The sequence below is a fragment of the Streptomyces sp. NPDC017936 genome, assembly GCF_044328485.1.
GTDB lineage: Bacteria > Actinomycetota > Actinomycetes > Streptomycetales > Streptomycetaceae > Streptomyces.
The window spans coordinates 845,140-889,695 of sequence record NZ_JBIRHK010000001.1 but is presented as its reverse complement, the minus strand read 5'-3'; the positions used below and the strand labels follow the sequence as shown (position 1 = coordinate 889,695).

The following is a 44,556-nucleotide window of genomic DNA, read 5'->3' as shown; positions in this document are numbered from 1 at the left end:
GCCACCACCGAACAGCTCACCGGCCTGCCCCCGGCCCTGGTCGTCACCGCCGAGGCCGACGTCCTGCGCGACGAGGGCGAGGCCTACGCGGGCAAACTCCGCGAGGCCGGCGTTCCCGTCACCGCCGTGCGCTACCAGGGCGTCATCCACGACTTCGTCATGCTCGACGCCCTGCGCGAGACGCACGCCGCCGAGGCCGCCATCCACCAGGCCGTCGGCGTGCTGCGCACCGCGCTGCACACCCGCTGACGCGGCGTCCCGTCCCCTTCGTTCCGAGGAGAACCGACATGGTCGCCACCCCGACCGTCCTGCTCGTCCACGGCGCCTTCGCGGACGCCGGCAGCTGGTCCGGTGTCATAGCGGAGCTGCAGAACCACGGCATCCCCGTGGTGGCGCCGCCGAACCCGCTGCGCGGCCTGGCGTCCGACGCCGCCTACATCGCCTCGCGGGCCTCCCAGATCGACGGTCCGGTCGTCCTGGTCGGCCACTCCTACGGCGGCGCGGTCATCTCCGTGGCGGGTGCCGCGGAGAACGTCGTGGGCCTGGTCTACATCGCGGCCTACGTCCCCGAAGAGGGCGAGAGCCTCGGTGAGCTGCAGGGACGTTTCCCGCTCTCGCCCCTGGTGAGCAACCTCGAGGAGGCGACGTACCCGGTCGACGGCGGCGAGCCCGCGGTCGAGGTCACGATCAACGCCGACGCGTTCCCGGCCGTCTTCGCCGCCGACGTTCCGGCCGCCGTCACCAAGGTCCTGGCGGCGGCGCAACGTCCTTTGGCCACCTCGGTGTTCACGGAGACGGCGTCGGCCGCGGCGTGGAGGACCAAGCCTTCCTGGGCACTCGTGGCCGGCGCGGACGAGGCGATCAACCCGGAGGTGGAGCGCTTCGGCGCGAAGCGGGCCGGAGCGACGGTCGTCGAGATCGACGGCGCCTCCCACGCCGTCGCCGTCTCCCGGCCCGGGGCGGTCGCCGAACTGATCCGGGAAGCGGTCCGCGCGACCACCTGACGCGTCCGTGCCGGGTGCCCGGCGGCCGTGTCCCGCCGGGGCCCCTCGACGGTCGGCCCGCGGGCACCGTACGGTCGGCGGTGATCACACCGGACCGGCCGGGCGCGCGACCCGGGCCGCGGGGAGGAAGGGCGGGAGCGCCGATGGAGGACAAGGACCCCTGGATCAGACCACTGCGCCGTGCCGCACCACCTCGCGCGCGCGTGCTCTTCTTCCCGCACGCCGGCGGCGCCGCCCCGTTCTACGCGCCGTTCGCGCGGCGGTTCCCCGAGGGGTACGACGTCGCGGCCGTTCAGTACCCGGGGCGGCAGGAACGCATGGGTGAACCGTTCGTGACGACCGTCGAAGGACTCGCCGACCGTCTGGTGCCGTCCCTGCGGCGATGGGCGGCGGAGCCCGTGCCGCTCGTGCTCGTCGGCCACAGCATGGGGGCGTCCGTCGCCTTCGAGACGGTGCTCCGGCTCGGGCGCGACCGGTCGACGGCGCACTGCCGTCTCGTCGTGTCCGGCCGGACCGCCCCCTCGGCGATGCGCGAGAACCGCGCCTTCGGCTCCGACCAGGAGATCATCGACCACCTCGCCGGTCTCGGCGGCACCGATCCGGCGGTCTTCCGCGACCCGGAGCTCATGGACCTGTTCCTGCCCGTCCTGCGCAACGACTACCGGGCGGTCACCCGGTACCGGCCGGTCCCCGACACCGTGGTGGACACGCCCGTCCTCTGCCTGACCGGGGACCGGGACCCACAGGTCGCACCGGAGGAGGCCGCCGCCTGGAAGAGGCACACCACGGCCGGTTTCCGGCTGGAGGTCCTCTCCGGGGAGCACTTCTACCTGACGGACCATCCGGACACCGTCGTGCGGCTCGTCGCCGAGTGCGCGGGCGTCGACGGACGATGACGGGCGGCGCCCCCGCGGTTCGCGGGGGCGCACAGCACGAAGCCCGGGGACGTACAGCATGGGACCCGGGGGCGCACAGCACGAAGCCCGGGGGCGTACAGCGCGAAGCTTGGGGGCGTACGCCCGCGCACGCGTGATGCCGGTGTGCGCCGGTGACTTCCTCCGCACACCAAGACGTTCCTCCGGGACCGGGCGCCCGCCGGGGGCCCGTGCCGCGCGGCGTTCGGGCGTGTCGCCGTCCGGCCCGGCCGAAGCCCACGGGGTGCGCGTCCCCGGGTCCGGGACGGACGGCGCAGGTGGCGGCGGTCATGGCCCGGTGGGCGAGAGGGAAAGTCAACTTTTCACCCAGGCGGCGAGTTTGAGGGTGGAGCGACGGGATACACGCATGTGGCGGTGGGCTGCTGACAGGCCGTCTCCCCTTCGATTCCGGGGGGTTGCCAACGTGTGACCCAACGTGAAAACTGTGAGCGCATTCGGCCCGGACAGATCGTGCCGAAGCGCGTTTTTGGCGTGCAAAGCACTACATCATGGGACAGGGGAGTCCTGCGCGGGCCGCTGCGCGGGAGGAGTCGCTGGGGGAATGAGTGATGTCTGCTTGGTGCCCGAGGCGCGTGTCGCCGGGCCGCGGGCGTGGGGGCCGGCCGGCCGCGCGGCGGACGCCCGGACCGCTCGGAACCACCGCCCCGCCGTACGGCACCCGCCCCCAGGTCTGTTGACGCCCCGGGAGGTCACCGGCATTCCGTGAGAAGAGGACGGGCGGATCGCTTCCGAGCGGCGACCGGCCCGGCCACGGATCGGCCACCCGGCGCGGGGCGAGGGCTGCCGCGCGGTGCCGCGCCCGTCGACCACGCCCGTGACAGCCACGGCTTCCCGCCCGGCGAACCCGCAGCCCCGTCGTGCCCGCGTGTCCTCACCCAAGGAGAAACGGTGACCAGCACCCAACCGACCGCGACCGGATCGCCCCTGGAGGCGTTACCCGACCAGTGGCGGTCCTTACGCGAGGCGGGTCCCGTGACCTGTGACGAAGGGCAGGGGCAGTGGCGTGTCGTGGACCACCGGACGGTCTCCGCCGTTCTCGCCGACCCGGCGACGTACTCCTCCGACCTCACGTCGATGACCCCCACCCAGGAGGACTTCGAGACCTTCCGGCAGGGCAACTTCGTCGGCATGGACCCGCCGGAACACCGCAAACTCCGCACCCTGGTGAGCCAGGCCTTCACCCCGAGAGTGGTCCAGGGGCTCGCACCCCGCATCGAGGCCGTGTGCGCGCGCCTGCTCGACGGGGTCGCCGACCGTGACCGGTTCGACCTGGTCGACACCCTCGCCTACCCCCTGCCGATCATCGTGATCGCCGAACTCCTCGGCGTCCCCGCCGACGACCACAGGCTGTTCCAGGAGTGGGCCGGCACCCTCTTCGGCGGCGACCAGCTCGGCGACAGCCTCGACATGGCCGACCTGGAACGGGCGCTGGAGGCCATCGCCCCGACCGTGCGCGAGATGAACGGCTACGTGCTGGACCACATCCGGCGCCGCCGCGCCGACCCCGGGGACGACCTCACCAGCAGACTCCTCACCGCCGAGGTGGACGGGGCGCGCCTGGCGGACGAGGAGATCGTCGGATTCGTCGCCCTGCTGCTGGTCGCCGGGCACATCACCACCACCGCGCTGCTCGGCAACGCCGTGGTCACCTTCGACCGGCACCCCGGCACCCTCGCCGCCCTGCGGGAGGACCCCGGCCGGTTGCCGGACGCCGTGGAGGAGGTGCTGCGCTGGCTGCCGCCCTTCCCCGAACTGGGGCGGCGCACCACCCGTCCGGTGCTGCTCGGCGGCCACGAGATCCCGGCCGACACCCTGCTGATGGCGCACCTGGGCGCCGCCAACCGCGACCCCTCCCGCTTCGCCGCTCCGGACGTCTTCGACGTGACCCGCAGCCCGAATCCCCACCTGACCTTCGGTCACGGCATCCACTTCTGCTTCGGCGCACCGCTGGCCCGGCTGGAGGCACGGATCGCGCTGCATATGCTGATGGAACGTTTCCCCACCCTCGCGGTCCCCTCCTACGACGACGTCGCGTACCAGAACCCGGCCGTCATCGTCGGCGTACGTCACCTGCCGATCGCCGTCACCAGGCCGTGACGCGCGTCGACGCGCCCAGGTCCCGCACCGCTCACCCGCGGACCGGTCACGTTCTCCCCGCACCCGCTCTCACCAGGAGTTCCTTTCCCATGCCGTACCCCACCGCCGCTCCGGCCACCGACCGGCCGCCGTCCCCGCCGCACCAGGAACTGCAGAGCCGGCTCGACCTCCTCGCGCGCGCCCACCGCGTCCCCGGCGCCCAACTGGCCGTCCACACCGGCACGCACACCCTCAGCGTGCACACCGGCACGGCCGACGCCCTGACGGGAACCCCGTTCACCGCGGACACGGCCGTACCCCTGGGCTCCATAACCAAGCTCGGCACGGCCGCCGCCGTGCTGCTCCTCGCCGACGACGGAGACCTCGACCTCGAAGAGCCCGCCGCCGAACTGCTGCCCGAACTGAGGTCGTTACCCGAGGTGACCGTGCGTCACCTGCTCAGTCACACCGCCGGCCTGCCCACCGGGCCCGACTCCGACAGCGCCGCCGGCGCCACCGCCACGCGCTACCTCTCGGCCGTCTGCACCGCGCAGCACACCCTGTTCCCGCCGGGAACCGGCTTCTCCTACTCCAACGCCGGCTACGTCGCCGCCGGCCGGCTCGTGTCCGAAGTGACCGGCATGACCTGGCAGGAAGCGGTGCGGGCGCTCCTCCTCGAACCGCTGGACATCGTCCCCGCCTTCCTCGGCGACGCCGCCCCCGCGCGGCCGACCGCCGCCGGCCACGCCCTCAACACGGCCACGGGCCTGGTGCGCCCGGCCCACCAGAACCTCGCCCCGGTGGAGGCTCCGGCCGGAGCCCTGCTGGCGAGCGCCGAGGACCTGATGGCCCTGGGAAGGGCCGTCATCGGCCGGTCCCCCGTCCTGCCCGCGTCCGCCGCCGCCCTGATGCGCCACCCCGAACCGGCCGCCGACCCCGGCGCCCTGGCGGACTCCTGGGGCCTGGGCCTGGCCCTCTTCGAGCAGGACGGCCGCATGTGGTGCGGCCACGACGGGAACGCCCAGGGCACCTCCTGCCATCTGCGGGCGGAGCCGGACAGCGGCGTGGTCGTCGCCTTCACCGGCAACTCCGGCGGCGCCACCGCCCTGTGGCGGGACCTCGCCGTCGACCTCGTCCGGCTCACCGGCATCAGCGTGCCGACCGCCCCGGCCACCGCCCGCCGCGGCCTCGCCGTACCGCTGCCGGAGTGCGCCGGCACCTACCGCAACGGGGGCACCGAGTACACGGTCAAACTCGACGGGGACGGCATGCCGACGCTGTCCGTCGACGGCGACTGCCCCATCCCGCTGGTGTGCTACCCGGACCTGTCCTGCGACCTGGTCGACCCGGCGACGGGCCGGCACGAGCCCGGCGGCCGGTTCCACCGCGACCCCGCCACCGGGGCCGTCGACCGCCTGCAGATATCCGGGCGCACCGCGCGCCGCACCGGCACCGTCTGACCGAGCCCACGTCCGCGTCACGCACCCGCCCCGTACGCACGGACCCGCCGCACCGCTCCGGTGTGCCCGCAGACCGCCCGAGACCGGTGCGGCGGGTCCGCGCGCCGCCCCACGCCCGAAGGACTTCACCCCGATGACGGACCTGCACGCCCAGCGCCCCGCCGCGCCCGCCCCCGCACCGGTCGGCACCCCCTCGCCGGCCCGCACGGACCACGCCACCCGGCACGTCCCGCTCGGTGAGCTGTTCACCGGGTGGGTGACGCGCGACCCGCACGCCCCCGCGGTGACCGACGGCCGGCGCACCTGGTCGTACGGGGAACTCGCGCGACGGGCCGGCCGCCTCGCCGCCCACCTCGTCGCCGGCGGCGCCGGACCGGAGCGGACGGTGGCGCTGGTCCTGCCGCGCTCGATGGAGCTGATCGCCGCCGAGCTGGCCGTGGCCCTGGCCGGCGCCGCCTTCCTGCCCGTGGACCCCGCCTACCCGGCCGAACGGCGCGCCCTGATGCTCGCCGACGCCGCACCGGCCGTCGTCCTGGACGACCCGGACCGGGTCCGCGCGCTGATGGAAGCCGAGGACGCCGAGGACGGGGGCACGAACCCGCCCGGGAGCCGAGCGCTCCCCGACCACGCCGCGTACGTCATCTTCACCTCCGGCTCCACCGGCACCCCCAAGGGCGTCACCGTCACCCACCGCGGCATCGGCGGCTTCGCCGCGGCCGCCGCAGAACGGTACGCCGTCGGCCCGGGCGACCGCGTGCTGCAGTTCTCCTCGCCCAGCTTCGACGCCTCCGTCCTGGAGCTGTGCACATCCGTCCTGTCCGGCGCCCTGCTGGTCGTGCCGCCGGACGGGCCCTGGCTGGGCGACGAGCTGGCCGCCGTGCTGGACGAGCACCGCATCACCCACGCCCTCATACCCCCCGCCGCCCTCTCCACCCTGCCCGACCCGGCGGACACCGGCGGCGCGCCCCACCTGCGCACCCTGATCGTCGGCGCCGAGGCGTGCCCGGCCGCGCTCGTCGACCGGTGGGCCCCCGGCCGCCGCATGATCAACTCCTACGGGCCGACCGAGGCCACCGTCGTCGCCACCTGGACCGGCCCGCTGGCCCCCGGCACCGGCACGCCGGCCATCGGCAGCCCGCTGCCCGGCACCGAGGCCCACGTCCTGGACGCGGCGCTGCGCCCGGTGGAGCCCGGCGCCGAGGGCGAACTGTACGTGGGCGGCGACGGACTGGCCCGCGGCTACCTCGGCCGCCCCGGCCTGACCGCGACCCGGTTCGTCGCCCACCCCTCCGGACCGCCCGGCGCCCGCCTCTACCGCACCGGCGACCGGGTGCGCCGCAGGGCGGACGGCGAGCTGGAGTTCCTCGGCCGGGTCGACCGGCAGGTCAAGGTGCGCGGCTTCCGCATCGAGCCCGGCGAGATCGAGGCCGCCCTGACCCGCGAACCCGGCGTCCGCGAGGCCGTCGTCGTGGTCCGCGACGAGGAACCCGCCCGCGGCCGGCTCGTCGGCTACGTCACCCCCGCCGACCCGGCCCGCGGACCCGAGCCCGCCCGGCTGCGCGCCGCCCTCGCCGCCGCCCTGCCGGCCCACATGGTGCCCTCCGCCGTGGTCGTCCTGGACGCGCTGCCGCTCACCCCGCAGCACAAGATCGACCTGCGGGCCCTGCCCGCCCCCGGCGGCACGCGCACCGAGGAGCGCGTCGAGCCGCGCACCGACGACGAGCGGGCCCTGGCCGCGATCTGGGCCGACGTCCTCGGCGTCGACTCCGTCGGGGTCACCGACGACTTCTTCGACCTGGGCGGCGACTCGGTCCTCGCCGCCCGCACCCTGACGCGGATCCGGGAAGCCCTCGGCGCCCGGCTCTCCCTGCGCGACGTGTTCACCGCGCGGACCGTGGCCGCGCTCGCCCCGCTGGCCGCGCAGCCGTCCGCCGCCGCGCCGCCGGACCCGATCCCCTCCGCCCCGCGCGGGGAGCCCGTCCCGCTCTCCGGCGCCCAGCGGCGCCTGTGGTTCCTCGACGACCTCACCGACGGCGCGGCCGAGTACAACACCGGCGTGGCGCTGCGGCTGCGCGGCCCGCTCGACACGCCGGCCCTGCGCCGCGCCCTGGACCGGCTCGCCGCCCGCCACGACTCCCTGCGCACCACCTTCGCCACCGTCGACGGCCAGGGCGTCCAGCTGGTCGCCCCCGAGGCGGCGCTGCCCCTGCGCACCGATGACGTCGCGCACCTGCCCGCCGACCGCCGGGACGACGCCGTCGAGCGCCTGCTGACCGAGGAACTGCGCCGCCCCCACGACCTGACGACCGGGCCCCTGACCCGGGCGCTGCTCGTCCGCCGCGCACCCGAGGACCACGTCCTGCTGCTGGCCCAGCACCACATCGTCACCGACGGCTGGTCGGTCGGCGTCCTGACCCGGGACCTGGCGGCGCTCTACCGCGCGGAGGCCCGCGACGAACCGGACGGCCTCCCCCTGCCGGGCGTGCAGTACCCGGACTTCGCGCTGTGGGAGCACGAGCGGCGCACCGGCGACGCGGACGCCGACGACCTCCGCTACTGGAAGCGCCACCTGGCCGGCCTGCAGCAGCTCGACCTGCCCACCGACCGGCCCCGGCCGGCGGTGCGCACCACCGCGGGCGCGGCCCACCGCCACACCCTCCCCGAGCACCTGGTGGACCGGCTGCGGCAGCTGGCCCAGGGCCGCGGCACGACCGTCTTCACGCTGTTCGCCGGGGCGGCGGCCGTGCTGTTCTCCCGCTACTCCGGACAGCGGGACGTGGCGTTCGGGACCGTCACCAACGGGCGGGACCGCCGCGAACTGGAGGACGTGACGGGCTTCTTCGCCAACACCGTCGTGCTGCGCGGCGAGGTGGACGACGCCGTCACGGTCGACCGGTTCGTGGAGTCCGTGCGCGCGACCGTGCTGGACGCCTTCGCGCACGACGGCGTGCCGTTCGACCGGGTGGTCGAGGAACTGGCCCCGCCGCGGGACCCCAGCCGCACCCCGCTGGTGCAGGCGCTGGTGGTGCAGCAGACGGCGCCCGCCCGGCCCCCGCTGGCGGCCGGGGTGCGGATCGAGGAGCACCCGCTGCCCCGCCCGGCCGCCCGCTTCGACCTCGTGCTGGAGTTCGCCCCGCGCGGCGACGGCGACTGCGAGCTGACGGTCGAGTACAACACCGACCTGTTCGAGGCCGCGACCGCGGCCCGGATGAGCCGCCAGCTGCACCGCCTGCTGGAGGGCATGGCGGACGGCCCGCACCGGACGCTGGCCGAGCTGCCGCTGCTGTCGGACGACGAGCGGCGCACGCTCCTCGACTCCTGGAACCCGCCCGCGCCGGCCGGCGACCGCGCCGACGGGGCCACGCTCCCGGCGCTGTTCGAGGCGCAGGTGGCCCGCACCCCCGACCGGACCGCCGTGACCTGCGGCGGGGTCCGGCTGGACTACGCCGGGCTGAACCGGCGCGCCAACCGGCTCGCCCGGCTGCTGACGGCGCGCGGCGCGGGCCCGGAGACCCTGGTGGCGCTGTGCCTGCCGCGCTCCGCCGACCTGCTGCCGGCGCTGTGGGCCGTCCTGAAGTCGGGCGCCGGGTACCTGCCCGTCGATCCCGGCTACCCGGCCGAGCGGATCCGCTTCATGCTCGCCGACGCGGCCCCCGCCCTCGTCGTCGCCACCCGTGAGACCGCCCACGCGCTCCCCGACGCCTGCGAGCCGCTGCTCCTCGAGGACGCCGAGGACGCCGGGCCGTCCGGCGCCGCCGCCCCGGGCCCGTCCGACGCCGATCTGACCGACGCCGACCGGATCCGGCCGCTCGACCCGTCCCACCCCGCCTACGTCATCTACACCTCCGGATCCACCGGCCGGCCCAAGGGCGTGGTCGTCGCCCACCGCAGCGTGGCCGCGCTGGCCGCCTGGGCCGGGGAGACGTTCGGCCCGCGCGGGCTGGCCCACGTGGTCGCGTCCACCTCCCTCAACTTCGACGTGTCCGTCTTCGAGCTGCTGTGCCCCCTGCTGGCCGGCGGCGGCGTCGAGGTGGTCGCCGACCTCCCGACCCTCGCCGACGGCTCCGGCCCGCGCCGGGCCGGACTCCTCAGCGGCGTCCCGTCCGTGCTCTCCCGCGTGCTCGGCGGCGACGGCGCCGTCGAGGCGGACACCGTCGTCCTGGCCGGTGAGGCCCTGCCCGCCCGGACCGTGCGGGACATCCGGGACGCCATGCCCTCGGCCCAGGTGGCCAACCTCTACGGCCCGACCGAGGCCACCGTCTACGCCACCGCCTGGTTCGCCGACGGCACCGTCCCCGACCAGGCCCCGCCCATCGGCCGTCCCGTCGCCCGCACCCGCGCCTACGTGCTGGACCGCCTGCTGCGCCCCCAGCCCCCGGGCGTCATCGGCGAGCTGTACCTCGGTGGCGGCGGACTGGCCCGCGGCTACCTGAACCGGCCCGGCCTGACCGCCGCGCGCTTCGTCGCCGACCCGTTCGGCGCCCCCGGCGACCGCATGTACCGCACGGGCGACCTGGTGCGCTGGAGCGCCGACGGCCGGCTCGAGTACCTCGGCCGCGTCGACCAGCAGGTCAAGGTGCGCGGCTTCCGCATCGAACTGGGCGAGGTCGAGGAGGCACTGCGCCGCTGCGCGGGCGTCGCCGAGGCCGCCGCGACCGTCCGCGACGGCGACGGCCACCGCCGCCTGGCCGGATACGTCGTCCCCGCCCCCGGCGCCCGCGTGGAACCGGAGGCGGTGCGCCGCGAACTCGGGCGGACCCTGCCCGACTACATGGTCCCCGCGGCCGTCGTGGTGCTGCCGACCCTGCCGCTCAACCCCAACGGCAAACTGGACCGCGGCCGGCTCCCCGACCCCGCGCCCGCGCAGACCGCCGCACGCCACGTCGCGCCCCGCACGCCCACCGAACGGACCCTCGCCGCCGTCTGGGCCGAGGTCCTGCACGTGGAGCGGGTCGGCGCGGACGACAACTTCTTCGCGCTGGGCGGCGACTCCATCCTCAGCATCCAGGTCGTCGCCCGGGCCCGGCAGGCGGGCCTCACCCTCACCTCGCGCGACGTCTACCGGCACCAGACGATCGCCGCCCTGGCCCGCCGCGCCGACGAGGCGGGGAGCCGGCGGCCCGTCGCCGCGCCGGCGCCCGTCGAGGCGACCGGCCCCGCGCCGCTGACCCCCATCCAGCACTGGCTCTTCGACAGCGCCGCCGAGCGGGCCGGGCACTTCGGCCAGACGCTCTCGGTGGAACTGCACGCCGGCGTCGACGCGACCGCCCTCGAGGACGCCCTCAACGACGTGATCGCCCACCACGACGCCCTGCGCTCCCGCTTCCTCGCCGACGAGGAGGGCGTGCGGTGGCTGATCGACGGCCCGGCCGCCCGCTGCCGCCTCGCGCGCCACACCGGTCCGGACACCGACACCCCGCACCTCGGCCCCCACGACCTGCGCCACGGCCCGCTGCTGCGCGCCGTGCTGCACGACCGGGGCCCCGGACGGCCGCACCTACTGCACCTCGCCGTCCACCACCTCGTCGTCGACGGCGTCTCCTGGCGCCTGCTCCTGGAGGACCTCGACCGGGCCTACCGGGCCCGCCGCGCCGGCCGGGACGGAGCGGCGGCGCTGCCCCCGAAGTCGTCCCCGCTGCGGCACTGGGCCGAGCGCCTCGCCGCGCACACCGCCGCCGGCGGATTCGACGACGAGAAGGCGTACTGGGCGCGGGCGACCGAGGGCGCCCGCGCCGCCCTGCCGACGGACCGGACGGGCGCCGACACCTACGCCTCCCAGCGCTCGGTCACGGTGCGCCTCGGCCCCGAGGACACCGAGGCGCTGCTGCGCACCCTGCCCGAGACCTACCGCACCCGGGCCAACGACGTCCTGCTCGCCGCCCTCGGCCGGGTGCTGTGCGGCTGGACCGGCCACGACCGGGTGCTGGTGGACGTCGAGGGCCACGGCCGGGAGGAACTGTTCGACGACGTCGACACCAGCCGCACCGTCGGCTGGTTCACCACCCGCCACCCCGTCGCCCTCGCCGTCCCGCCCGGGGCGCACTGGGACGCCGTGCTCAAGCAGGTCAAGGAGCAGCTGCGCGCGGTGCCCCGGCACGGCCTCGGCCACGGCGCCCTGACCCTGCCGGGCCGGGACGCCGCACCGCTCCCGGCGACCACCGCGCAGATCAGCTTCAACTACCTGGGCCGCTTCGGGCTCTCCGGGGCCTCCGAAGGACTGTACGGCGGGCCGTTCCGCCCGCTGGAACTGGACGCCGACCCCTCGGCGCCGCGCCCGCACGCCCTGGAGGTCGTGGGACTGCTGGACGGCGACGGCCTGGAGTTCACCTGGTTCTACTCCGACGGACTGCACCGGCGGGAGACCGTCGAGGACCTCGCCGGACGGTTCGCCGACGCGCTGGCCGACCTCGCCCGCCACGCGGCCCGGCCCGGCGCCGCCGGCCGCACCCCCTCGGACTTCCCGCTGGCCCGGCTCGACCAGACGCAGGTCGACCGGATCGCGGGCGGGGACCCCGCCGGCCTGGAGGACGTCCACCCCCTCACGCCCACCCAGGCCGGCATGCTCTTCCACCGGCTCTCGCAGGACGACCGCGGCGTGTACTTCCAGCAGCTGACGTTCGTCCTGGACGGCGTGGCGGACCCGGCCGTGCTGGCGGACGCCTGGCAGCGGGTCACGGACCGCACGCCGGTGCTGCGCGCCCGCGTGGTGTGGCAGGACGTGCCCGAGCCGCTCCTCGTGGTGCAGCGCCGGGCGGCCGTGCCGGTCGAGCACCTGGACTGGCGCGGCCTGTCCGACGCCGGGCGGGAACAGCGGCTGCGCGACCTGCTCGAGGACGACCGCGCCCGCGGCGTCGACCTGACGCGCGCTCCGCTCCAGCGCCTGGTGCTGGCCCGCGTCGGTGACCGCGCGGTCCGCGTGGTGTGGTCCTTCGACCACCTGATCCTGGACGGCTGGAGCCTGTTCCAGGTCCTCTCCGACGTCTTCGCGTGCCACGCCGGCCTGACGGGCGCCGCGGACGTCCCGCTGCCCGACCGCCGCCCCTTCCGCGACTACGTCGCCTGGCTGCAGGGCCGCACCGACCGGGACGAGGCCGAACGGCACTGGCGGACCCGCCTGGACGGCCTGGACGAGACCACCGCGCTGCCCTTCGACCGCGAACCGCGCGAGAGCCACCGCGCGGAGTCGACGCGGGCCGTGCGCGTCACGGTGCCCGAGGCCACCACCCGGGCCCTGGAGGGCCTGGCCAGGACGGCGGGCCTGACCGTGAACACCCTCGTGCAGGGCGCCTGGGCGCTGCTGCTGAGCCGCCAGGCGGCCCGCGACGAGGTGGTCTTCGGCACCACCGTCTCCGGACGGCCGCCCGAGCTGCCCGGCGCCGACGCCATGACCGGCCTGTTCATCGCGACCCTGCCCACCCGCGTGAGGGTGCCACGGGACGGGACGCTGCTCGCCTGGCTGGCCCGGCTCCAGCAGGAGCAGAGCGAGGACCGCCGCCACGACCACGTGCCGCTGCACCGGATGAAGGCGTTCACCGCGCTGCCCGAACGCGCCGCCCTGTTCGACAGCATCGTGGTGTTCGAGAACTACCCGGTCGACGACGACCTCGCCGCCGCGCACGGACTGCGGATCGGCGGCCTGGACGGCATCGAGACCACCAACTACCCGCTCAGCCTGGTCGCCTACCCCGGCACGGAACTCGCCCTGCGCCTCGGCTACGACCCGGACCTCTTCGACGCCGCCACCGTCGGGCGGATGGCCGAGTACCTCACCGTGCTGCTGGAGGGCTTCGCCGCCGCACCGCACAGCGCGCCCGCCCGCCTGCCCCTGCTGACGGCCGCCCGGCGCGAGCAGGTCCTCCACGCGTGGAACGACACCGCCACCCGTGCCGCCGCGGCGACCACCGCGGACCTGTTCGCCGCGCAGGTGCGGCGCACCCCCGACGCCGTCGCGCTGCTGGCCGGCGACGAACGGCTCACCTACCGCGCACTCGACGACCGGGCCGGGGCGCTGGCCGGCCGGCTGGCCGCGCTCGGGGTCCGCCCGGAGGTCCCCGTCGGCGTCCTGATGGACCGCTCGGCCGGGCTCGTCGTCACCCAGGTCGCCCTCGCCCGCCTCGGCGGCGTGTACGTCCCGCTCGACGGCAGGGCGCCGCGCGAACGGCTGCGCACGATGCTCGAAGAAGCCGGCGCCGGTCTGCTGCTCACGGACGGCGCCCGGGAGGAGACCGCCGCCGCCCTGCTGCCGGACGGCGTGGTGCTGCGGCCGGACGGCGACACCGCCGGCGCACCCGCGTCCGACGCGACGCCCGCGGTGGACCCGGACCACGTCCAGTACCTGATGTTCACGTCCGGCTCCACCGGCGCCCCCAAGGGCGTGGCGGTGCGGCAGCGGGACGTCGCGGCGCTCGCCCTCGACCGCGCCTTCGCCGCCCACGACCGGGTCCTCGTGCACTCCCCGCACGCCTTCGACGCCTCCACCTACGAGCTGTGGGTGCCGCTGCTGCGCGGCGGCACGGCCGTGCTCGCCCCGCCGGGGGACCTCGAGGCCGCCGCCGTGCGCCGCGCGATCACCGAACAGGGGGTGAGCTGCCTGTTCCTGACGGTGGGCCTGTTCCGCCTCCTCGCCCAGGAGGACCCCGCCTGCCTGCGCGGCGCGCGGGAGGTGTGGACCGGCGGCGAGGCCGTGCCCGGCTCCGCCGTGCGGCGCGTGCTGGACGCCTGCCCGGACCTCACCGTCGTCGACGTGTACGGCCCGACCGAGACCACCACCTTCGCCACCCGGCGGGTCTTCCGCGCCGGTGACGCGCTGCCCGCGGCCCTGCCCATCGGCCGTCCCCTGGACGACACCCGCGTGTACGTCCTGGACGGCGCGCTCCAGCCGCAACCCCCGGGCATACCCGGTGAGTTGTACGTAGCCGGCGCCGGACTGGCCCGCGGTTACACCGGACGGCCCGGCGCGACGGCGGCCCGCTACCTGGCCGACCCGTTCGGCCCGCCCGGCGGACGGATGTACCGCACCGGCGACATCGTGCGCTGGAGCGACGACGGCGAACTGCACTTCGTGGGGCGCGCCGACGACCAGATCAAGATCCGCGGCTTCCGCGTCGAGCCCGCCGAGATCGAGGCCCGGCTCACCGCGCACCCGGCGGTCGCCGAGGCGGTGGTGTCGGTGTCGCGGCACGCCGGACGGGGGCGCCTGGTCGCCCATCTGGTGCCCGCCCCCGGCGCGGCGGTGCCGCCGGCGGCCGAGCTGCGCGAGAGCCTGTCCGGCGGACTGCCCGACTACATGGTCCCGGCCGCGTTCGTCACCGTGCCGGAGCTGCCCCTGACCGCGAACGGCAAGGTCGACCGGCGGCGCCTGCCCGACCCCGACCCGTCGGCGGCGACGGGCGCCGCCTACCGCGCGCCGCGCACCGACGCCGAGCGGACGCTCGCCGGCATCTGGGCCGAGCTCCTCGGCGTGGAACGGGTCGGCACGGACGACAACTTCTTCATGCTGGGCGGCGACTCGATCGTCAGCATCCAGGTCGTCTCCCGCGCCCGCGCCGCGGGGCTCGCCCTGACCCCGAGGGACCTGTTCCGCCACCCCGTGCTCGCCGGCCTGGCCACCGCCGCGACCGGCGCCGCCCGTACGGTCGCGGACACCGGTCCGGTGACCGGCGAGGTCGGGCTCACCCCGATCCAGCGCTGGTTCCTCGACGCCGAGCCGCCGCGCCCGGAGTACTTCAACCAGTCCGTGGTCGTCGAGACGGACCAGGACGTCGACGCCGGCGCGCTGGACGCCGCCCTGACCGCGCTGTGGGCCCACCACGACGCCCTGCGCGCCCGCTTCACCCGCGCCGCGGACGGGACCTGGCGCCAGGAGTACGCCGCGCCGGACACGCGGGCCCCCCGGCTGCTGCGGACGCACGACCTGGGCGGCCTCGACGCGCGGGCCGCCGAGGAGGCCGAGGCCCGCCTCTCGCAGGAGGCGCACACCGGGTTCCGGCTGGACACCGGCCCGCTGATCGCCGCCCGGCTGTTCACCGGCGGGGACCGGGCCGCGCGCCTGCTGCTGACCGCCCACCACCTGATCGTCGACGGCGTCTCCTGGCGCGTCCTGCTGGAGGACCTGGAGACCGCCTACCGTCAGGCCCGGGCCGGCGAGCCGGTACGGCTGCCGCAGCGCACGACGTCCGTGCGGGAATGGGTGCGGCGGCTCGCCCGGCGCGCCGGCGAGGGGGACCTCGCCGCGCAGCGCGCCCACTGGGAGGCCGTGGCACGGCACTGCGCCGACCCGCTGCCGGTGGACCTCGACGGCGGCAACACCGTCGCCGACCTGCGCGCGGTGACCGTGCGCCTCGACCGCCGGCGGACCGACGACCTCCTGCGCCGGGTCCCCGGCGTCTACCGCACCCGCGTCGACGACGTCCTGCTGACCGCCCTCGGCCGCGTGCTGGCCGACTGGACCGGCCGTCGCGCCGTCGCCGTGGGACTGGAGGGGCACGGCCGCGAGGACCACCTCTTCGACGACCTCGACCTGTCCCGCACGGTCGGCTGGTTCACCAGCCTCTTCCCCGTGGCCCTCGAACTGCCCGAGGGGGACTGGGGCGCCGCCCTGAAGTCGGTGAAGGAACAGCTGCGGGCCGTACCCGACCGGGGCGTCGGCCACGGCGTCCTGCGCCACCTGGCGGGCGACGAGCGGCTCGCCGCCGCGCCGCTGCCCGGCATCAGCTTCAACTACCTGGGCCGGTTCGACTGGTCGGCCGCCGACGGCGCGCTGGTCCGGGCGGTCCCCGGCGGCCTGGACGGCGCCGAGGACCCCGGGGCGCCGCGCCCGCACCTGCTGGACGTGGTGGCCCGCGTCGAGGACGACGAGCTGGAGATCACCTGGCACTACAGCGGCGGACGCCACCGCGAGGAGACGGTCGCCTCCCTCGCCCGGGGCATGCTGCGGTCGCTGGAGGAGATCGTCGCGCACTGCGCCGCCCCGGACGCCGGCGGCCGCACGCCCTCGGACTTCCCGCTGGCCCGCCTCGACCAGCCGGCCGTCGACCGGGTCGTGGGGGACGGGCGCGCCGTCGAGGACGTGTACCCGCTGACGCCGATGCAGGCGGGCATGCTGTTCCACAGCCTCATGGACCCCCGGGCCCGCACCTACGTGAACCAGGTGCAGGTGGTGCTGCACGGCGTCACCGACCCGCACGCGCTCGCCGAGGCCTGGCAGCGCACGGCGGACGCGAACCCGATCCTGCGCACCCGCCTGGTGTGGCAGGAGACCGCCGAACCCCTCCAGGTGGTCCAGCGGCGGGCCGTCGTGCCCGTCGCCCACCACGACTGGTCCGGACGGCCCGCCGAGGAGTGCGCGCGGGACATGGAGGCGCTGCTGGAGGCGGACCGGCGGGCCGGGATCGACCTCGGAGCGGCCCCGCTCATGCGGCTCGCGCTGATCCGGCTCGCGCCGGACCGGGTGCGCATGGTGTGGACGTTCCACCACGTCCTGCTCGACGGCTGGAGCGCCGCCCAGGTGTTCGACGAGGTGTGCGAGCGGTACGCGGCCCTGACCGCCGGACGCCGTCCGCAGGTGCCCGACCGGGCGCCCTTCGCCGACTACCTGCGGTGGCTGGCCGCCCGGGACACCGGCCGGGCGGAGCGCCACTGGCGCGAGACCCTCGCCGGGTTCGCCGTCCCCACCGAACTGCCGCGCGACCGGCGCCCCGCCGACGCCCACCGCACGTCCTCGTCGGGGACGGTCCGGGTGGCCCTCGGGCGGGAGGTGTCGGCGCGGCTGAAGGAGACCGCGCAGCGGGCCGGGCTGACCGTCAACACGGTCCTCCAGGGCGCCTGGGGGCTGCTGCTGCACCACTACGGCGGCGGGGACGACGTCGTCTTCGGCACGACCGTGTCCGGCCGCCCGGCCGAACTGCCCGGCGTGACCTCCATGGTGGGCCTGTTCATCAACACCCTGCCCACCCGGCTGCGGATCGACGGCGAGAGCCGGCTGCTGGAGTGGCTGCGCGAGGTGCAGGCCGCCCAGTCGGAGGCCCGGCGCCACGACTTCGTCTCCCTCGCCCAGTTGCAGACCTGGAGCGAGGTGCCCGGCGGCACCGGCCTGTTCGACAGCATCGTCGTCTTCGAGAACTACCCGTTCGACGAGGGCGCCCTGGCCCGGCACGGGATCACCGTCGAGCAGGAACGCGACCTGGAGCCGACCAACTACCCGCTCAGCGTGGTCGTCGCCCCCGGCGACGACGTGACGGTGTCCCTGGACTACGACCCGGCGGCCTTCGACGCCGCCACCGTCGAAGGGCTCGGCGCGGGCCTGCGCACCCTGCTGACGCGGATCGCGGCCGACCCCGACCGCCGCCTGGCCGACCTGCCGGCGCTCGACCCGGCCGACGGCCGCCGCCTGCTGGACCGGCTCGCGGGACCGGTGGTGAGCCTGCCGCGCCGCACCCTCCCGGACGCCTTCGCGGCCCAGGCCGCCCGCACCCCCGACGCCCCCGCCGTGACCGCCGGCGCCGAGCGCCTCACGTACCGGCAGCTCGACGAGCGCGCCGACCGGCTGGCCCGCCTCCTGATCGAGGCCGGCGCCGGACCGGAGCGGTTCGTCGCGCTGGCCCTGCCCCGCACCGCCGACCTGATCGTGGCGCTCCTCGCGGTCCTCAAGAGCGGCGCCGGCTACCTCCCGGTCGACCCCGGCCACCCGGCGGAGCGCATCGCGTTCCTCTTCGAGGACGTCCGCCCCGACGCGGTGATCACCTGTGCGGAGACCTCCGGGCGGCTGCCGGACGGCCCGTACGCGCGGATCGAGCTGGACGACCCGGCCTGCGCCGAACGCCTGGCCGCCGCGTCCGCCGCCCCCGTGAGCGACGGCGAGCGGCGGGGCACGCTGCTGCCGGAGCACCCCGCCTACGTCATCCACACCTCCGGCTCCACCGGCCGGCCCAAGGGCGTCGTCGTCCCGCACGCCTCGGTGGTGGCGCTGGCCGACTGGGCCGCCGCCGAGTTCACCGGCCGCGACCTCGCCCACGTGGTGGCCTCCACCTCGCTCAACTTCGACGTGTCGGTGTTCGAGATCCTCACGCCGCTGCTGGCGGGCGGCCACGTCGAGGTCGTCCGCGACCTGCTGGCCCTCGCCGAACGGCCCGGACCGTGGCGGGCGGGACTGCTCAGCGCCGTCCCCTCCGCCCTGGGCCGCCTGCTGGCCGAGGACACCGTGCGCGTCACCGCCGACACCGTCGTCCTGGCCGGCGAGGCGCTGCCCGCCCGCGCCGTCCGCCAGGTGCGCGAGACGGTCCCCGGCTGCCGGGTCATGAACATCTACGGACCCACCGAGGCCACCGTCTACGCCACCGCCTTCACCTGCGACCCGGCGGACCCCGACCGCGTCCCGCCCATCGGCCGGCCCGTCGGCGGCGCCCGCGCCTACGTCCTCGACGCACGGCTGCGCCCCGTGCCCGTCGGCGCGCCCGGCGAGCTGTACCTCGCCGGGACCGGCGTGGCCCGCGGCTACCTGAACCGGCCCGGCCTGACCGCGTCCCGCTTCCTCGCCGACCCCTACGGTCCGCCCGGCGGCCGCATGTACCGCACCGGCGACCTGGTCCGCTGGACGGCCGACGGCGACCTGCTGTACCTCGGCCGGACCGACGACCAGGTGAAGGTGCGCGGCTTCCGCATCGAACTCGGCGAGGTGGAGGCCGCGCTGGCCCGCCACCCGCGGGTGGCCGCGGCCGCCGCCCGGGTCGTGGAACACGACGGCCACAAGCGCCTCGTGGGCTACGCCGTGCCCCGCGCCGGCGACGCCCCGGCCCCGGCCGACCTGCGCGCCTTCCTCGCCCGGACGCTGCCCGACCACCTGGTCCCGGCGGTCGTGGTGGAGCTGGAGCGGCTGCCGCTGGGCACCACCGGCAAGCTGGACCGGCGGGCCCTGCCCGAACCGGTGTGGTCCGCGGCCACCACCACCGAGGACACCCGCGCGCCGCGCACCGCCGCCGAGCGGACGCTCGCCGCGATCTGGTCCGAGGTGCTGGGCGTGCCCGGCGTGGGCGCCACGGACAACTACTTCGCCCTCGGCGGCGACTCCATCCTCGGCATCCGGATCGTCTCCGCCGCCCGCCGGGCCGGACTCGCGCTGACGCCCCGGCACCTGTTCCGGCACCAGACGGTCGCCGAACTGGCCGCGGCGGTCGAGGAGTCCCCGGCCGAGCCGACGGCCGCCGCCGAACAGGGCCCGGTGGTCGGAGACGTCCCGCTGACCCCCGTGCAGCACTGGCTGTTCGACACCCTCACCGGCGACCCGGCCCGCCTCACCCAGACGGTCTCCTTCGAGCTGGCGTCCGACACCGACGAGACGCTGCTGCGCGCCGCCCTCGCGGCGGTGCTGGAGCAGCACGACGCGCTGCGCATGCGCTGCGAACCGGCCGGCGACGGACGGTGGCGCCAGTACGCCGCCCCGCCCGGCGCCGCGCCGCACCTCGAGGTGCACGACGCGTCCGCGGCGCCGGACGCCGTGGCCGCCGGCCTGTGCGCCGGGTTCGACCTGGCCGAGGGCCCGCTGCTCAAGGCCGCCCTGTGCCGCCCCGGCGGCGACCGGCCGCCCGTCCTGTTGCTGGCCGCCCACCACCTGGTCGTCGACGCGGTGTCCTGGCGGGTGGTCCTGGAGGACCTCGACGCGGCCTACCGGGCCCTGCGCGCCGGCGCCGCCCCGGACCTGGGCCCGAAGACGACCTCCTTCCGGGAATGGGCCCGGCGCCTGGCCGCGCACACCGCGGCGGGCGGCTTCGACGACGAGATCGCCCACTGGAGCGGCCTGCGCCCCACCGCCCTGCCGACCGACCTCGCCGGCCCGAACACCGCCGCCGACGAGGAGACGGTGACGGTGAGCCTGGACGGCGAGGACACCCGACGGCTGCTCCAGGACGTCCCCGACGCCTACCGCACCCGCGTCAACGACGTCCTGCTGTGCGCCCTCGGCCGGGTCCTGGCCCGCTGGACGGGGCAGGACCGGGTGGTGGTCGCGCTGGAGGGCCACGGCCGCGAGGACCTCTTCGACGACGTCGACCTCGCCCGCACCGTCGGCTGGTTCACCGCCATGTTCCCCGTGGGCCTCGACGTGCCCCGCGACGCCGGCCTCGACACCGCGCTGAAGACGGTCAAGGAGAACCTCCGGGCCGTGCCGCGCGGGGGAGTGGGCTACGGCGCGCTGCGCCACCTGCACCCCGCGGCGGGACGCGGACTGCCCGGCCTGCCGCAGGTGGGCTTCAACTACCTGGGGCAGCAGGACTGGGACGCGTCCGAGGGCGGTCTGCTGCGCGCGCCCCACGACGGGCTGGGCGGCGGCATGGACCGCGCGGCCGACCGGCCGCACCTCATCGACGTCCTCGGCCGGGTCACCGACAAGCGGCTGGAGTTCACCTGGTCGTACTCCCGGCGGGTGCACCGGCACGAGACCGTCGCACGCCTGGCGCAGGAGACGGCGGAGGAACTGCGCCGGATCGTCCGGCACTGCGCCGAGCCGGGCGCGGGCGGCCGCACCCCGTCGGACTTCCCGCTGGCCGCCCTGGACCAGGCGGCCGTCGACCGGCTCGTCGGCGACGGGCGCGACGTGACGGACGTCTACCCCCTCACCCCCACGCAGACCGGCATGGTCGTGCACGGCATGGACGAGCCCGGCGAGGGCCTGTACACCGAGCAGATCACGTTCGTGGCGGACGGCGTGCGCGAGCCCCGGCTGCTGGCGGCCGCCTGGCAGCACGTCGTGGACCGCACGCCCGTACTGCGGACCGCCGTGGCGCTGAGCGGGGTGCCGGTCCCCCTCCAGACCGTGCACCGCCACGCCACCCTGCCCGTCACCGCACTCGACTGGAGCGGCCTGGACCCGGAGCGGCGGGAGACCGAGCTGCGGCGGCTGCTCGACGAGGACCGCGCCCGCGGCATCGGCCTGGACCGTCCCCCGCTGCTGCGCGTCACCCTGATCCGGCTCGGCCCGGACGAGGTGCGCGTGGTGTGGACCTTCCACCACGTCCTGCTGGACGGGTGGAGCGTCTTCCACGTGCTGGGCGACGTGATGGCCGCGCACGCCGCGCTCGCCGCCGGCGGCGAGCCGCGGCTGCCGCGGCGGCGCCCCTTCGCGGACTACGCCGCCTGGCTGGCCGGTCGGGACACCGCCGCCGCCGAGGAGCACTGGAAGGCCGCCCTCGCCGGCCACTCCGCGCCCACCCCGCTGCCGTACGACCGCAGGCCCGCCCCGGGCGCCGCCGCCCGGTCGGGGACCTGGCTGTCCCGGCGGCTCGGCGCCGACGCCACGGCCCGGCTGACGGACTTCGCCCGCCGCCACCGGCTCACCCTCAACACGCTGGTGCAGGGCGCCTGGGCGCTGCTGCTGGCGCGCTCCGGCGGCGAGCGGGAGGTGTGCTTCGGCACCACCGTCTCCGGACGGCCCGCCGACCTGCCGGGCGCGGACACGATCACCGGCCTGTTCATCACGACCCTGCCCGCGCGGGTCACCGTGGACGAGTCCGCGCCGTGCGCCGCGTGGCTGCGGGAACTCCAGGCCGCCCGCGCGGAGGACCGGCGCTTCGACCACGTGCCGCTGACGGACCTGCACCGGTGGAGCGAACTGCCCGCCGGCACTTCCCTGTTCGACAGCCTGCTGGTCTTCGAGAACTATCCCGTGGGCGACGCCACCGCCGGCGCGCACGGCGTGCGCATCCGGGACCTCGACGCCCGCGAGGCGACCAACTACCCGCTGACCGTGGTGATCTCGCCCGGCGACGAGCTGAGCGTGGAACTCGGTTACGACCCCCGGTACTTCGAGGAGACCACGGCCGACGCCCTGGCCGACCGGCTGACGCACACCCTGTCCGTCCTCGCCGGATCCGCCGACCGGGCGCCGCTGCACGCGGTCGACGTGCTGCCGCCCGGCGAACGGCACCGGCTGCTGCACGGCCCCGCGCGCCCGCAGCTGCCGCCGCCGGCCCCGGCGGCACTGCCCGCGCTGATCGAGGCCGCGGCCGACCGCTGGCCCGAGCGGACGGCCCTCGACGCGGGGGAGCGGACGCTGACCTTCGCCGCGGCGGAGGCGCGCGCCAACCGGCTGGCGCACCGGCTCGTCGCGCGCGGGGCGGGCCCTGGCGACATCGTCGCCCTGGTCCTGCCGCGCTCGGCGGAGATGGTCCTCGCCCAGCTCGCCGTGACCAAGGCGGGCGCCGCCTTCCTGCCGGTGGACCCCGGCTACCCGGCCGAGCGGGTCGCGCTGATGCTGCGCGACGCGGACCCCGCCGTCACCCTCACCGCCGAGGAGGTCGCCGACCTGCTCGCGGCCCCGCCGGACGACGTCCCGGACCACCGGCCCACCGACGCCGACCGCGTCCGCCCGCTGGACCTCGACGACCCGGCGTACGTCATCTACACCTCCGGCTCCACCGGCACCCCCAAGGGCGTCGTCGTCACCCACCGCGCACTGGCCGGCTTCGCCGCCGCCGAGGCCGCGCACTACCAGGTCCGCGCCGGGGACCGGGTGCTGGCCTTCGCCACGCCCAGCTTCGACGCCTCCGTGCTGGAGCTGTGCATGTCCCTGCCGAACGGCGCGGCCCTCGTCGTGCCGCCGCCCGGCCCGCTGCTCGGCGCCGAACTGGCGGACACCCTGCGCACCGCGCGCATCACCCACACCCTGCTGCCGCCCGCCGCGCTCGCCACCCTCCCGCCGGACACCCCCGGCACCCTGCCCGACCTGCGCACCCTGATCGTCGGCGCGGACGCCTGCCGGGCCGAACTGGTCGCCCGCTGGGCGCCGCACCACCGCATGGTCAACTCCTACGGGCCCACCGAGGCGACCGTCGTCGCCACCTGGTCCGACCCGCTGGAACCGGACGGCTCCGCGCCGCCCATCGGCCGCACCCTGCCCGCCACCGGCGCCTACGTCCTCGACGCGCGCCTGCGCCCCGTCCCCGACGGCGTGCCCGGCGAACTGTGGCTCGCCGGACCGGCCCTGGCCCGCGGCTACCTGGGCCGCCCCGGCCTGACCGCGACCCGCTTCACCGCCGACCCGTTCGGGCCGCCCGGCACCCGCATGTACCGCACCGGCGACCTGGTCCGCCGCGACGCCCGCGGCGAACTGCACCACCTGGGCCGCACCGACCACCAGCTCAAGCTGCGCGGCCACCGCATCGAGGCCGGCGAGGTCGAGGCGACCCTGGTGCGCCACCCGGCGGTGCTGGACGCCGTGGTGAGCGTGCGCGAGGACGAGCCCGGGCTGCCGCGCCTGGTGGCCCACCTGCTCGTCGCGCCCGGCGCCGAACCGCCCGCCGGCGCGGAACTGCGGGCCTTCGCCGCCCGCACCCTGCCCGGCCCCATGGTGCCCTCGGCGTTCGTGACGCTGGACCGGTTCCCGCTCACGGAGAACGGCAAGACCGACCGGGCCGCGCTGCCCGCGCCCGCCCCCGACACGGGGGAGCGGACGGCCGGGCACGTACCGCCCCGCACCCCCACCGAGGAGGCCGTCGCCGCCCTGTGGGAGGAGGCGTTGGAGACCACCGTGGGCGTCGAGGACGACTTCTACGCCCTGGGCGGCGACTCCCTGCGCGCCCTGCGGATCGCCTCCCGCGCCAACGACACCTTCGGCGTGACCCTCACGCCCCGCGACGTCCTGGTCAACCGCACCGTGGCCGCCCTGGCGGACCTGGTGGAGGAACAGGTGCTGAGCGAACTCGAAGACGCCGCACGCGGCGACAGCGACCACGAAGAACGGTGAGGACCGGACAACCATGACGTCTTCGAAGCGAAACCGTGCCGAGGCCCTGCCGCAGGACCTCCAGGAAGTGCTCCGCCGCCGGCTCGCCGGACGGGCCGCCGGCGCCACTGCCCGGCAGGCCGTCCCGCGCGCCGACCGCACCCGGCCGCTGCCGCTGTCCTTCGCCCAGCAGCGCCTGTGGTTCCTGGACCGGCTGCGCCCCGGCGACCCGCGCTACAACAGCGCGGTCGCGCTCCGGCTCACCGGCCCCCTCGACCGCACCGCGCTCCGCGACGCGCTGGAGCACGTGGTGGCGCGGCACGAGGCGCTGCGCACCACGTTCGACGAAACCGACGGCAGCCCCGCGCAGACCGTGCACCCCGCCGGCCCGCTCCCGCTGCCGGTCCGGGACCTCACGGCCTCCGGGGACGGGAACGGGGACGCCCTGGAGACGGCCCTGCTGGCCGAGTACGAGCGCCCCTTCGACCTGCGCACCGGACCGCTGCTGCGCGCCCTGCTGCTGCGCGCGTCGGACGACGCGCACGTGCTGCTGCTGACGGCCCACCACATCGTCACCGACGGCTGGTCGATGGGCGTGCTCCTCCAGGAGCTGTGCACCGCCTACGACGCCCTCGCGCGGGGCGCGCAGCCCGCGCTGCCGCCGGTGGCGACGCAGTACCCGGACTTCGCCGTCTGGCAGCGCGAACAGCTCTCCGGCCCCCGGCTGGAGCGCGAACTGGCGCACTGGAAGGAGCGGCTGGCGGGCGCGGTGGCGCCCGAGCTGCCGCTGGACCGGCCGCGCCGCGGCGAGGAGTCCGGCGCGGGCGCGGTGCACGCCTTCACCGTCCCCGCGGCCACCACCGCCCGGCTCAGACAGCTCGCGGCCGAGCGGCACACCACCCTGTTCACCGCCCTGACCGCCGCCTGCCAGGCCCTGCTGGCCCGCTGGTCCGGGCAGGACGACATCACCGTCGGCTCGCTCACCCCCGGACGCGGGCGCACCGATCTGGAACGGGCCGTCGGCTTCTTCGTCAACACCGTCGTGCTGCGCACCCGCGTCGAGACCGGCGGCTCCTTCCGCGACCTGCTGACCGCCGCCGCGGACACCGTCAACGACGCCTTCGCGCACGGCGACACGCCGTTCGAGCGGCTGGTGGAGACCGTCGGCGCGGCCCGGGAGGCGGGCCGCAACCCCCTGTTCGACGTGATGGTCCTGCTGCACCCCGCGCCGCCCGCCGCCCCCGACCCGCACGGCCTGGCCGCCGCCCCGGTCGCCGTGCCCCGGCGGGCCGCCACCTTCGACCTGAGCGTGGAGTTCGTCCCCGACGGGGACGGTCTCACCGGCCTGCTGGAGTACCGCACCGACCTGTTCGACGCGGCCACCGCCGAGCGCATGGCCGACCAGCTGCTGCGCCTGCTGGACGCCGCCGCCGCGGATCCGGACCGGCCGCTGGGCGTCCTGCCCCTGCTCTCGCCGCGGCAGCTGGAGCAGATCACCCGGGACTGGAACGCGACCGCCCGGCCCGTTCCCGAGGACACCCTGCCCGAGCTGTTCGCGCGGCAGGCCGCCCGCACCCCGCACGCCACCGCCCTGGTCGCCGGGGACGTGACCCTGGACTACGCCACGCTCGACGCCCGCGCCGACCGCCTCGCCCGCCATCTGGTCGCGCGCGGCGCCGGACCCGAGCGGCTGGTCGCCCTCGAGCTGCCGCGCACCGCCGACATGATCACGGCGATCCTCGCCGTCTGGAAGGCCGGCGCCGGCTACCTGCCCCTGGACCCCGCGCTGCCCGAGGACAGGGTGCGGTTCCTGCTCGACGACGCCCGGCCGGCCCTCGTCCTGGACGAAGCGGCGCTGCGGGAGGTCCCCGACACGGCCGGCGGTCCGCTCGCCCCACCGCATCCCGACACCACCGCCTACGTCATCTACACCTCCGGCTCCACCGGCCGCCCCAAGGGCGTCGCCGTGACCCACCGGTCCGCCGCGAACCTCCTCGCGGGCCACCGCGGGGGCTTCGTCGCCGAGGCGGGCGGCGGGCCGCTGCGGGTGGCGCTGACGGCGTCGTTCTCCTTCGACACCTCCCTGGAGGGCGTGCTGCTGATGGCCGACGGCCACCCGCTGCACCTGGTCGACGAGACGACCCGGCTGGACGCCGCCGCCCTCGTCGAGTACGTCGTCGAGCACCGCATCGACTTCCTCGACCTCACCCCCACCTACCTGCGCCAGCTGCTGCCCGCCGGACTGCTCACCGACCCGCGCCACCGCCCCCGGGTGCTGATGCTCGGCGGCGAGGCCGTCGGCCCCGCGCTGTGGCGGGAGCTGGCTCAGCGGCGGGACGTGGCCGCCTACAACTTCTACGGCCCCACCGAGTGCACGGTCGACGCCCTGGCCTGCCGCATCGAGGGCGACGGCCGCCCGACGGTCGGCCGGCCGCTCGCCAACGTGCGCGCCTACGTCCTCGACGACCGGCTGCGGCCCGTGCCGCCCGGGGTCGGCGGCGAGCTGTACCTGGCCGGCGTGCAACTGGCCCGCGGCTACACCGGCCGGCCGGGGCTCACCGCCGCGCGGTTCCTGCCCGACCCGTTCGGCCCGCCCGGCACCCGCATGTACCGCACCGGCGACCTGGCCCGCTGGACGGCCGACGGACGCCTGGACTACCTGGGGCGCGCCGACGACCAGGTCAAGGTGCGCGGCCACCGCATCGAGCCCGGCGAGGTCGAGGCGGCCCTGACGGACCTGCCCGGCGTCGCCGCCGCCGCGGTCGTCGCGGTCGACGACCCGCACGGCCACACCCGGCTCGCCGCCTACCTCGTCCCCGCCGGCCGCGACGCGCGGCCCGCCGCGGGCGAGGTGCGGGCGGCCCTGCGGCGGGTGCTGCCCGACCACATGGTGCCGTCCTCCTTCACCGTGCTCGACGCCCTGCCGACGACCGTCAGCGGCAAGGTCGACCGGCGCGCCCTGCCCGCCCCCGACCTCGACGGCGGCGAGCGCGACGGGGAGTTCGTCGCCCCGCGCACCCCCGAGGAGGAGACCCTCGCCCGCGTCTGGGCCGAGGTGCTGGGCGCGCGCCGGGTCGGCGTGACCGACAACTTCTTCGAGCTGGGCGGCGACTCCATCCTCAGCATCCAGGCCGTCTCCCGCGCCCGCGCGGCCGGCCTGCACCTGACCTCGCGGGACGTCTTCCGCCACCAGACCGTCGCCGACCTCGCCGCCGCCGCGTCCGCGCGCACCGCCGCCGTGCCCGCGCCCCGCCGGCCGCGCGAGGAGGGCCCGGCGCCGCTGACGCCGATCCAGGAGTGGTTCTTCGCCGCGCACGGCCCGCTGCGGCACTTCAGCATGTCGATGCTGCTGGACCTGCCCCGCGACCTGGACGAGCCGGCCCTGGAGCGCGCCCTGGAGGCGCTGGCCGCCCACCACCCCGCGCTGCGCACCCGCTTCGCCCGCTCCGGCGACACCTGGCGCCAGCACCCCGGCGAGGGCCCGGCCACCGGCCTGCTCACCCGCCACGACCTCTCCCGCGCCGCCGACCCGGCGGCCGCCCGCGAGGAGGCCGCCGACGCGGCCCGCGCCGCCCTCGACCCGGCCACCGGCGCCCTGCTGCGCGCCGCCCTGCTGTCCCGCCCCGGCGAGCGCCCCCGGCTCTTCCTCACCGCCCACCACCTGGCGGTGGACAGCGTCTCCTGGCGCGTCCTGCTCGCCGACCTCGCCCGGGCCTACGAGCAGGCGGCCCGGGGCGACGCGATCGAGCTGGAGCCCGTCCCCACGCCGTTCGCCGACTGGGCCGCGCACCTGTCCCGCCGGGTGCGCGCCGGCGACCTCGACGCCGACCTGCCGCACTGGACCGCCGAGGCCGCCGCACCCCGCACCCCGCTGCCGGTCGACCGCCCCGGCACCCCGCTCGCCGGCTCGGTCCGCACCCTGAGCACCCGCGTCGACCGCGCCACCACCGGGGCCCTGCTGCGCCAGGTGCCCGCCGTCTACCGCACGCAGGTCAACGACGTGCTGCTCAGCGCGCTGAGCCGGGTCCTCGCCGACTGGACGGGCACCGAACGGGTGACCGTCGCCCTGGAGGGCCACGGCCGCGAGGACGACACGCTGGACCTGTCCCGCACGGTGGGCTGGTTCACCACCCAGTACCCCGTCACCCTCACCCCCGCCGGGCCGTCCGGCGCACCCGACTGGGGCGCCACCCTCAAGGCGGTGAAGGAACGCCTGCGGGCCGTCCCCCGGCACGGCCTGGGCTACGAGGCCCTGGCCCGCCTCGGCTCGCCCGACCCGGCCGCCCGCGCCCTGCGGGACCTGCCGCTGCCGCAGGTCTGCTTCAACTACCACGGCCAGTGGGAGGCCGGCGACGGGCGGGACTTCGCCCCGGCGGGCGAGGCGCCCGGCCGCGACGTCGCCGCCGACGAGCCGCCGGCCCACCTGCTGGACATATCCGCCGTGGTCGCCGACGGCGAACTGGAGATCACCTGGCACTACAGCGACCAGGTGCACGACGAGGACACCGTCCGCGCCCTCGCCGACGGCATGACCCGCGCGCTGGCCGCGATCGCCGAGCACTGCGCCCGCCCCGGCGCGGGCGGCCGCACCCCGTCCGACTTCCCGCTGGCCCGCCTCGACCAGGACCGCCTGGACCGGCTGGTCGGCGACGGGCGGGACGTGGAGGACGTCCTGCCGCTGACCCCGCTCCAGGAGGGCATGCTCTTCCACCGGCTGGTCGGCGGCCCCGACGACGTCTACGTCGACCAGGCCGGGCTCCTGCTGGACGGCGTCGCCGACCCGCACGCCCTCGCCGCGGCCTGGCAGCGCGTCACCGACCGCACGCCCGCCCTGCGCACCCGCGTCGTCTGGGAGGACGTCCCCGTGCCCCTCCAGGTCGTGCACCGGGACGTGCGGGTGCCGGTGACCCACCTCGACTGGCGCGGCCTGGACGAGCCGGAGCGCGCCGAGTGCCTCGCCCGGCTGCGCGCCGACGACCTGGCCCGCGGCATCGACCTCGCCGCCGCGCCGCTGATGCGGCTGACCCTGGTCCGGCTGCCCGACGCCCGGCTGCACCTGCTGTGGACCTCCCACCACCTGATCCTGGACGGCTGGAGCCTGGCCCAGGTGCTGACCGACGTGTTCGAGGAGTACGCGGCCCTCACCGCGGGCGCCGAACCCCGGCCGCCGGTGCGGCGCCCCTTCGGCGACTACGTGCGCTGGCTCGCCGAGCAGGACCCGGGCGCCGCCCGCGCCCACTGGCAGGACGTCCTCGCCGGCTTCGCCACCCCCACCCCGCTGCCCGCCGACCGCCCCCTGCGCGAGGCCCACCTGGCCCGCTCCGCGGACGTGCACACGGCCGGCCTGGACGACGGGGCGTCGGCCCGGCTGGCGCGCACCGCGCGCGAGGCCGGACTCACCCTCAACACGGTCGTGCAGGGCGCCTGGGCGCTGCTGCTGGCCCGGTACGCCGCCGAGGACGACGTGGTGTTCGGCACCACCGTCTCCGGCCGGCCCGACGACCTGCCCGGCGTCGAGTCCATGGTGGGCATGTTCATCAACACCGTCCCCACCCGGGTGCGCGTCGACGCCGGGCGCACGGTGGGCGCGTGGCTGCGGGACCTGCAGGACGCCCAGGCCGAGTCGAGGCGGTACGCGGCCGTGTCGCTGGCCGAGCTGACCCAGCTGAGCGACGTGCCGTCCGGCAGCCCGCTCTTCCACAGCATGGTCGCCTTCGAGAACTACCCCTTCGACGAGGCCCGCACGGCCGGCTCCGGGGTGCGCCTGGCCGGGGTGACCTCCCGCGACGCCACCAACTACCCGCTCGTGCTGCGGGCTCACCACGGCGAGCGCCTCGGCTTCGACCTCGCCTACGACCCCGCCCTGTTCGACGCGGCGACCGTCCGCGCGCTCGCCGACCGGCTGTGCCTGCTGCTCACGGAGATGGCCGACGGCCCCGGCCGGCCGCTGCGCGCCCTGGCCTGGACGACGGACGGGGAGCGGCGGACGCTCACCGGCTGGGACGGCACCGAACGGGGCCGCCCCGACGAGACGCTGGTGGACCTGTTCGAGGCGCAGGCCGCCCGCACGCCCGACGCCGTCGCCGTCACCTGCGGGACCGAGCGCCTGGACTACGCCACGCTCGACGCCCGCGCCGGCCGGCTCGCCCACCGGCTCGCCGGACTCGGCGCCGCCCCCGAGCGGTTCGTCGCCCTCGCCCTGCCCCGCTCCTGCGACCAGGTCGTCGCGGTCCTCGCCGTGCTGAAGACCGGCGCGGCCTACCTGCCGATCGACCCGGCCTCGCCCGCCGAACGCATCGGCGGCCTCCTCGCCGACGCCGCCCCGGTGACGCTGGTGACCACGACCGGAACGGCGGCCCGCGTCGACGGCACCGACGTCCCCCTGCTGCTCCTGGACGATCCGAGGGTCGAGGCCGACCTCGCCGGGCGCCCGGCCGGCGGACCGGTCCCGGCCCGCCGGCCGCTGCCGGAGAGCCCCGCCTACGCCATCTACACCTCCGGCTCCACCGGCCGCCCCAAGGGCGTGGTGATCCCGCACGCCAACGTGGTGCGGCTGTTCACCCGCACCCGCCACTGGTTCGGCTTCGGCCCCGACGACGTGTGGACGATGTTCCACTCCTACGCGTTCGACTTCTCCGTGTGGGAGCTGTGGGGCCCGCTGCTGCACGGCGGCCGGCTCGTCGTGGTGCCCGACGAGACCGCCCGCTCCCCGGAGGACTTCCTGCGCCTGCTGGCGGACGAGCGGGTCACCGTCCTCAACCAGACGCCGTCCGCGTTCTACCCGCTGATCCGCGCCGACGCCGAACATCCGGAGACCGGCGCCCGCCTCGCGCTGCGCACGGTGGTCTTCGGCGGCGAGGCCCTGGACACCGGCCGGCTCGCCGCCTGGTGGGCACGCCACCCGGCCGACGCCCCGCGCCTGGTCAACATGTACGGCATCACCGAGACCACCGTGCACGTCACCCACGCCCCGCTCGACCCCGCCGGCGCCGCCGACGGCCCCGCCGGCCCGATCGGCACGGCCATCCCCGACCTGCGGGTGTACGTGCTCGACGCCGGCCTGGCGCCCGTGCCGCCCGGCGCCACCGGCGAGATGTACGTGGCGGGCGAGGGCCTGGCCCGCGGCTACCTCGGCCGCCCCGGCCTCACCGCCGGCCGCTTCCTCGCCGACCCGTTCGGGCCGGCCGGCGGCCGCATGTACCGCACGGGCGACCGGGCGAGGTGGCGGGCCGACGGCACCCTGGAGTACCTGGGCCGCGCGGACGCCCAGGTGAAGATCCGCGGCTACCGCATCGAGCCCGGCGAGATCGAGGCGGCCCTGCACGCCCACCCCGGCGTCGCCGAGGCCGCGGTCGGCGTGTTCGAGGACGCGTCCGGGACCCGCCGGCTCGTGGCGCACGTCGTCGGCTCCGGCGGCGCCGCCCCCGAGGCGGCCGGACTGCGTACCCACCTGGAGCGTCTGCTGCCCGCCCACATGGTGCCCGCCGCCTACGTGCCGATGGACGCGCTGCCGCTCACCGTCAACGGCAAGCTCGACCGGCGCGCCCTGCCCGCGCCGGGACCCGACGGCTACGCCGCCGGCACCGACCGCACACCGCCGCGCACCCGGGCCGAACGGCTGGTCGCCGCCGCCTGGGCGGACGTGCTGGGCGTCGGCGAGGTGCACGCCGGCGACGACTTCTTCGCGCTCGGCGGCGACTCCATCCTCGCCGTCCGCGTCACCGCCCGGCTGCGCGCCGCGTTCGGCCCCGACGTCTCCCCGAGGCTGCTGTTCACCCGCCCCACGGTGGCCGCCCTGGCCGCCGAGCTCGGCGACCCGGCCGGCGACCCGGCCGGCGACCCGTCCGCGCCGCGGGACGACGCGATACCGGCGACCGCCCCGCAAACCCCGGCGCCGCTGTCGTACGCCCAGCAACGCCTGTGGTTCCTCGACCGGTTCGAGCCCGGCAGCACCGAGTACACGACGCTGTCCGCGCTGCGCCTGCGCGGCCCGCTCGACGAGGACGCCCTGCGCACCGCCCTGGACGGCCTGGTCGCCCGGCACGAGGCGCTGCGCACCACCTTCGCCGAACAGGACGGGCAGGCGCGGCAGCTGGTGCGCCCGCCGCACCGGGTCGACCTGCCCGTGGACGACCTCACCGCCGCCCCGGACGCGCGGGCGGCGCTGGACGCGCTGCTGGAGCGCGCGGCCGCCACGCCCTTCGACCTGGCGGCCGGGCCGCTGCTGCGCGCCCGGCTGGCCCGCCTGGCCGACGGCGAGCACGGCGAGCACGTCCTCGTCCTCGCCGTCCACCACATCGTCACCGACGGCTGGTCGCTCGGCGTCCTCGGCCGGGACCTGGGCGAGCTGTACGCCGCGGCGCACGAGGGCCGCCGCCCCGAACTGCCGGAGCTGCCCGTCCGGTACGCCGACCACGCCGCCTGGCAGCGCGCCCGCACCGACGACGTCGAGCGGCAACTCGCCCACTGGCGTGAGCGACTGGACGGAGTGCCCCCGCTCCAGCCGCCGACCGACCGGCCGCGTCCCGCCGTACGGGGCCGGGACGGCGCGCTGGTGACCTTCACCCTGCCCGCCGGGCTGACCGGCCGGCTGCGCGAGCTGGGCCGGGAGACCGACGCCACCCTGTACATGACGCTGCTGACCGCCTGCACGGCCCTGCTGTCCCGCTGGGCCGACCAGGACGACTTCGCCGTCGGCACCGTCACCGCGGGCCGCGAGCGCCCCGAACTGCACGACGTGGTCGGCATGTTCGTGAACACGCTGGTGCTGCGCAACCGGGTGCGCCCCGGCACGTCGTTCCGCGCGCTGCTGGAACAGGTGTGCGAAACCGTCCTGGACGCGTTCGCCCACCAGGACGTGCCCTTCGAGCGGCTGGTGGACGCCCTCCAGCCCGAGCGGGACACCAGCCGCACCCCCCTGTTCCAGGTCATGGTCGCCCTGCACAACCTGGGCGCCGGGGCCCCCGCGCTCCCGGACCTGGAGGTCGAGCCGGTCACCCCGCCGGTCCGGCACGCCACGTTCGACCTGGCCTTCGACTTCGTGGAGGGCGACGGCGGCGTCACCGGCCACCTGGAGTACGACACCGCCCTGTTCGACGAGGACACCGTCCGGAGCCTGGCCGGCCGGCTGCGGCTGCTGCTGGAGGCCGCGGCGCAGGACCCGGACCGGGACGTGCGGGCGCTGGAGCTGATGACCGCCGACGAGCGGCGCCGGGTGCTCCACGACTGGCAGGGTCCGCGGCTCGCGGTCCCCGCCACCACCTTCCCCGCCCTGTTCGAGGCGCAGGCCGCCCGCACCCCGCACGCCACCGCCCTGGTGGCCCGGGACGCCACGCTGGACTTCGCCGCCCTCAACGAGCGCGCCAACCGGCTCGCCCACCACCTCCTCGCCCGGGGCGTCGCCCCCGAGCGGACGGTCGCGGTACGGCTGCCGCGCACCTCCGACCTGATGGCGGCGGTGCTCGCCGTCGCCAAGGCGGGCGGCACCTTCCTCTTCCTCGACCCCGACCTGCCCGAGGAGCGCGTCGCCCACCTCCTCGCCGACGCGGCCCCGCACACCGTGCTGAGCGAGGACGCCCTGCGCGAGGTGGAGTGGGACCGGCTGCCCGCCCACGACCCCACCGACCGCGACCGTCCGGCGCCGCTGCGCCCGGACCACGCCGCCTACATCGTCTACACCTCCGGCTCCACCGGCCGCCCCAAGGGCGTCGTCGTCGAACACCGCCACCTGGTCAACCTCTGCCACGACCACCGCGAGGGGCTCGTCGCGCCGCACACCGCGGACGGGCGGCGGCTGCGCGCCGCGCTCAGCGCCTCGTTCTCCTTCGACACCTCCTGGGAGGGGCCGCTGCTGCTCGCCCTCGGGCAGGAGGTCCACCTCGTCGACGAGGACGTGCGCCTGGACCCGGACGCGTTCTGCGCCCAGGTCGCCGAACGCGGCCTGGACCTGGTGAACGTCACCCCGTCCTTCCTGCGCGAGCTCACCGCCGCCGGACTCCTCGCACCCGGCCGCCACCGCCCGCGCGTCCTCCTCGTCGGCGGCGAGGCGACGGGCCCCGACACCTGGCGGGAGCTGTGCGCCGCCGACGGCCTCGGCGTCACCGCGTACAACGTGTACGGGCCCACCGAGTGCACCGTCGACGCCACGTACGGGCGCGTCGCCGACCACCCGGACCGGCCGGTCGTCGGGCGCCCCGGCCGCAACCTGCGCGCCTACGTCCTCGACGCCCGGCTGCGCCCGGTGCCGCCCGGCGTGCCCGGCGAGCTGTACCTCGCCGGCGCCCAGGTGGCCCGCGGCTACCTGAACCGGCCCGGCCTGACCGCGTCGCGCTTCGTCGCCGACCCGTTCGGCGCGCCGGGCGGGCCCCTCCTGCCCGAGGGCGGGCAAGGAGGGAGGATGTACCGCACCGGCGACCGCGCCCGCTGGAACGAGCGGGGGCTGCTGGAGTTCCTGGGCCGCGCCGACGAGCAGATCAAGATCCGCGGCTTCCGCGTCGAGCCCGGCGAGGTCGAGGCCGCGCTGCTCGCCCACCCGGACGTGGCCGAGGCCGTCGTGACGGCACGCGAACACGCGGGCCGGCTCATGCTCGTGGCGTACCTGGTGCCCGCCGGGGACTCCGTCCCGGCCGCCGACGCCCTGCGCCTCGCGCTCCGGCGCACCCTGCCGGACCACATGGTGCCGGCGGCGTTCGTCCCGCTGGCCCGGATCCCGCGCACCAGCAGCGGCAAGACCGACCGGCGCGCCCTGCCCGCCCCGCCCGCGCAACCGGACCCCGCCACGGCGTACGTGGCGCCGCGCCCCGGCACCGAGGAGACGCTGGCCGCGATCTGGGCGGACGTCCTGCGGGCCGACCGGGTGGGCGCGCGGGACAACTTCTTCGCGCTCGGCGGCGACTCCATCCTCAGCATCCAGATCGTCTCCCGGGCCCGCCGGGCCGGACTGGCGCTGACCACCAAGGACGTCTTCCGCCACCAGACCGTCGCCGAACTCGCCCTGCGCGTCACCGAGTCGGCCCCCGTCGTGACGGAGGAGGAGACCGCGCCCGCCGAGGCGCCGCTCACCCCCATCCAGCGCTGGTACCTCGACGGCCGCCGCCCCGGCGACCCGCTGCGCTTCACCATGTCGCAGCGGATCGAGCTGGCCCCCGGAACCGACCTGTCCGCCCTGCGCACCGCCGTGGACGCCGTCGTACGCCACCACCCGGCCCTGCGCACCCGCTTCCGCCGCACCGACGACGGATGGCGCCAGGAAGTCCTGCCCGACGCCCCGGACGCCATCGTCACCCGTCACGACGTGACCGGCCTCGACGACCCCGCCCTGGAAGCCGAGGCGGCCCGCCTCGCGGACGCGGCCCGTGACGGGCTCGACCCGGCCGAGGGCCGGGTGGCACGCGTCCTGCTCCTCGACCGCGGCCCGGACCGGCCCGCACAACTGCTCCTCACCGTGCACCACTTGGTCGTCGACGGCGTCTCCTGGCGCATCCTGCTGGCCGATGTGGAGACCGCGCACCGGCAGGCCGCGGCCGGACAACCCGTCGACCTGCCCCCGGCCACCACCGCGTACGGCCACTGGGCGGCCCGGCTGGAGAAGCACACCCGCTCCGGCGCCCTGGACGGCGACCTCGCCCACTGGGAACGCACCGCGGCGGCCCCCGCCGGCCTGCCCGCGGGCCGGCCCGGCCCCGACACCCACGGCGCCGCCGCCACGGTCACCGTGGAACTGGAGCCGGAGACCACCGAGGCCCTGCTGCGCCGGGTCCCGGAGGTCTACCGCACCCAGGTCAACGACGTCCTGCTCGGCGCCCTCGGCCGCACCCTGGCCCGCTGGTGCGGACGCGACACCGTGCTGGTCGGCGTGGAGGGCCACGGCCGCGAGGACCTCTTCGACGACGTGGACCTCTCCCGGACGGTCGGCTGGTTCACCGCCGAGTTCCCCCTCGCGCTGAGCGTCGACCCCGACGCCGGCTGGCACGACACCCTGCGCTCGGTCAAGGAACAGCTGCGCGCGGTGCCCCTGCACGGCCTGAGCCACGGCGCGCTGCGCCACCTGCTGCCCGACAGCCCGCTGGCCGGCGCCCCCGCGCCCCAGGTCGGCTTCAACTACCACGGCCGGTGGGACACCGGCGGGAGCCGGGACGGCCTCTACGGCGCCGCCCTGCCCCCGGCCGGCTCCGACACCGACCCCGACGCCCCCCGCCCCTACCCGCTGGACGTCACCGGCGTGGTCCAGGACGGCCGCCTCGAACTCGGCTGGACCTACCCGCCGGCCGTCTACGACGAGTCCACCGTCCGCGCCCTCGCCGACGGGATGTGCGCGGCGCTGCGCGAGATCGCGGCCCACTGCGCCCGCCCGGACGCGGGCGGCCGCACCCCGTCGGACTTCCCCCTCGCCGGGCTCGGCCAGAGCGAGCTGGACCGCCTCGTGGGCGACGGCCGGCACGTGGCGGACGTCCTGCCGCTGACGCCCCTGCAGGCCGGGATGCTCTTCCACGGCCTGGTGGACACGGCGGGCGCCTACTTCGACCGGACGGCCGTACGGCTGTCCGGGGTGAGCGACCCGCGGGCCTTCGCCGCGGCCTGGCAGCAGGTCGCCGACCGTACCGAGGCCCTGCGCACCAGCGTCCACTGGCAGGGCCTGCCGCGCCCGGTCCAGGTCGTCCACCACCGGGTGGAGCTGCCCGTCACCCACCTGGACTGGCGGGGCCTGACGCCCGGGGAACGCGAGCGGGAGACCGGGGAGCTGCTGGCCGCCGACCGCGCGGCGGGCATGGACCTCACCACCGCCCCCCTCACCCGCGTCACCCTGGCCGCGCTGCCCGGCGACGAGGTCTGGCTGCTGTGGTCCTCCCACCACCTGATCCTGGACGGCTGGAGCACCGGGCAGCTGCTCACCGAGGTGTGCGAGCGCTACGCCGCGCTCACCGGCGGACGCGAGGCCCCCGCGCCGGTGAGGCGCCCGTTCTCCGACTTCCTGCACTGGCTGGACGAGCAGGACGAGCGGGCGGCCGAGGCGTACTGGGCCGACGCCCTCGCCGGCTTCCCGGCCCGCACCCCGCTGCCGTACGACCGCACCCCGGCCGAGGCGCACCGCGCCCGCGCCGCCGCCACGGCGCACCGGCAGCTGGACGAGCGGGTCTCGGCGCGGCTGCGGGAGACGGCGGCCCGGGCCGGGCTGACGGTGAACACCGTGGTCGAGGGCGCCTGGGCACTGCTGCTGGCCCGCCACGGCGGACGCGACGACGTCGTGTTCGGCACGACCGTCTCCGGGCGCCCGGCCGAACTGCCGGGCGTGGAGTCGATGATCGGCATGTTCATCAACACCGTGCCCACCCGGATCCGCGTCACGGGCGGGGGAGCGGCGTCCTGGCTGCGGGACGTGCAGGAGCGGCAGAGCGACGCCCGGCGCTTCGACTTCCTCGCCCTGCCCCGCATCCAGGCGCTGAGCGAGCTCCCGGCGGGCGAGGCGCTGTTCGACAGCATGGTGGTGTTCGAGAACTATCCCGTCGACGAGTCCGCCACGGCCCGCACGGGCGTGCGCGTCGAGGAGGTGCGGGCCGACGACGCGCCGACCTTCCCGCTGTGCCTGCGCGCCCACCTCGGCGACCGGCTCGGCCTCGACCTCGCCTACGACGCCGACCTGTTCGACGCGGACACGGCCGAACGCCTCGCCGCCCGGCTCGCGGCCCTCCTGACCGCCCTCGCCGACGGCATCGGGGTCGACGCGGACGTGACCGGCCTCGAGCCGCTGACCGAGGACGACCGCGCCCTGCTCCGGCGGTGGAACGCCCCCGCCCGGAAGGCGGCGCCGCGCAGCCCCGTCGAGCTGTTCGCCGAGCAGGCCCGCCGCACCCCCGACGCACCCGCCCTGCGCGACGGCGACACGGAACTGACCTACCGTCACCTCGACGACTGGTCCGACGCCGTGGCCTCCCGGCTGCTCGCCGGCGGCCTGCGCGCGGAGGACCGGGTGGCGCTGTCGATGGACCGCTGCGCCGAACTGGTCGTCGCCCAGCTCGCCGTCCTCAAGGCGGGCGGCGCCTACGTGCCGGTGGACGCCCGCGCCCCCGAGGAGCGGCGCCGGGCGCTGACCGAGCGGGCGGGCGCGACGGCCGGACTGACCGCCGCGGACGTCGCCGCCGCCCGCACCCCCGTGCCGGGCGCACCCGCCGCCGCGCCCGCGGACGCCGACCGGCTGGCGTACGTGATGTTCACCTCCGGATCGACCGGCGAGCCCAAGGCGGTCGCGGTGCGCCACCGCGACGTGGCCGCCCTCGCCGGCGACGGCCGCTTCACCGCGGGGGTGTGCGACCGGGTGCTGCTGCACTCCCCGGTGGCCTTCGACGCCGCCACCTTCGAGGTGTGGGCGCCCCTGCTGAACGGCGGCTGCGTGGTCGTGGCGCCGCCCGGGCCGGTGGACGCGGCACTGCTGCGGCGCCTGGCCGGCGACGGCGGCCTGAGCGCGCTGTGGCTGACCGCCGGCCTCTTCCGGCTGCTGGCGCAGGACGCCCCGGACTGCTTCGCCGGCCTGCGCCAGGTGTGGACCGGCGGCGACGTGGTGCCCGCCGCGGCCGTGCGCCGCGTGCTGTCCGCCTGCCCCGGCCTGACCGTCGTGGACGGCTACGGCCCCACCGAGACGACGACGTTCGCGACGTCCTTCGCGCTCACCGACGCGAGCGCCGTCCCGGACACCGTGCCCATCGGCCACCCGCTCGACGAGATGCGGGTCCACGTCCTCGACGGCCGCCTGCGGCCCGTGCCGCCGGGCTCGGCCGGCGAGGTGTACCTCGCCGGCGAGGGCGTGGCCCGCGGCTACCTGGGCCGTCCCGGCGACACCGCCGCCCGCTTCCTCGCCGACCCCGCCGGCCCGCCCGGCACGCGCATGTACCGCACCGGCGACCTGGCCCGCCGCCGCCCCGACGGCACGGTCGAGTTCCTGGGCCGCGCCGACGACCAGGTGAAGATCCGCGGCTTCCGCGTCGAACCCGGCGAGGTGGAGGCGGCCCTCGCGGCGCACCCGGACGTCGTGGACGTGGCGGTGCTGGCCCGCGAGGACCGGCCCGGCAGCCGGCGCCTGGTGGCCTACGTGGTCGGCACCGAGGACCTCGGGGACGTACGGGAGTCCGCCCGGCGCTCACTGCCCGACTACCTCGTCCCCTCGGCGTTCGTCGCCCTGCCCGCGCTGCCGCTCAGCGCCAACGGCAAGGTCGACCGGGCCGCCCTCCCCGCGCCGGAGCCCACGGGCGGTGACCGGCGGGGCGCGCCGACCGCGCCGCGCACCGACGCCGAGCGGCGCACCGCCGACGTCTTCGCGGAGGTCCTCTCCGTGCAGCGGCCCGGCGTGGAGGACGACTTCTTCCAGCTGGGCGGCGACTCCATCCTCAGCATCCGGCTGGCCGCCCGCCTGGCCGAGGAGTTCGGCGCCGACCTGTCACCGCGCGAGGTGTTCACCCACCCCACCCCCGCCGCCCTCGCCGCCCTGCTCACCGCGGAGCCGTCCGGCGACGCCACGACCGCCGAGATCGTCCCGGTCCCCCGCGACACCCCCGCCCCGATGTCGTACGCCCAGCAACGCCTGTGGTTCCTGGAGGAGTTCGCCCCGGGCAGCGGCGAGTACGTCACCGCGCTGGCCCTGCGCCTGCGCGGCCGGCTTGACGTGCCCGCCCTCACCGCGGCCCTGCGCGCCCTGGTCGAGCGGCACGAGGCGCTGCGCACCACCTTCGACACGGTGGACGGTCACGGCGTGCAGACCGTCCACCCGGCGCAGGACGTGCCGCTGACGCTGCACGACCTGTCGACGACGGCGGAGACCGACCGCGCGGCCCGGCTGGAGGAACTGCTGGAGGCCGAACGCGCCCGCACGTTCGACCTGCGCCGCGGCCCGCTGCTGCACGCGGGGCTGATCCGCCTCGCCGGCGACGAGCACGTCCTGACCCTGACCCTGCACCACATCGTCACCGACGGCTGGTCCACCGGGGTGCTCACCGGCGACCTCGCCCACTTCTACCGCGCCGAACTGGGCGCGGACACGGGCGCGTTGCCGCCGCTGCCGGTGCAGTACCCCGACTACGCCCACTGGCAGCGCGGCCGCGGCACCGACGAGCACCTCGCCTACTGGAAGGAGCACCTGACCGGTCTGGAGACGCCGGACCTGCCCGCCGACCGGCCGCGTCCGGCGGTGCGCACCCACGACGGCGCCACCGTGCGCCTCGTCCTGCCGCGGGAGACGACCCGCCGCCTCGTCCGGGTGGGCCGTCAGAGGCAGGCCACCCTGTTCACCACGCTGGTCGCCGCCGCGCAGGCCTACCTGGCCCGCCTGACCGGCGGCCGGGACGTCACCGTCGGCACGGTCACCTCCGGCCGCGACCGCGCCGAGACCCAGAACCTCGTCGGGTTCTTCGTCAACACCCTCGTCCTGCGCTCCCGCGTCGAACCCGACCGCCCCTTCCCCGAGTTCCTCACCGAGGTGCGTGGGACCGTCCTGGACGCCTTCGCCCACCAGGAGGCGCCGTTCGAGCGGGTGGTGGACGAGGTGCAGCCGGTCCGCGACACCAGCCGCACCCCCCTGTTCCAGGTCATGGTGGTGCTGCAGAACGCCCCGGCGGCCCACCTCGACCTGCCCGGCGTCGAGGTCACCGACGTCGACACGGACCTGCGGCACGCGGCGTTCGACCTCACCCTGGAGTTCGCCGAGACCGAAGCCGGGGAACTGCACGGCCTGCTCACCTACAACACCGGCCTGTTCGACGCGGCCACCGCCGAACGGATGGCCGACCAGCTCGGCACGCTCCTGACCGCCGTCGCCGACGACCCCGACCGGCCCCTGGGCGCCCTGCCCCTGGCCACCGACGAGACGCTCAAGACCGTCCTCGACCAGGGACGCGGCACCGCCCGCCCGGTACCGGCGGCGACGCTGCCGGAGCTGTTCGAACGACAGGCCGCCCGCACGCCCGACGCCGTGGCCCTGGCCGACGCCGACGGCCGCGAGCTGACGTACGCCGAGGTCGAGCGCGCCGCCAACCGGCTGGCGCACCGGCTCATCGCCCGGGGCGTGGGGCCCGAGCGGATCGTGGCGCTGGCCCTGCCCCGCGGCGCGGAGGCGGTGGTGGCCCAGCTCGCCGTGGCCAAGGCCGGCGGCGCCTTCCTGCCCGTCGACCCGGACTACCCCGAGCAGCGGCGGGAGTTCATGCTGCGCGACGCGGGCGCCCTGCTCGTCCTGGACGACCCCGCCGCCGTACGGGACGCGGACGGGCCGGACACCGCGCCCACGGACGCCGACCGCACGGCCCCGCTGACCACCGCCCACCCGGCGTACGTGATCTACACGTCGGGTTCCACCGGCACGCCCAAGGGGGTCACGGTGACGCACAGCGGCCTGGCGGCCTTCGCCGCGGCCGCCGCCGACCGCTACGACGCGGGCCCCGGCGACCGGGTCCTGCAGTTCGCCTCGCCCAGCTTCGACGCCTCCGTGCTGGAGCTGTGCACGTCCCTGCTCAGCGGAGCCACCCTGGTCACCGGGGAGGAGGGACCCCTCGTCGGCGAGCGGCTCGCCCAGGTCCTCGCCGAGCGGCGGATCAGCCACACGCTGATCCCGCCCGCGGCCCTGGCCACGGTCGCCCCCGAGACCGCCGGCGCCCTGCCGCACCTGCGCACCCTCATCGTCGGCGCCGAGGCGTGCCCGGCCCACCTCGTCGAGCGGTGGGCGCCGGGCCGACGCATGATCAACTCCTACGGTCCGACCGAGGCCACCGTCGTCGCCACCTGGACCGGCCCCCTCGCCCCGGGCACCGGCGCCCCGCCGATCGGCCGCCCGGCCGGCGCCACCCGCGTCCACGTCCTCGACGCCGCCCTGCGCCCCGTCCCGCCCGGCGTCACCGGCGACCTGTACGTGGCCGGACCCGGACTGGCCCGCGGCTACCTGAACCGGCCCGGCCTGACCGCCTCCCGCTTCGTCGCCGACCCGTTCGGAACGCCGGGGGAGAGGATGTACCGCACCGGAGACCTGGCCCGCTGGGACTCCTCAGGCGAACTGCGCTTCGCCGGACGCGCCGACGAGCAGGTGAAGCTGCGCGGCTTCCGCATCGAACCCGGGGAGATCGAGGGCGCGCTGCGCCGCAGCCCGCGGGTGCGCGACGCGGTGGTCACCGTGCGCCGCGGCGGGAGCGACCCGGACGGCCGCTCCGGCGGCCGGCTCGTGGCCTACGTCGTGCCCGACGGGGGCACCGCCGAGGAGCTGCCGGTGGCGGAACTGCGGGACCACCTGGCCGGGCTGCTCCCGGCGCACATGGTCCCGTCGGCGTTCGTGCCGCTGGAGCGCCTGCCGCTCACCCCGAACGGCAAGACCGACCGCGCGGCCCTGCCCGAACCCGGCCCCGCGCACACCGCCGCCGGGCCGCGCACGGCGCCGCGCACCGACACCGAACGCCGCATCGCCCGCATCTGGGCCGACGTCCTCGGCGTGGCGGACGTCGGTGCGCACGACAACTTCTTCCACCTCGGCGGCGACTCCATCCTCAGCATGCAGGTCGTCTCCCGGCTGCGGCGGGACGGACTGCACCTGGCCACCCGCGACCTGTTCACCCACCAGACGGTCGCCGAGCTGGCCGGCGTCGTCACCGACGCGCCCCGGCACTCCGGGGACGGCCCGGTGAGCGGGGACGTGCCGCTCACCCCCATCCAGGAGTGGTTCCTGACCAGCCCGCGCGCCGGACACCACCACTTCAACCAGTCGCTGCTGCTGGAACTCGGCGCCCCCCTGGACGAGGCCGCCCTGGAGACGGCCCTGAACGCCCTGCTCGACCACCACGACGCCCTGCGCATGCGCTTCACCCGGGAAGCCGGGGACGAAGGCGGCTGGCGCCAGTTCAACCCGCCGCCGTCCGACACCGACCGCGACGGGCTCCTGCACCGCCACGACCTGAGCGGGCTGACCCCCGCCGAGGCCGACGCGGCGATGGAGAAGGCCGCCGACGACCTGCACACCGGCTTCGACCTGGCGCGCGGCCCGCTGCTGCGGGCGGCCCTGTTCACCGGGGACGCCGACCGGCCCGCCTTCCTCCTCCTGGTCGCGCACCACCTCGTCGTGGACGCCGTGTCCTGGCGCATCCTGCGCGACGACCTGGAGGCCGCCTACCGGCAGGCCGTCCGGGGCGAGCCCGTCGCGCCGGGCGAACGCACCACCTCCTTCCGCGACTGGGCCCGGGGCCTCGCCGCGCACGTCGAGGCCGGCGCCCTCGACGACGAACTCCCCTACTGGGAGCGGGCGGTGGACGCGGAGCCGCTGCCGGCCGGGACACCGGCCGGACCGGAGGCGGGCCGCGCCGACACGCTCACCGTGGAACTGGACGAGGCGGACACCGAGGCCCTGCTGCGCGCCGCGCCGACCGCCTACCGCACCCGCGTCAACGACGTGCTGCTCGCCGCCCTGGCCCTGGCCCTGGCCCGCTGGACCGGCCGCGAGGAGGTCCGCCTGGACCTGGAGGGACACGGCCGCGAGGACGTCCTCGACGACGTGGACCTCTCCCGCACGGTCGGCTGGTTCACCACCGTCCACCCCGTCGCCCTCCGGGTGCCCGACCCCGAGGGCCCCGGGCCCGCCCGGGACTGGCGGGCCCTGGTGAAGTCGGTGCGCCGCCAGCTGCGCGCCGTCCCCGGCAACGGCCTCGGCTTCGGCGCGCTGCGCACCTTCGGACCGCCCGGGGTGCGCGAGCGGCTCGGCCGGGCCGCGCACGGGCAGGTCGTCTTCAACTACCTCGGCCAGTGGGACGCCCGCCCGGAGAGCCCCGGCGACGGCCTGATACGCGCCGAGCACGGGTCGTTCGGACGGGACCACGACCCGCGCGACAGCGGCTCCCACCCGCTGGAGGTCGTCGGCGCGGTGCAGGGCGGCCGGCTGTCCTTCACCTGGCACCACCGGCCCGCCCTGCACGCCACGGACACCGTGCGACGCGTCGCGGACGACTTCGCCGAGGCCCTGCGCCACATCGCCCGCCACGCCCGGGACAACCGGTGACGCCCCGCCCCGCGGCCCGCGCCCCACCGCCGGACGCCCCACCACCGGCCCGTTGTCCGATCCCCGTCAGATCCGATCAGATCCCAGAGAGCGAGACCGACAGACATGGACGAGAACACCCGCTACCAGGTGCTGCGCAACGACGAGGAGCAGTACTCGCTGTGGCCCGTCGGCGTCGAGGTGCCGGCCGGCTGGCAGCCCGTCGGCAAGGAGGGCACGGAGGCGGAGTGCTCCGCCTACGTCGACGAGGTCTGGACCGACATGCGCCCGCGCAGCCTGCGGGAGCGCATGGAGAACGCCGAGGCCTGACGCGCCCCGCGCCGCAGTGGAGGAAGGCCGGGGTGCGGCCCGCGACCGCACC

The 44,556-nt window shown here is 76.7% G+C and carries 8 protein-coding genes; all 8 read left to right on the top strand.

The window, feature by feature from the left end; translation table 11 throughout:
* The coding region (locus tag ACH4F6_RS03605) for an alpha/beta hydrolase fold domain-containing protein (protein ID WP_397958183.1) at window positions 1-249 on the top strand (249 nt) is incomplete at its 5' end.
* Between the two features lie 38 nt (window positions 250-287).
* Window positions 288-1,004, top strand: coding sequence for an alpha/beta fold hydrolase (locus tag ACH4F6_RS03600; RefSeq protein WP_397958182.1), 717 nt, complete (start codon window positions 288-290; stop codon window positions 1,002-1,004).
* Between the two features lie 143 nt (window positions 1,005-1,147).
* Window positions 1,148-1,900, top strand: a complete 753-nt coding sequence (locus tag ACH4F6_RS03595; RefSeq protein WP_397958181.1) for a thioesterase II family protein — start codon at window positions 1,148-1,150, stop codon at window positions 1,898-1,900.
* 927 nt (window positions 1,901-2,827) lie between these two features.
* Entirely contained in the window at window positions 2,828-4,036 is a 1,209-nt protein-coding gene (locus tag ACH4F6_RS03590; protein WP_397958180.1) for a cytochrome P450, read from the top strand.
* A gap of 89 nt (window positions 4,037-4,125) precedes the next feature.
* Window positions 4,126-5,475: a serine hydrolase domain-containing protein gene (locus ACH4F6_RS03585; RefSeq protein ID WP_397958178.1), complete on the top strand. Its 1,350-nt coding sequence runs from the start codon at window positions 4,126-4,128 to the stop codon at window positions 5,473-5,475.
* 133 nt (window positions 5,476-5,608) lie between these two features.
* Complete coding sequence (locus ACH4F6_RS03580; RefSeq protein ID WP_397958177.1) at window positions 5,609-24,208, top strand: non-ribosomal peptide synthase/polyketide synthase; 18,600 nt, start codon at window positions 5,609-5,611, stop codon at window positions 24,206-24,208.
* A gap of 13 nt (window positions 24,209-24,221) precedes the next feature.
* A complete protein-coding gene (locus ACH4F6_RS03575) occupies window positions 24,222-44,195 on the top strand; it encodes a non-ribosomal peptide synthase/polyketide synthase (protein ID WP_397958176.1) in 19,974 nt (6,657 codons plus the stop codon).
* Between the two features lie 105 nt (window positions 44,196-44,300).
* Window positions 44,301-44,504 carry an MbtH family protein gene (locus ACH4F6_RS03570; protein ID WP_397958175.1) on the top strand — a complete coding sequence of 68 codons (204 nt, stop codon included), beginning with the start codon at window positions 44,301-44,303 and terminating at the stop codon, window positions 44,502-44,504.
* Window positions 44,505-44,556 lie beyond the last annotated feature (52 nt).

Excerpts from the sequence above, each read along its gene's own strand:
- ACH4F6_RS03600 (WP_397958182.1), top strand. The coding sequence starts at position 288 with ATGGTCGCCACCCCGACCGTCCTGCTCGTCCACGGCGCCTTCGCGGAC.
- ACH4F6_RS03595 (WP_397958181.1), top strand. The coding sequence starts at position 1,148 with ATGGAGGACAAGGACCCCTGGATCAGACCACTGCGCCGTGCCGCACCA.
- ACH4F6_RS03585 (WP_397958178.1), top strand. The coding sequence starts at position 4,126 with ATGCCGTACCCCACCGCCGCTCCGGCCACCGACCGGCCGCCGTCCCCG.
- ACH4F6_RS03580 (WP_397958177.1), top strand. The coding sequence starts at position 5,609 with ATGACGGACCTGCACGCCCAGCGCCCCGCCGCGCCCGCCCCCGCACCG.
- ACH4F6_RS03575 (WP_397958176.1), top strand. The coding sequence starts at position 24,222 with ATGACGTCTTCGAAGCGAAACCGTGCCGAGGCCCTGCCGCAGGACCTC.
- ACH4F6_RS03570 (WP_397958175.1), top strand. The coding sequence starts at position 44,301 with ATGGACGAGAACACCCGCTACCAGGTGCTGCGCAACGACGAGGAGCAG.